This window comes from Terribacillus jepli, assembly GCF_047228925.1.
In the GTDB taxonomy this organism is placed as follows: Bacteria; Bacillota; Bacilli; order Bacillales; family Amphibacillaceae; genus Terribacillus.
In genome coordinates this window covers 1-51,058 of the sequence record NZ_JBFEGH010000020.1, presented here as the reverse complement: position 1 = coordinate 51,058, position 51,058 = coordinate 1, and the positions used below count along the sequence as shown (strand labels likewise).

Sequence of the window (51,058 nt, the reverse complement as noted above, 5' to 3'; positions counted from 1 at the left end):
AGAAGTACTTGCCGAGTGCAGCCAAATTCTGTCCGAATGCTATAGCCTGTTGACTAAGCTGATCCCAGTTTCGGTACAAGTAGATACCGAGCGCCGTTACCGCTACGATAGCAGCCGCTACAGCCCACACCGTTGTAGACATCGCTGCAAGACCGGTAACTAACGGTCCGATTATGGTCCATAAGAATCCGAACGCTGCCGAGTACCCGTTGATAAGTCCGATACCAATTGCAAGTGGCGACAAGATCAGCGTCAGCAACGGAACTAACATAATAACCGACTGAATCATTTGCGCCAGTACCGGATGCGCATCGTTAAAGGCTACGATAAGTTTTCCTACTGCTGTCGCCGCTTTAACGACTGCTGTCGCAACCATCCCGAAAGATTCGACCATAGGTTTTAAAGCTTCCGCCCATACGCCTTTGAATTTCAGCCAAGCCTTCCCCAAAGGTTTAATGCTTTCTGCTAATGCAGCTATTTTTTTATCTGTTGCTTTCTTGAGTTCCTCGAGTTCCGTTTCAGCCTGCGATCGAGCAAGCTTGAATTTTTCGTTGAATAGCTTAACGTAATTATCAAGCTCCGGGTCGGACATCTCCGCAATCTCTGCGACATGTTTCGCCGCATCAGGACCCATTTCCGATAGGTTAGTCGCAAAGTCTTCGCCTGCGCGCTCCGCAATAGATGCGAGATTTTTGCGCCAATCCCGGAGCGTATCGACCTGCTCTTCGAGGTTCTTCGTTAGCTGGGCGCCGTCGGTATGATCCAATTGGATATTTTCGAAGGTGTCCCACGTATTCATAATCTCGTTAGTCCGGTCCTCTACGGCTTTCGCATATTCCGCCAGTGCATCCGCCTGCTGCTCGTACACTTTCGACGGGTCAGGTCCATGTGCCGCACGAGCTAACGCGTAGTAAAGCAACCCTCCGGATACTGCCGCCGCTATTGCCACTTGTTGAAACCGCGCAAGTCCTCGGTTGATTAACTGCACCTGATCGTTAAGTTGCTTCATACTGGCGTTAGGACCGAGCATACGCAAAGCAACTACGGCAGCTTTACCGTTATTCGCGATTTTATTGAGCGTATTAGCAACTTGTAGGCCCGGCTTATTTATGTTGTATAACGCGTTGCCCATCCGGTCATAGTTTTCGCTGATTCGCTGAGCCTGCGTCGTCATAGTCCGAAACCTACCCGCTTGTTGAATGAGGGAGGCGCCAAGTAATCGGTTATTATTAATCATGCCGTCGGTCGCCTTTTTATGCGCCGCACCTAACGCAGTCACCTCGTTCATGAAGTCACGGTTGGATTTCGTATAGGACCCCATCTGCTGCGCCAGTCCGAACATCTGCTTCTCGACGCCAATCATCTGCTTCCGGAACGGCATCATGCCGCGCATGTTGACGAGTTCCATCTGCGTGCGCATCATCTTAAGCTCGTTATTTAGCGCACGATATTCCTTATACTCCGGCGTGTTCCGGAAGCTACGCATCATTTCTCGATGTGACTTCGTTGCATCTGCGAAAGATTTCGCCGTATCTCCGACTGTATCGCCCATCTGCTCCATCGCATCCGAAGCCGTGCCCGCCGCATTATTAATGCCCGCCATCGCATCCGTTATTTGTACGGATACCTTTTCGACATCCTTACCGAATTTGCTGGCGCGCTTGGCTGCCGCGGTCATTTTGTTAACGTATTCCGTCGTATCTACCGCTACTTTTACGAGAATATCTCTTATCAAGCCATTACCTCCTTTCTTCGGAGATTAGATTTTGGAAAGGTCGAAGTTTTTGAGCCAATCCGCCGCTTCCTGTTGCTTTCGCAGCGTCTCTTCCGCTACTTTAGAAGCCTCTTCCGCCTTATTCTGATAGTTCCGGTCATAAAGCTCCTTAAGCTCCGGAAGCCTTGTTTTCGGATTCTTCTTCGAGCCTTCCTGGATTCCGTTACTGGCAGCCGCGTTATATATCGCCTGAAGCGCCATCCGCTCCCGCTCATCATGCGTCCGCTCTACGTTCTCTTCGCAGACAATCGTAAACTCGCGAGGCGTCATTTCGAGGACTTCCTTCGGCCTTAGTCGCAGGTACCGCCAGCCGTGACGGATATACGTTTCTATCTCATCAACTTCTCGATTTGTGCTTTCGCTTTCGGATCGTCCTTGAACATCCTCTCCACTGTCTTCTTGTAGAAAAAATTGTCCGCTACTACGGCGTAGCAGGTACGGTTAATTTCATCCAGGTCAAGGCGCTCTTCTTCGATAGCCTTTTCGATTTCCGCCTGTACGTCTTTTTTCGTGAATCCTTTGCCCGTATGGAATAGGCCTGCGTAGATGATATTCTCGTAAGTTTCGATATCGCCGACGAGTGCTTTACCGATAAGGGCCATCGCTGCTCCCTCATTTAGCCCGCTTAAGTATTTGATCGCATCCAAATTTAGTTTAATTTCGTGTTCTTCGCCTTTTATATTGAAACGTTGCATGTTATTACCTCCGTTTATTTTCTAAATTAAAAGGCGCCCAGCTAGAGCGCCCTAAGATTTATCGCGTATTAAACTGTTGGTTCAGTCGGTTCTGCAGGAGCTTCGGACACTTCGTCCGGCGCGCCTTCCGGTACTTCTGTTAAGGTACCTTCTGTAACTTCCCCGGAAAGGGAGCCTTCAAGGGAGTATGTTGCGTTATCACTGTTCGGGTAAGTTAGTTCGAAAGTTGATAGCATATACAGGCCCGTCTCTGTTTTGAGCGTGCGCGTATTTACTTCTGTGATACGTACGAATTTTTTACGACGGATTGCTCGCTTCAAGAAGTCGATAGCGGGGTCGTCCTGTGTAAGAACGCCTTCCATCGAAACTGTCTGCGATACCCGGCCGTAAGATGATCCGGATTTGTCCTTCGTATCTAGATCGATGGAGTCCGCGCTGATAGAAGTTGATCCGTCCGTCTGGTTAAAAGCGCGAACGTCTGTTACTGTTCCTGTTGTTTCGTCCTCAATTCCGACAAGGTATAGAATCTCTTCGCCGCTGTATTCCGGTGCTGCCATTTATGTCGTCCCCCTAATTATTATTTTCGTAAATACGTCGTTACCTCGATATCGAAAAAGACTCGAAATTTCGTGTTCTCGTCCTCCAATTTGTCCGAAGGTATCGGCGTCGCGTTAATTAAGTCCACTAAAAAAGAACCCGTAGCCGGCTGGCTCGGATTCTGGTATAACGGAAACTTTTCGAATAGGAACAAGCGTTCAAGCTCGTCTTGCCTTGCGTTCCTGTCCGATAATGATTTCGCATACAAGCCGATTTGGAATCGGTATGTCTTCCGCATTGATTCGCGCTGCTTCGATACTTTAGTAACGGCATTGGCGAGCGCCTCGACCGTGACGAACGGCTTTTCCGTCGGCAAACTAATGCCGTCGAATATCTGAACTACCTTCACGCCGGTCCGGTCGCCAATGTGCCGCGTCAATGCGTAACCTATTTCGTTCTGCATCTATTCGCCTTCTCTCGCGAAGCGTGCTCGGATACTTGCTTCCGCTGGTCCTTCGTTATCCCAAACGGCCGTCCGAATGAACGCTTTTTTCGTCTTGTGCGTGTATTCTTGGACGAGCGTATAGTCGGTGCCGTCCCGAATGACCCATATGCCGGACCCTTCGCGCTCGACGCCCGCCGGCAGGGAGTTCGAAAGCTTACCGGTATCGACCGGCGCCATCTTCGAAGCATCACTCGCCACATTCCGAATGAATTTCTCCGCCTCTTCGTCCGCAATATCCTCCGCTTTTCTTCCGATTTGCTTTAATTCCGCCATTAGCTGACGGACACCTTCCGCCTTTACGCTGCTTCTAGCCATTACGCAACCTCCCGACCATTTCGACACGGTTATAGCCGCCTAGTCCGAGTTTGTCTGCGCCGACTATTTCGTAATCCTCGCCGTCGTACGTAACGGAGGTTATTTTCCGGTAGTCAACGGGCAGCGCGCCGAGCAGAACATCGACTATAATGTCGCCCTCTTCAACGAGAATGCCGGATTGCAATTCGCGCTCCGCATCGGTTGAGCCTACGGAAACTTCGGTAACGACCGCTTGTATTTCGATTTCTTTCGGCTGCTGCGTAGCTTCGGTGGGTTGACCGGTCCACGGGTCCGCTTCGCCCGGAACCACTTCGATCCAATGCAGCGTAACTTCATATTGCCGATTAATACGGATGTCTTCGTTAGCTTGCTTGATAAATGCGATATCCTTTTCGCTAAGCAACCTGCGTCACCTCGTCTTTCAAAACGTAGGACAGCGTCGAAGTGCATTGAATATGCGGCTTCAATACTTCCTCGTTGTCGACCGGATAAACGCCAACGCCAAGTCCGTAACTATCCTCGCGCGCCATCTCGTAACAACGGTGCTCCGTATGATTCGCATGGCCCGGATGGTCGGTGATACGCAAGCCCGCGACAACTCTCGACCGTTTCGCCGATTCTGCCGTCACTTTCCGCTGCGCTACGTTCCCTTCCGTTACAACTAGCCGCCTAATCGGATATGTGCCCGCGTCATATACGCCGCGCACCCGCTTCTGTAGCTGATTGACGGATTCGCCGCGCGTTATGCCCTGACGCAATTCTGTCCGCAACCTATCTGTGATTCCGCCGGATACGCCCCACACTCGCTTCGACAACGGCATATCGTTACTGAATGCGCCGGCCTTGACGTACTTCAACGTCTCGCGCACGACCGCCTTTTCTTTGATTTCGTCGCCGAACGGCCTCAACGCCTTTGCTATCGTTTTAACCTGACGCTCGGATACGCGTGTCACAACATCGCTGATCGTTTCTTCGCCAATGCGCCGGAGGTCGGCGTCGATTTCGTCCATTTTACGGAGTAGCGATAGGACGCGGTTATCTGCTATTGTTCCGTCCTGTTTCGCGAAGTCCGCTAAAATGTCGTTAACCTGCAGCCGGGTAGCTCCGAATTGTGCGATGGCATATGCGACGAGCGTTACTTCAATCCAATGGACAGTCGCTTCCGATTCCGCCTGGATTTGTTCGTTCATTTCCGCCTCAGTCATCGTTCATCCGCCTCGCCGCGCTCGTCCGCCCGCCTAACGTGATACTGGCCGCCCCTGGCTCTACGCCTAGCTTTTCGGTAGTCTTTGCGCGCCATCGCCGCCAGCGTCCGATAGTTTTCGAATACGTTCGTCTTATCTACGGTTTGATCCTTGTCGGTGAAACGGAAAGCGCCCGCTTCGGTTTGCGACGCATTTTCGTATGCGTATGATAACGCTAAATGGAATGCTGAATTATCATCCAGGTTCGGGTCGTCCGAGAGATAGCCCATTTCCGAAATAGCTTCGATGACCCATACGGCGATCTTTTCATCAGTGACGCCGGGGACACCTTCTAGTCGAGACTTTAGCCAGGTTTCTATGTTCTGAACCGCCATATGGCGTCACCTCCGTTATTTTTTGATTTTGGCTTCCGCTTCGATTGCCGCTTCCTTGCCTTTTACTTTTTCGCCGTTGGACAGCAAATAATATCCGCCGCCAACGTGCTCCGGTTCGGCGATATTCGGCGTGTCAACTAGCTTGATAAACGGGGCTGCTGAATCCAAAGCCGCAATTTCTTTTTCGTCCCTAGTCTCGTACATGCCATCCGGTCTGAACTGCACTAGCAGACCGGGACGAATATATTCGTAATTCGGGATGGCTTGATATTTCGCCATTAGCTCATAATCCCCGCATCTTTAAGTTTCGCAAGCAACGCGTTGAAGTCCGCCACTAGTCCCGCTACGTCCGCCGCCGTGCTATCTGCCTGCGTTGCAGCTTTAGAAGCCGTCAGCTTGTCGTTCAACGTCGTCTGCAGATTCGTGATATCTGCGATGGCGTGCGTATGAGTTGCCGGAGGAAATGTCGAAGGTTTATTTTTGACGTCTGCCCACGCTACGGATACCTCGGCACCGCCCGCAGATTCAAGCGACTTAAGCAGGTCGCCTAGCTTTACATCATTAGCGACCGGCATAGACATATTGAGTCTCTGTACGTCCTGTTTTGATAAAGCCATTCTATCGCTCCTTTACTTTTTATAAGAAAAAAGCGCTCGCTAGGAGCGCCTTAATTAGCTGATTGTTTTGGAGATGTTAGAAAGAACCGCGATGGATTCTTTGGCGTTCTTGATTTCGAAGCCAAGTTCACCACGGATAACACGAGCGAAGTAGTCTGCGCCCGGATTAGTTGCATCTTGGTCGTAGAAGTTTTGCATATATCGCGCCTTAACGTTATTTGTGTCAAGCAATAGCGCGCGATCTTTCGGCATATTTTGGTCAACTACGACGCTGGATACTGTGCCGCCAGGAAGATCGGATACGAAGGAGAGAATTTGATATCCCGCAGTTGTTTCTCCGCGAGTTGTACGGATTGTATCTCCTCCTAGCTTAGTGATCTGACGGGCAACGTTTGGAGCACATACGATAGTATTTACGCGGCCGCCGCGTTTGAACGTCTCCTCAACTGCGTCGTTAAGGCCTTTAGCAGAAATTTCGTTTCCGCCCATATCGAACTTAGCAGAACCTTGTTCTTGCGCGAATGCAAATAGTCCGCCAGTTGTACGAGGGTTTGTGTCACCCGCGCCTTGGTACTTACGGCCGAAGATTAGTGTGTTATTTACTTCGCGAATCATCTCCTGCAAGCGAAGATTAACTTGGTAATCAAGCTCGTTAGATACGCCATAAGTGTTAACTTGCTGCTGCGTGCGAGAAACCTTCGCGAAACGGCTGAAGATTTGCGAGTAGTTGAAAGATACGATACGATCGTTAATCTCGTTATGACGGAACGCTTCTTCTCCTTCCGGACGTGGGCGCGCGATCACTTTCAATTCTCCGTCAGCTTCGATTGCTTCCGGCTCCGTTGCGTCATAGCCGCGCTGTACTGTTAGCTGATCGCCATCAACGGCCGTAACTTTCAGTACCTCAAGACCGTTTTGTACTAGCGCGTTAACTGTGAATTTACGTCCGTCGCCTTCTTTAACAGCGAAAGTTGTTGCGTCCGCTGCAACTGCTGCTGCCGCCTCGCCAGTATCGCTGTTTAGGTAATCATTCTGCCATTCGAATTTAGTCTGCATAAGTGCTTCGCCGGTTCCGATCAAGCCGAAAAGTACAGGCGCTTTCGCTAGGATAAGATCCACATTGGCGTCCATCTGTCTTACTTGCTGTTGAAAATCATAAGTAGTTGCTACGTTACTCATTTGTCATTTCTCCCTTTAATTTTGTTTTTTTTGTAATTAAAAAGCCGCCATTTGGCGACTGAATTACTTTCCTTTTTTCAGTTGAAGAACCTCGTTATACAATTGCGTCACCCTGCCGATCAATCTCGGATTGGACTTCGCCGCTTCCTTCGCCTCTGCTAATTCCTTCTCTTTTGCCGTCAACTCGTTCGCTGACGGATTCTTGCCTGGGTTACTTCCGCCTGCTGCGTCAGCTCCGATAGGTTGCTTGAAGTAGAACGGTTTCGCCTCCTTAAATGCCGAAAGTACTTCGTTAACTCCCGTCACATTGCCGTTTTCGTCAATCGTAATGTTTGATCGGTCAATTAACGCAAGGACATCGTCGGGGTCATTCGCATTTAATGATCGGGCGATACTTTTGATCTCAGTTTCGATAATGCGCTTTTCCGCCTGCTCCTTCGCTTGTTTCGAAGACTCCTCGTATTCTTGTAGCTTCTTCTGCGCCTCTTCATACTCGGCCTGTAGCCGCTCAACCTCGGACATCTCCGCTTTCCTGCGTTCCTCTTCGGCTTTCTCGTATTCCGCTAACTTGGCGAGCTTGTCTTCGAGTTCTTTCTTTTTACCCTTCTCGCGCTCTAGCCGTTTAGCTATAATTTCGTCGAGTTCCGCCTGTGTGAACGTCTTTCCGGCTTGATTCGTTTCGTCCGGTATTTTTTCCGGCTCGGCAGCCGTTGTGGTATCGTCCTTTGCTTCGGGTTGTTCCGGCGTTTTATCTTCCGGTTCCTGATCCGCAAAAAACTGTAAATTCAATCGTTTAAGCATAATTTTACCTCCGCCGTTTAAAGTCCGTCGACTATGGTTTTGCGAATAATAGCTGAACCGGCAGTTTAACGTCATGCCGTTGGACAAGTGCTATTACTCATCATCTTCGTATAATTCGTTTTCTTCCATCCGTTCTCGCTCCACAACATCCCGATAAGGGTCTGTAGCCTGTCGTGTGGTGTCTCGAATAAGGTTGCGCTCGGCTAAAATCTCCATAAATTTAACCTCTGCATTATCTTTTCCGCTTCGTGTAATGGCGCCTTTAATCGACTCCATATCGCTTGTGATTTCGAGATTAAGTTGTTCGATTAGCGCCTGCTGATCCTGCGGCAATGGCAATCCGAATACGATTTTGCTATCATAATACTCGTCAACTTCCGCCAACCACTCTTTGTCGTACTTAAATCTCGGATGCTCCTGGCGGGCCTTCATATACCGGAGAATATATTCATTAAGTAACTGTAACCTCGATTGCCATACGACCCAAGCTCGCTGTGTCTTCGAAATAATTTTCGAAAATAGCAATTGAACCGCCATGTCATTGATCCCGCCGGTATTCATATCCGCCGTATTAACGATAGGTACGTCGGACTTTTCATGTAATGCCTTGTACATTCGGTCAAGATACGATTCGATCGCCTCTTTAAACTTGAAGCCGGACTCTAGACGAGTTGCTTCCGGATTCCCTACGTCCTTGTCCGTTTCACCGAGATCCCATATTGCGCTCGGTGACACTCGGAATGGCTTCTTCGGGTCCATCTCGACGTTCTTCAATAACGTAATAGCGAACATCTCGAATTTAATGGCGTCACTGTAGTCGGACAGCTTGCGATCAATCTCGTCTGCTACGTCAAGCATCTGCTCCAATTCGGACGAACCTGCGGTGCTCCCCGTTAACTTATCCGTCGGCACATGCACGACCGGGATGAAATCGAGTCCCATCGACTGGCGTTCGACTCGCTTCTCCGTTACGGCTAGCTCCTCGTTATAGACCGCCTCTTCAATCTCGCAGTCATATCCTCCGGTGGCCTCGTCGCCCTTCCATACGAGATAGTACGATAGCTTCCAGAGTCGAGTCTGCTCCTCGTCCAGGTACGCGATAAAATGAACCTCGTCCAATTCATCGACGTCCCATTCGTTGTGTACCGCGATGACTTCCGTAGATGGATGCCATAGTATCTTAAGTCCACCGCGTCGAGTATCGTAATGAAGTCGAGCATATACGCCCGTTCGCGATATAGCCCGGTCCTTTGCCGCCGCTAGAAGCTTTTCGTGCATCCGGTTATCGTCCCATACCCACTGAAGTAGCCGCTCCTTCTTCTTGGCGCGACTGTTTTCCGTCTGCTGTTCGGCGCTTGGCGTATAGCCAGGCTGTACCATTAGCGCTGGGTCATCGAGCACGTCCGGCTTGACTGTAACTTTCGGCTCCTTTTCGAATTGCCATGCCGCGATGGTATCGATCATTTTCCGCGTGTAATTCATAACGAGCTGTGCCGGATCATAATCTATGTCCGCCGGCTTTTCGTAATTCGTCCATACGGTAAGGTCACCTTCGTAACGTCGGTAAAGCGCCGTTTCATCGATGATGCGCTGGAATTCTGCATCACCTAGCGCAACTTGCATCGGGTGCGTAAATACTAGCGCTGAAAATAAATTCGGATCATATGCGATGGGTACCGCCTCCTTTCGTTATTTTTCGTTTAGTATCGGTAAGTGCCGACTGTGCCGCCTTTTCTTCGAGAAGACTTGGCTGCCGTCATTACCGCCATGTTCAAGCTGTCTATTGCGTCATCAAAAAAGCCCCCGCGTCCGTCGTATCGCTCAAATTGTTCTAGCATACGTGAGAATTTACGGTGGAATCGTATTGTCCCGTTTTCTATGTCGGGCTTCATCGCTTCTATCCGGAGCTCTTTCTTCGTTCGGTTCTTTATCTGCTTAAGTCGAGTGGATGCTGGATAGCCCTGCTTCTGTAAATCGTCTCCTAGTTGTTTCGCCATGAATTCTTGTGCTGCGTTGGCGTCGGCTGCGATAACATCTGGTTGCCATTCCATAACTCGGTCGACTACTACCTCGAAAAATTTATCGACAGGCAGCCGCTCAACGAACGAATCGACAACATAAATAATTCCGTTTTCTTTGTGTCGAGCAACGACCGCAATAGCCGAGAAGTCTCCGTTTTGGCGACCGAAGGCAAAGTCGACTCCCATGCTGATAAAGAAGTCTTCCGAGGAAGTATCGATAACGTTGTAGTAAGTGAATGTATCCGGATTATAAATCATAGATTCTTCATCGATTGGATTGTTCATATACTCCGTATTGAATGCCTTCGATCCGTTATCCCACTTCCACATCATTAACTTAAGCAACGGCTGTACTTCCGGCCAAAGAACCTTGGAACCTTCGAGAAGCGATTCTTCGTTATCTCTATAAAACTTCTCAGTATCTTCTTTTCGATTTGGATTCTCGCGCTCGATATAAATTTCGCGACACTGTTCCCAAAGCTCGGTATTAACCGGATCTTGTATAACGGCTCGATATATCTTCGACTGAAAATCGGAACGTTCGTGCAGTATGTGCATTAGCAAGCTCGATACATGTACGGTCGTTCCCATTACAACGAAGGCTGTCCGCCTACCTTTCGGATCCCCTAACGGCATTACCGTCTGAGAGAACCAATCGCGAAGTTTTGTTCGTTGTTCCTGCGTACTAGCATTTCCGCCGGGCCTCGCATCTTCTAAGTCATCGCATATAATTAAATCAGGCCGCGATCCGTTCCAGTTTCGACCACGTAAAGCCTGACCGGTGGAAGCCGCTTCAACCAGCGCCAATTGTTTCCGTCGATCACCTTCCGGATGCCAAGCGATGAATGATTCGGAGTTATCTTGGATGTTAGCTTGATCCTTCGGAGAAAGGAGTGGACCGAAGTCCTGACGAAGCTTATCATTGAATTTTAGTTGATTACGGATCCACTCCATGTTCGCTTTAGAAACGGAAGGTGTCTCCGATATGATAATGATGTACTTGCGTTTTCTATACGCGACTTCATGTACCGGGAACCCCTTCGATAGCCATGTCGACTTACCGTGTGACCTCGGCGCTGCTGCCGCAATCTTCGCATTAACTTGCTTCGTCGAAACAGTATTCATTATTCCGGTGAGCTCTTTGTGAAACTCCGGAGCATCTTCCGCTTTCTCTACGTCAAATCCGTCCCAGTTCCCGTCATTGCCGGGATTCCGCGCTTCCGAAAAATACTCTAGCGCAAACTCTAATTGATCCGATTCGCAGCGATGGATCCGCCGCAGTCTTTCCAATTCGGTGGCTCGCTCGATGTAGTCCGCCATTACTTCGGTAGGCATCGCGTCCATGTCCGGATACTCAGCGTCAAGCATTGCGAGGTATTCCGAATAGGTTGCGATAAGGTCAGCGCGCTCCACTTCGTTAATCCATCGGTTATTAACCCAAGCGATAAGCATCGTCTCCTTTCCGTTAGGGTTCGTTGAGCATCGTTTTATTGCGTCATACAGGCGCCTGTGAGACGTTTGGATGTCCGGTAGGGTTAGCGCCGATAAAACGGCTAGAATGGCGCGATTTGCGTGCGCTAGGACAATGCGAAAAGGCCTCCGCTGGATTAGCGAAAGGCCAAAGTGAAAATTTGATATCCGGATTTAAAGTCCGCCTGGCGACGGCGATGAATTTTTGACTACCGCCCCCCCTTATTCTGGTTCGCGGTGTTGCTCCGACTTGCGTATAATTTCGTATAAATATACCGGAGTTACTTCCGATAACATGCATTATGTAAACTAGCGATATATGAAAACGTTGATATACCGCGGTTTACGGGCATCATCGGAAGTGTACGATATCATTATCTTTATACATCGAATAAGAACGTTGATATACCGCCATTCTTATCGCTAGTCCTACGGTATGGCTGCGAGTATATGTGTATAGCCGCATATAGTACGATCATGGCGCCAGTGCCGAAAGTGTTGGCGGGGTCACGCGCAGGAAGGGCGCGCCTGGTAATTGGTACCTTACCCGCTTGCAATAGCGCATAGCCTCCGAATATACCACGCCAGTTCCTTCTTATATAGGGCGATATATGGACGGCATATAAGCGATAGGCCTATTGTTCCTCCGCCTTCTGCTTCGCCTTAAACGCTTCAATTTGCGCCTTCATATCGTTAACATCAGCTGCACCGTTATCCTTCGTAGTAACCTCTTGTCGCTCCGTAAGTAAGTCGTGAGCCTGCAGGAATGTACGGAACATGGCCGCATTACCATCGTTGATAATATGATCGGGTACTGACGCCATTACATCCGGTAACCTTTCGAGGGTATTCCGCATGACTGTCCGTTTCAGTTCGTTATTAAACGTGTCATCATTGCGCCATCTTCGTAAAGAACTAACGTCGACTCCGACCTCTTCCGCAATCTCCTCGTAAGTCATTCCGCCTTTATTCGGTAAAGATAATATCGCAATAGCTGCGTATTGCTTCTCGTTTAGTTTCGCCATATTAGCGCCTCCTTTCGTTTACTTATCGGTAAATCGTATAATCGCCGTATGCCCGTCCTTCTCCGGGTAAATAACGATATTTGATACGTGGAATTCCTGCCCTTTCCTAACCGCTCTAAATGCGTAATCCTTCGCTTCTTCAATCGGCATATATTCGACTGGATCAGAATACTCATCGGTAAGGTCGTAATATTCTCGGGTAGCTTTTCGTAAGTTATCGATAAGTATATCGTGGCGTTTTTCCTGTTCTTCGTTCATGTATCGTCACCCTTTCGTAAATGTAAAATGCCCGACTCCCAGCAGCGGGAATCAGGCGTATCTTGTTTTCTTTTATAAAGTTCTTTGCTCCGAATAAGATATATAAGTATTAGGTATATTATCGGCGGTCTATTTTACGTACTTTGTAAAATGGACGCAATTATTATTCTTATTAATTCGTTCTTGTTAATTCGTTATTATTATATTCCCGCTCATAGGAATTGATTAAATCCCACCAACGGGAATTGATTAAATCCCACCAACGGGAATTGATTAAATCCCGCTCATAGGAATTTGGGACTTATCGACTAGCCTCCGCTATTCTTTCGGCGTTCGTACAACGGCATGTACATTTTCTTCGAATGCCCGTACCACGGAATCCTCCGCGTAACCATCACGCCTTCACTCGTCAATATATCGAATAGCTTCTTTATCCTGTCGCCATGTATGCCGGTATCGGCGTTAATCTGCGATACATTCGGATATGCCCATAAATACGCAGATCCGCCGCTCTGCCCGTTAACATATGCGTGACAGTACATATATAGCGTTAAGCAATCTCTCGCAGTCTGTCCGTCATATTTATCTTTAAGCTCCGGTAGCAACTCGCGGTATATCCAATGCGGTATTGGTGCGTATCCTTTATCGCCACTAAGCAATGCGTCTTTCTGGCGTTGTGCTTCGATTTGTTCGTCCGTCAAACGATCATTCATCTGCATTCACTATCGTCTCCCTCGTTAACTAATTCGCCTGCTTATCGCAAGGCTTTCGCTTTTCTTTCGTCATATTCGTCAAGCAATGTCCGCAGCTGATCGTTACGCTCGAACACCCACATGCGGTTGCCTGTCCGGTTATGCAGCGTTGTATAATCGTAGCGGATTCCGTTAGCCTTCAAGAAATGCATAAGAGTCGTAGAGTAGCAGTAAAATTTTTCGTTCACTTAACCAACCTCCGTTAACTTATCGTTTGCTTTCGCGTGACACTCGTAAACATAATCACGGTACTCGTCATATGTCATACCGTACAACACGCTGCTCACCCGGCACATTCGTCGCCCAAGTTTCGTTTTGTTCCGTTAATTTATCGCTATAATCTCCGCATTACCCTTGCGGATTCTTTCGCTAGGTATGAAGATACCCGCTCTAATAACGCATCTCCGTCGAAGTCATTCCGCACATTCACCGATACCTCACGATTACAGCAGCTATTCGTACATCTGCCACGCTTCATCGCGCTCTTACGTAACTCATCGATACGTTTGCGCCTAGCAGTTTCACCGTAATATATTTCGCTCATTTATCGACACCCTCCGGAATTATTACAATACGAACACCACCAACCATGGAGTCCGCTATCTGCATGTTAGGTGCGTATACATCAATAGTGGTTCCGCCATATTCGCACCGTAAATCTTCGGTGCCTTTACGAGATGCTAATTCATTCGCTAATTCTTCCGCAGTGTATTTCGATAGCTCGTTCTGTCTGCGTTCAATCTCCGCCAACAGTTCTTCCGTCGTGGCATTCATAAATTTATCGATCATTCTCCGTCACTTCCTTTATCGGTCAGCCGAATAATAAATGTCGTATGCTTCCCGTAGCCTTCTACGCCCTCATCTAAGTGATTCATTAGTGATACGTGTGTAACATCGCGAGTCTCGCAAAAACTGAGTATCTGATCGGCCACCTCTTTCGGAGCGTATTCCGGAGAATGACCAGATTCGTCAAGCGCCTTGTTGTATCGCCCAATAAGTTCGTAGATATTCTCGAATAAGATGCGTGCTTCGCTCGATTTGCTCATTTTTCGTCACCTCCGCGATACTTTCGAATATCTAATACGATTCCTGTTCCGATAAGTAATACGCCTAGCACGACGAGAAATTCAAGATTATAAATCAATCCCGATTCACCACGATTCTAGCCGGTCCGTCAACGCGGAGCATATTACTAACATCTAATCCGTTTGAAAACGCAATCGTTGCGTATCCTTCATGAGGCTTGACCTCAAATTCTTCGATGCCTTCCCGCTTCGCCAACTCATCCGCAAGCTCTTTCGTCGAGTAGTCGGACAGTTGCTTCGGAATATTTAGCGGATAATTGTATACGTAATCCGTATCTTTTCCGCCCTCTCCGTCCCATCTTCGAGTAACGGCGTAACTGCCGTCTTCCAACTCCGCAACAGCCCGTTTAGCCGCCTTAGCCTGGCGCTCGACTGCTTTCAGTCCCGTTAGGGCTTCCGATACGTCCAAGCCGATCTTCATCGTTACCTGTCCGTTTTTGTTCGTTTCTTCTGCTAATTCTTCGATAGATTCGCGCTGTTCGCCTTGCTTACCCGCCATTCTCATCGTCTCCTTTAAGTAAAATGAAACGCCTGCCACGGAGAGGGTCGATTGACCGATGTGACAAGCGTTATTTATTTCGGGAAATTATTTCCCTTCCAATCTATAGCGTAACGTTTGGGCTAAAGTGTGGTATTTACCGCTCAAATATCGTTAATATTGTAAGTAGTTACCGGCTGCACCTTCGTAAACTCGTGATACTTTCGGCGCCTCTCCGCGTTCCTCGCCCTCGCATTCTTATCGACGAGGTAATCTTCGCGCTTCGTCCGCTTCCTACGCTTGCCCGTCGCCTTCCGATCCGTCTCGTAATCTACTCCGACAAGCTGTACGTCCTTCTCCGACCGCTCCTCCATCATGTTGGCGCTCATTATCGGATATTCCGTATTAGCGATCTTGTACGGCGTAGCATCCGTAAGCTCCTCGTATAGCATTAAATCCGCCAACTTATCGAGCAGATCACTTTCCGGAGGATTTATCGGTAGCTCCCTCGGTTCCCTACCGGATGCCTCCGCACTTCGCCGTTCATTTTCCGTTGCAATTTCGTTAGCCCAAGCGTGCTGATTCGCATATTCCTTCGATACCCTGTCGATGATTTTCATTCGTTCCGGTCGCGTAAGTATGCCCGCTTTTGTATCGCGCTCAATCTGCGCAGTTTGCTCAATAAGTACCTCACGATATTTCGGATTAAATTTCGTCATATGTTAGCCCCTTTTCGTTAGTGATATAAACGCAATATCCTTCGCCTTGCCACGACCATTTTTCGTACACGTCCGCTATCTTAATTAGCGCCACACTAACGTAATGAGCTACGGTAGTCCTATCGATACCTAACGCACCTGCCGCCATCTCCTGCGTCCATTGCTCGATAAATACGTAATGTAGCGCGCTCTTCTGCCGCCAAGTCAGCGCAGCCATATCGATCGCACACTGCAGGTCGGCGAGTATAATAACCGCATCGTAATCACCGGCATATTGGCGTTGGACTAGCGCGTGGTAATCGGCGAGCAACAACCGGACGCCATCCGCATTATCTAGCGCATACCTTTCGGCGTGCTGGCGTTCGGCTGCGTGCATATCCCGTTTCACAGCTCCCATTATTCGTCACCTTCCGTTACAATGCCGCAAATAGCGTATACAGCCTTCGTAAAGTCGCTAACCTCGCCGCGAGGGACGGGATTGACGATGTGTGCGGGCATTTCTTCCGACGATTCAACATGAGCCTCGTAACGTTCCTCGGTCCACTCTACCGCCAGATGCTTCGCCACTTGTTCGCTATAAGGCATAACATTTATCGACGAGAAATGTAGATGATCGTCCTTTTCGTTTTGTACGAAGAAAGCACCGAAAGATTTACGTGTCAATACGTCGCAGTGAACGACGACCGCATTCATGCCGCGAATTGCGAGATTAAACAATAGGAATGGAATGGCTCTGTCGGATAATTCTTCGCAATGGTAAACGTACCAGGACGGCCGATAATCGAAAGGGCTATGCTGCATTCGATCGTAATTCCATCGTGTAATCGTCATACCGCCGGTTCCAGCGCAAGGTTCGTAGTGTAGTCCGCTATCGGGCGAACCAACCAGTTTCGTTACTAGTTGCGAAAGAGATTGCGGCGTAAAGTCCTGTTTCTTCGTCTTCCTATCCGCATGCTCTTCTTGGAAGTATTCGTGGAACCAATCGAAACCGACATCGTAATCAAACGCTTCTAAGAATTGTCGGAAAACATCCTCTCTCCGCTCTTTATCGAAAAGTATTTCCATCAGACGTTCCGGCGCTTTATATGATTCCGTTATATTGAGGATCCTATTTACCTTCTGTACCGCTGTTTCTCCCATATATCCGTCCCCTTTCGCCTATTCGGCGTTAAATATTCGTCATACTTCGCCTAATGGTTGCATATAGTCGTTAAATCCGGTTATAATCGTACTAATAACGCTAATGATCGGAGATGTTTCGCTATGGCTACGAAAACTACTAAAGCAAAATCGGACGGGTCTACGCAGAACGCGACATTCCAGTGGATTTCCGCAGATTCCGCCGAACCTTACATAACTATCGATAACCAGCAGCGCCTGTACCTTTCGTCTGGCGCCCGCAAGACAATCGGAGTTGATCCGCAAAGCCGCATCATTGTCGGCTATGACAAAGCGAACAAGCGCGTCGTTATCGCTAAGCCCGAAGTTGTTCGCGTGCCGAATATCCGTCCATTCCTGCTCGACAAGAAGGCGTATTGCTCAGCGCGCGCCATCGTACAGGCTATCGATTTCGATTACGAAGATTTGCCGCTGCGTTTCGCTTATGTTGGGCGGGACTTTTCGGAATATGACGTTGGTAGCTTCGCGTTTGAGAGAGTCGTCGATTAGGCTTCGTCAAGTACTGTCAGGAGCCGTTCACCTATCGCTTCAATTACGTTGACCGTTACGGCGTTCCCGGCTTGCTTATAACGCTGGCTATTCGAGATGTCTGCGTCGACTAACGTCTGGTGCTCTTCGTCTGAGAAGCCTTGTAGGCGGAAGCATTCGAGCGGCGTTAGCTTGCGGATGCGGTAGCGTGGTTGGCGTTCGATTACGTGAGTTCTGCGCCCTTTTCCAACGTCACCTGGCGAAGTACCTTTCGCATAGTTGGCGTCAACACAGCAGGAAACACCGTCACCTTCCGTAAACTGCTCAACAATAGGCTCAACGACCTTTTTCGGTTCTTTAAAGTCATTTGATAGACAAGTGGGCGCAATCCCTTCGTCGAATACCTTATGATTTCCCCCGAAACTATTCTTTCCGTCCATAATAAATTTTTCAGTTCGTACTTTATCGTCTAGTTGAGCTACAAGATCCGCCGTCTTTTCCTTCGACAAATAATACTTTTCATCGACGTCACTTTCGAGAATATCCCGCAACCTTACCGTTACTTCCTCTTGCGCAGGCCAATCGAAGTTAAACGTCTTAACATCGTCATAGCCGCTTATTCGACGCTTACCTTTCGCTACTACGTTATTCCCTTCGATAATCCAATCGCTCGGCTTCGCTAGATCATCGCGTACACCTACGATGAAAATCCGTTCCCTATTCTGAGGAACTCCGAAATATTTCGAGTTGAGTACGTTAAAATCTACGGTATATCCGATTTCATTTAGCGTTTTGACTATCGTGTCAAGCGTCCGTCCTTTATCGTGACCAACGAGTCCCTTAACGTTTTCGAGCAGTACTAGCTTTGGTTGCTTTTCGGCAGCAATGCGGGCAGCTTCGAAGAATAGCGTCCCTCTTGCGTCATCAAATCCGCCACGCTTGCCGGCAACGCTAAACGCTTGGCATGGGAAGCCACCGACAAGTACGTCATGATCCGGAACATCTTCCGCAGCAACCTTCGTAATGTCTCCGACAGTTGGCTCGCCGTACAGAGCCTCGTACGCCTGATTAGCGAATCTGTCAATTTCGGAGGCCAGTACGCAAGTACCTCCGAGTTTGTTTAGCGCCTGCTCAAATCCGCCGATACCGCTGAATAGAGATACGTAAGTAAATGGCTTAGTCTCGGAGTTGCGTTTCGATTGGTTAGCGTTTGTTTCCGTCAATATATCGCCCTCTTCCGTTATAATTTCGAGTACAAGCGTATCCTTGCTTACCGAAGTCAGTGCGTTAGATACGAAGTCGTTACGGATCTCCAACTTATGACCTCTTCCGCCTTTATCACGAGTTCTTAACGCGCAGGAGCGAAATTCCAATTAATCGTCCCCTTTCGAAATATCTTCGATAATCCCGTCAACCTTCCGCTGCAACTCCGCCAACTCTCCATCATTAACCACCGTATAATCCGCCGCAAATCCATCGACGTAACTCTCCGTATCATGTACGAAATCCTCTTCCGTCATCTTATCGCCAGCCTGACGCGCCCTTTCGAGCCTGACCGCATCATCAGCGACAACCTTTACGATGGTAAATCCGTTCGCCTTCGCCCATTCATATTCGTTAGGCTGCCGGAGGTCTGAAATGACAATGCCGGTCGTATCGCGAAGCCTCTCGTAATATTCGACGGTCCGCTGCGCATGCTTAATCCATACGTCCGGATCGATTTCGCGACATAGCTGACCGAATTGCTGATATAGTGCGCGAGGCTTCTGCGGTGAGCCGGGACGGAACGGGTCATAGGCGGCGTCATCCGTAGCGTCATCGAATATTTTGTGCGCGAAATACTTGAGCTGATCGCCGAATGCTACCGAGTTGAAGCCGTGCTGTTGCGTTAGGTGGCGCTCCACTGTCGACTTGCCTGACCGGAGCTTGCCGGTGAGGGCGATTCGTGTAATGCCGTTTGGTTCCGTCAAATAATCGTCTCCTTTTCGTTATTTATCGTTGACATATGCTGCCAATGTGGTACTATCTAATTAATAAACCAATTTCGGAGGTGCTTCATGGAAAAGTTTTACGTAATGAGAAACGATCACGAAGTTATTTGGTGCTGGGAAGAAGAAGCTTTTGACAAACTGACGCACGGATGGTCACTTTATGCGATCGCCGATTCCGAAGACTCTGCCGATAAGATGTGTGAAGAGGCTTGCTACTAATAGCGAGTCTTTTTATTTTGTCTTAACGAGTTCGGCTATGCTTACCGGGAATTTCGGCTGCACCAGCTCGTACACCGCGTTGGCGTACGCTTGGATTTCCGCTTGGCTATCGTGTGCTAGGCGTTGATTAAGGAAGTGTGCGACGGATTGAAGCGATGCAGTCCAATAGTAGCGGACGTACATTCCGTATGCCGGAAGGAATAGGCGGGCTTGTTCGGCAGCAATACCTTTCTCTAGCGCCATAGCGTACAAGGACTCACCCGATTCGATATGTTTCATTAGCGCAGCTGTTGCGCGTTCGCCCACGAAGTTACTAACAACATCTCCGCTACCTTGCTTCGAGTTTTCCGGCGCGCTTCTCCATTCGTTGGCTGCCGGAATATAGAATGCTGCTTCCTCCGTAATATATCGACGGCTGCTCTCGTTCCAGGAATCCATCGTATGATCGGATCCGACAACGTACTTCCACCACTGGCGCGCAACCATTAACGGAGCATATACTTCGAACTGCAGCGACGCGTGCCGGAAGGGCGACGTATGGCCTTCCCGTGCTAAGAATCGGATCAGGCGCTCGTCCTTATCGGACAGCTCCGATGATTCCTTGTCGTACGAAACCCTAGCGCTGTTTACTACGCTAAGGTCGCTCCCCATAACGTCGACTAATCGGACATATCCTCGGTCAAGTACGTTGATAATTTCGCTCATTTTTTCGTCCTCCCTTAACCCTGATATTTTCCGTAGCACGGTTCGCACATACCTTTATCCAACGCCCACGTTCCCACTTCGACGGCCTTCACTTCGAAACACATATTACATTCGATAACTTCGCAATCATCGTAATCTTCGTCTTCCTCTGGGATGCCTGAGTCTTCCTTCGTTACTGGTGCACTTAGCTTAGAAAGGCCGCTCGGCTCCTCCTTCAACAAGTCCGCTTCCTTCACGAAAACTCCGTCAATCATCCGCCCTTTGCGGTCCTTTATTTCGTCGTAAGCAATCGCGATGCAATCTTCGATATCAATGCCGAGCTGCGTCGATAGAATCGTTAATACTACGTAGATGTCACCGATGGAGTCCTTTACTTGCTCCGGACGATCCTTCGCCATGCCTTCGGCAAGTTCGCCGAGTTCTTCGAATAGCTTCAGCATTTGCTTATCGGGATTAGCGGTATGCAGGTTACGGTCGATCGCCCATTGCTTAATTTTTTCGGTTAGATTCGTCATATTATCGTCTCCCTTATTCGATTTCGTCGGCATCATTAGCGAGACTGCCGCGGAAGTTCCAGTTTAACTCGCAAACCTGCGCATATTTCTTCGGACGGAAATGATCGATGTACGACTTAAATCCGCTTGCTGCCGGATCTGCTAGATCGCACTGAGATACGTGACCCTCGAGAATCACCGTACAACTGTCGTGTATCCTCGTTAATACTTTCCGTAGCTCATTCTTCGTAAAGTTCTGCGATTCCGAAATGATTACCGTCGAATCTTTGATATTCGTACCACGAGCGAAAATGTGTGACCGCGGATACACCCAGTGCTTGCCACTCTTCATAGCTTCCGGATTATCCTCGTCGTAAATGGACTGCGATGGATTCTCGTTGATTTCGAGCAGCGCGTCCTTTAACGGCTGCAAATACTCACGTTCCTTTTCGGACTGACCGCCAGGACGGAAGCCCATCCGATTCTCTTCGACAGGTGCGAAGATGTAAACGAGAGGCTTTCCGATGATGCGGGCACATGCGACGGCTAGCGTTGTCTTCCCTGTTCCGCTCCTAGCGTTGACAATCGTAAGCTGGTTATCGAAAATACTATCGACGTATGTCCGTTGCTCCTGCGTAAGTTTCGGCTCGAATCCGAATAGCATGTTATTCTTCGGTAATGGCATATAACGTCCTCCTCGTTTTATAAATCGTCGAATCCGTTTAAATCGCTTGTCTTCGTATACTGCCGAGACTTCTGTTCGAAAAAGTCCGACTTAGTTCCGTTAAAGTTATCGGTATATGCTCGGATCCATTTCATCGGATTCTTTTCGTAACCTTCGTATATCTCGCTGAGGCCGAGCATGCGCAGCATCTTGTTCGCCCGGTACTTTACATAGCCCGCCATATCATCGAGGTCGATTCCGTCAATGCCGTCGAGCACATATCGGCTCCATTTCGTTTCCTGTTCGACGCTGTGCCGGAACTGATCGTACACCCATTCGATAAACTGCTCGTTGTTGTATTCCGGATTCTCGGCGAGTGTTGCCCGGAATAGTTCGCTAATGAATCGTCCATGCTGTAGCTCGTCACGGTTGATATAGGAGATCATCGTCGACGTTCCGACCATCTTCTGATTCCGGGCTAAGTTATAGAAGAACGCGAATCCGCTGTAGAAGAACAACCCTTCGAGTAGCGCCGTATATACCATCGCTTTGAGTGCGGTTTCTATCGTCGGCTTCTCCGCAAACTCGTTATATACTTCCGAGATGCGTTCGTTCCTTTCGAGGATTACCGGGTCAGTCCGTCCCTCATTGAACGCCTTAATCTGGTTATCGTAATGTGTAACGGAAGCCAATACGTAAGTGTAACTGTGATTATGCTCGGACTCCTGATCGGCTATCGTCGCCAATATCGACTTAACGCTCGGATCCGTCGAGAATGCTGCTATCTTCGAAGCTATGTCCGTTTGTGGTCCGTCCAATGTCGCCAGCAAGCCGATAATCTTAAGGAAGGCCGTCCGTTCCTTTTCGGAAAGGCTGGCGAATTGTTTCGTATCGGCGACCATGCTGACTTCGTGCGCCGACCAGAACAGGCCGCGAATCGTCTTCCGTAAGTCGTAGAAGTGCGGATATTTTACGTTGTCCCAATGAAGGATACCGCTAGCCTTTCCGTTAAATAATGCCGTTGTCTTATTCGGATTCTTCGGTTCTAATACCGTTGCTTTCGTTAATCTCTCAGCCAATCGATTACCCCTTTCGTCCATTCGATTACTTCCGATTCCTGCGTGCCTCTCGGAGACTGTTCGATCTTTAGCGGCGGTAGCGGTGATTCGTAAAACTTCGCCAACTTATCGGCAGCAGCGCAGAATAGATCGTCGCCTCCGAATTGCGTATCTCCTGTTCCGAAGATGAATACGTTCGGTGGCTTGTTTCCGATATCAGCTACGAAATCCTTTACGGCTGCTGGCGTCATACCTACGTCCCAGGTGTACGTGCCGATTAGTATTGCGTCATATTCGGAGATGTCCGGCAGTGGCACAGGGCCTCCGATATCGTATAGAGTTGATCGGAAGCCTCGTCGCTGCATGTCTTCCGAAATTAGCCGGGCGACTTCGAGCGTATTTCCGCTGATCGACGCATAGGCTATAAGAACGGAAGGGCGCAATTACTGGCACCCTTCGCATTCGAAGTGAGTTCGTCCGTTTTCGTCGCTAATCTTAACGAGTCGTATATCGGTGATTTCCGAAGGATCGCAGAACTCAATGTCCGCAATCCTTTCGAGAGCTTCGAGCGTTGCTTTGTTCGGAGATTCCGAAGGGAATTCGAAGTGACCGTTTTTACCGTTGTATTTATACATGAATTGATATCGTTTCATTTAATCGCCCCTTAGTTAGAAGTTGAACGCATATAATACGATGTCTTAAATCCGGAATCGTGCGCCATATGGTGCAATTCGAGAAGTTCCGCAGCCTTGACGTCATTCTTAACGTAGATGTTAAACGATAACGACTGGTCGACATGGCGCTGCCTTGCCGCATTTTGACGAATACTCCATCGCTGATCGAGTTCGTACGCTGTCTTTTCGTATATCTTCGCCGTATCTTCGTTAAGGTCGGGTGCTGTTACCGGAATCTTATAGTCCTTTTTCTCTTCGTTGTAATAAACGTCAAATATCGGATCACATGCCGCTGTACTGCCGGCAATTAGCGCAGTTGAAGCGTTAGGTGCTGGCGCCATTAGATAGCCGTTACGGATGCCCGTCCGCCATACCATTTCGGCAAGCTCCGCCCATTTCATATCGTAGAGGTAGCCGCGTCGTTCGAAATATCTTCCCGTCTGCCATTCGGAACCTTCGAACGCTGGGTATGCGCCCTTTTCTCGCGCAAGTTCTGCCGAAGCCTTAATCGTAAGGAACGCAATCTGCTCGTACAGCTTATCGGCATATTCGACGGCTTCTTCCGATTCCCATTCGATTCCTTTCAGCGCGAGTAAGTGGTGCCATCCGAATGTGCCGAGACCAACTGCGCGGTACTTCTGATTCGTAAGCTGCGCCTGCAGTACCGGCAGATTGTTGATATCGATTACGTTATCGAGCATGCGGACTTGTACCGGGATCAATCGGTCGAGTACGCCGGCTGGTACGGCACGCCCGAGGTTTATCGAAGATAAGTTACATACTACGAAATCGCCTGGTTCTTTCGTGATAACGATCTTTCCGTCTTTTACGATCTGTTCCGTCTGGATTGTCGGAGATTGGTTCTGAGCGATTTCTGTACAGAGGTTTGAGCTATAAATCATTCCGAGATGTTTATTTGCGTTCATTCGGTTTACCTCGTCGCGGTAGAACATGAAAGGACCGCCTGTTTCCAGCTGACTGCGTAAGATACGTTTCATTACGTCGATAGCTGCGACTTTCGTTTTGGTAAGGTCGTTCGACTGTACACATTCTTCGTACTTTTCTCGGAAACTTCCTTCGCCTTTCTTTTCGTCGTAGAAATCTTCGAGCGAGTACCCCATAACTTGGTGAACCTCATGCGGATCGAACAAATACCAGTCACCGCGTTTCCGAACCTGCTCCATGAAGATGTCCGGAATACATACGCCAGTAAATAAGTCATGCGTCCGCTGCCGTTCGTCTCCGTTATTTAGCTTCGCGTCAAGGAACGGATAGATGTCCTTATGCCAGATGTCGAGATACGTTGCGATCGCGCCTTTGCGCTGACCGAGCTGATCGACGGATACTGCCGTATTGTTAAGCTGCTTCATCCACGGTAAAACCCCCGATGATGCTCCGGCATATCCTTTAATCGCGCTGCCCCTGCTTCGAATCTTTCCGAGATACACGCCAATGCCGCCGCCATCTTTCGAAAGGTTTGCTACGTCCGTATTACTGTCGAAGATGCTCTGCAGGCTATCGTCGACCGTATCGATAAAGCAGGACGAAAGCTGTCCGTAATTCTTGCCGGCATTTGATAGTGTCGGAGTGGCGACCGTCATAAACAAATTGCTCAGTGCCCAATATGCTTCCTTAACGAGTGTTATGCGATGTTCCTTCGGTTCCTGGCGCATTACCGTCATAGCAATCATCATCCAGCGCTCTTGCGGCAGCTCGTATACTGCGCCTTTCTTGTCGCCGGCCAGGTATCGGTCAGCTAGCGTACGTAATCCGATATAAGTGAATAGCGCATCCTTGTCCGGATTGATCTCGGCGCCTAGCTCGTTGATCTCTTCCTTCGAATAGAGTTCGAGAGTCTTCGGTGAGTATACGCCCATCGTCGAAAGCACTTTGATAAGTCCGTAGAAGTCTCCGTATCTTTCGTCCGCATCGTACGCCCGGTTTTTGCTGGCTTCACGATATAGTTTTCGGAGATATGCTTGCGTTGCAACGTACGTCCAGTCCGGCTCCTCTTCGTCGAGATTGCTTAGCGCTTCGAGGATTAGCTGATTCGTAATCTCGGAGGCCGGATAGACTTCGCGAGCACTGATCGTTGTAACAAGGCGTCGCTTGAAACTGTCCGTATTTAATGCCGGATAATCCTTCGCAATCTCATCAATAAAGCGTTCTAGCCGAGCCGGTTCGAATGGTAACTCGCGTGCTCCGTTGTTCTTCGTTATAATCGTCAAATTATCTTCCCCTTTCGTTATTCAAATGCGCTCACTGGAAAACCAGTTACATATACGATTGCTTCGCCGTCACTATCCGAATCGACCTTGACAATCGTAAGCACCTTAATCCGTGTACCGTCGATAGTATCGATAAGCTCGCCTACTTCGACTGAATCGTTAAACATCGACATTTTAACTTTATAAAGCATCACTCCGCCTCCTTTTCCAAATCCGCCAACTGACGCCGCGCCTCCGCAATGCCATCGTCCATGTCCGATAATTCCTTATGCGCTGCCGCCAGCGATTCCGCCTTTAGCGTGATACGTTCCGCCAAGTCCTTTCGATCCTCTTCGGCTGCTGCGATCATGCGTCGGAACAAATCCGCCTTAGCGCTCATCGAAACTTACCGCCTTCAATGCGATAGCTGCCGCAACCAGTAGCGCTGCCCATGCGAAGATTGGCGCGATGTTGTCCTGGCTGATTCCGAATGCTCCGGTCAGTGCCGAAGGTATCAGATAAGAAACGGCTGAACCGATGAGGAAGCCGAAGCCTGCGATAATTACGCAGCCGACGATGCCTCCGATAAGTGATGCGAGGATTAATACGATTAGTTTCGTCATTTATGCGCCTCCTTTACATGTGTGGATCGGATTTTACGATGTCTAGCGCCTGAGTTTCGGTGAATCCACTCTTGACGAGATGGTCGAAATAGTTCTTCTTCAACTTCGCCTGCTCCGCTTTAAACTCCATTAGGTCCGCAGCATTTTCGAGGAATGCCACAAGTGCTTGCTTTATTTCGCTAGGATTATCGTCGTCCTTTTTGCCTTTGTACGTTGAGAAATCTCGGATATCTGCCATTTTATCGACTCCCATTCCGTTTAGAATTTTCGTACCATGCGTCAAGCTTTCCGATTAGCCATGCCGTACGTTCTTCGTTGATGAGGCCGGCATAGTACCGGTTGATTACGTCCGCCTTGTAATCGTCGACGATTTCGCGGTATTGCTTAAGCGTCATTAGAACTTCCTCACGGGCATAATTAGCGCAGTCAAGCCGTCAATAGTTAGCGTAAGTGGGCGAATCTTTCCGTACGAATTGATCTGTACGGAGGTAACTCCGATGTCTTTGAATAGCGCAAGTGCTTCGGATAAGTACTGCGCAGATACAGCGACATTCTCGTATGTTCCTCCGCTAACTCTTCCGATCTCGACTGTGCCACTCGTGCCTTCCGCTTCCATTCCGAAACTTACTGCGCCATTTTCGTCAGCCTTTATCGTTATAGTCCCGTCGGAGTCTACGGATTTACCGAGCGCTTCCAACGCCTTTACGATTTTTAAAGCTTTCGGAATGTCATCGATAGTGAGCGTGTATCTTGCGTCACCCGGATAAGGCAGCAGCCTCGTAACGTCCGGATATGCTCCGCCAATCTCTTCACCAGTTTTCGGGTCAAGAATAGCGGCGTCCTGGCGTTGGTGCGCGTCAGTTGCGTAGTACAGCCGATGAGAGTCCGTTACTGCCAGCGATCCGTCTTCCGCATGGTATACGCCCTTTAGTGTCGGACGTGATGCGCTAGCCTTCTTCGTAACCTTTTCGGCGTGTTTCATAAACGTAACGTAAGGGATTCCCATTCAATCCGCTCCTTCGATAATTTTATTTTCGATGAGGTACGTAAGCCCTATCGCAGCCGCGTCCGAAGCGTCATTCGATACAAATTCGTAGTCGTCCGGCAGCTTCATTATGCGACGCACGCCCGCTTCTACTTCGTCCTTCTCCGCCTTGCCGTGTCCTCCGATTACCTTCTTGACCGTTGTCGGCGTAGGTTCGTACGCAATTTCGTTATAGCCGTACTTGCCGAGTGCCATGTCGATTGCCGCCCATGATCCGAAGACCATCTGAGTCGATCGCTTGCTGCCGCCCTTCGTAAAATGCTCGCGCACTATCGCATCGAACGGGCCGTATTCGTGTATGACCGTAGTTGCGAAGGCCTCGACGTAGGCATAGCGTTGGCTGTCCGGCGACTTAGCGTCCGTCTTGACGGAGGTAGCTGCGATTAGTTTCGGTCGGTTGCGGGCGACTTCGATTACTGCGATGCCGGGCGATGCTGATATATCGAATGCGATGATGCGCATCTTAGGCGCCGGCATTGATTCCGTGCTCCTTACGGATTCTTACGATATCTTCGACTGGCTCAATGATCTGTCGCTGCTTATACGGTGGCAAGCTCGAATGGCGTGCGCTCTCCGCCTGACGCTGCAGCTTAGCGACCTCTTCTTCCGACAAGTCCAACGCGCATGCCGTCTTGAATCCGTTGAAAGTCCAGCCGTCGAGCGCTAATTCTAACGGCTTGCCTACGATAACCGACTGCTGTATTTCAGCGAAACGATCGAGCAGCGCCGTCTTGTCTTCGTCGGTAATCTCGATGCCGAACGCCCGAATGTCCGGGCTCTTCTCGAATTCGCCTTCGGGATATACCCAGGACTTTTTCGAAGTGTTTACGTACAAAATTACGTACATATCGACGTCGTACATGATTCCGTAACTGATACACTGCTTAACGTGCTTGTCTTCCGGTTCTCTCATCGAATATAACGACGTCTTGGCAGCGGTAGTCTGTTTCGATTTGATTTCGAGGCCGACCCGCAATACTTCGCCGTCTTCCGTTACATAATTCAAGATGCCGTCGCATGTTCCGTAGATATTAAATCGAACGCCGTTATGATCGATTGGCGTGGAGCGCTTCGCAAAGTCTTCGAAAACTGGCGTGCCGTCCGGATTCTTTTCGACACTGAACGGGCAGCCTTCGAGATGCTTTTCCATGAATAGCAAGTCGCGTTGTATGACGTCCCCGACCGCAGTCCCGACGCGAGTCCATCGCCCCTGATACGGAGGCTTGCGTGTTATGTCCCGCTTGGCTCCGCGTGCCTTTACGTAAAGCTCTCGCGGACAAGCATTCGCCGATGATGGCGAGAAGTACGGCCGCTTCGGAAATACTTTCGGCGGGTCTGCGTACCAGCGGTGGATTTGCGCGTCCAGTTCGTTGTCCCACTTTTCGGGCAGTGCGTGCCATTCGTTAAGCCAGTGCTCAAGTTCCGCTGCGATTTCGTTTGCTACCGTTAGTTTATTCGACAATTAATCGTCCCCTTTAGGTTTACAATTTTCGAAGTCCCATTCGTGTGGGCGATACTCTTCCATCCACTTCGGCTCGATTACGGTATCTGTGATAAGAGGTACTGAAAGATCGCAAGTCTTCGTCATAGCGTCGCGTACAATTTCGATAGTATCTTCGGTCAAGTCTTCGCGGGGTACGCTGATCTTAATTTCATCGTGAATGCTCGCATTGAACTCCCAACCACGCTCCATGCAGATTCGAGCGATTCTATTTCCGTTCATCTTCAGAATGTCGGCGCCAGTCCCTTGTATAACTGCGTTAAAGGCTGCCCGCTCCCAGTACGATACTAAATTGCGCTTTTCGGCTAATGGCTTGATTAACGATTCCAATTCCGCTAACCTTTCTCGATCTTCCGGCGTTTTCTTTTTCTTACCGTTGATTCGTTTTCGTTCGATGTAGTACTGCATTAGCTTGTTCTCGAATTTCTTCGCTTCTGCTGCGTACTGCTTGTAGTCCGGAAATCTTCGCTTTCTGCCGTAAAGTGTCTCGACAAAGCCGTATTTCTTCATACCTTCGCGAATATCCGTCACCATCTGCTTAAACGACGGGAACTGTTCTTCGAATCCTCGGAAGAAATCTTCCGCAACTTCCATCGATACTTTCATTTTCTGCGAGAAGGATTGCGGTTTCTGATCGTAACTTACAGCCAGTACCCCGGTTTTCATCATCTTACGTGGATAGAAGGCTGTCGGAGGTTTTTTGCCACCGCCGTATCCACCTTCTTTTGATTCCGGGTCGTACCATGCGCCGTCGATACAATAGGCTTCTGGCAAGTTGAACGTTTTCATCGCCATTGTTGTATAGAGGTCAACACCATCGATGAAGATTTGACGCATAGAGTTATCGCCGTACCTTTCGTACATGATGTGTGCTTGTATCCGCGGTTCAATCTGCCCTAGATCGGATCCGATAAAGTACCATCCGCCCCTCGGTCTAAACGCGTTCCTTACCCGAACTCCTTCTCCCTTCGAAGGAATGTTCTGCAGGTTAGTGCCTTTCTTTACAGAAGCTTCGCTGTTTACCAGCGTTCTAACGATTTTCAGATAATTATCATCGGTGACCGTAACCACTAAACCACCTCCGAAAGTAAGTCTGTCGGCCTCCCTGTATATGAACTTGAGCTGTAGCGACCTGTCGCTGTTCCGCCTGCTTTAAAGTTTGAATGAAGTCGGCCATCTATTTCTACGGTACTTGTCTTTCCACCGCTACCGAGCATAGGTTCGATGTACGTAGAAAGTAGTTTGGTATATTCGGCAACCTTCGCTAAAGGTTCTAATTTCGGCTCGTCTTCGTAGTACATGTCCAGAACGTCTGCGCTTGTTGATCGTTTCTTACCTCTATCTATCTTGTACGTCTTGTCCTCGATTTCTAGGAAGTCGTAAATCAAGTATTTAAGGTGATTTCCGTTTGTGATCGAGAACTCCGTTATCTCTTGCGGTGCATTTTCGTCTGTTGCTGCAGGCATTTCTGATAGCTCTTTTTCGTACTTGGCTAAAGCTTCGACTTCGCTCTGATACGATTTAAGATGCGTTTTATTGCCGGCCTGCATTTCGGCTATTTTCTGTTTCTTTTTCGATATCTGCTCCTGCTTCTTCTCAATCCGCTTTTGCTGCGCCTTAATCCACTTCTGAATTTTAGGGGCGTTAATGGTTCGATCCATCTTCCGAACAAACTCATCGTCTATCCCGTACTCGTCAAACACCCGACGCTCTGCCTCGGCAATCTTTGGCTTGAATTCCGATTCCAATTCCCGGAGCATGTCGGCGTCTAATATGAATCCACTCCGCTCCAGAAACACGTCCGTTTCCGGCAAGTCCTTGTCGACCGCTGCGTAGCAATCGAGTAACCGACCAAACTTCGGCATTGTTTCGAATTGCCATTCGCATAATCCCCAACCGTACTTAACGTCGTTTATCGCATAGATTCCGACAAGCTCCGTATTGAATGGCGCCGGCGATCTGTTGCCGAAAAGGTCCTCGAATGTGTAAATCGTACCGTCAATTCCGAAGTGCTTGCCGTATTTTTCGATAAGAGGTTTCAAGCCGAATCGTTCTTCATGCTCATTCATTAACTGCATCGCATCTAACGTGTCCCATACGCAACCTCGTATCGTGTAGCCGTCGTTCTCTGCGATGTGCAAGTCGTAACGAGCCGCGCCCATGTGGAACGTCTTTCCTTGTTTCGGCGAGGATAGGTACGGCGATATTGCCGCCAATACTTTCGAACGAGTCAATTGAGGATCGTCCGCCTGATGTGCGTAAGGTACGTCGAATCCGTCGATATGTCCGTAAGGTAAGTAGTAGCCTTCGTCTAGTAACGGAAGCCATATCGAGAATCCGATTGATAAGTCCATATAAGCGTCGATTCCGGTACCTTCGAAGTCTCCTGCGGTCATTGAATCGACGCCAAGTATCTCGAATCTGCCCGCCCACTCTTCGCGTTGCCTTCGTACTTCTTCGCGTATTCTTTCGACAAAGGCCGGTAATTCGTTGTCATCCGTTAGGATAAAGTAATTCGGAGGCTTATTCGCTAACGTTTCTTTTGCACGCTGTTCTCGGAGTGCTTCCGCCTGTCCCGCTTCGACTTCCTTGCCGATCTGCACCGCCTCAGCCTTCGATAACTTTCCGCCTTTTGTCCGGCCTGCCTTGCCGTCAGCTAGCGCACTTCGCGCCAACATAACGTAATTACGTTCCTTATCCGAAAGCTTAGTCGCTAGGATACGATCGAAGCCTTCGTCCAACGTTTCCGTTGCGGCTGCCTTACGCTTCTCGGCGCTGGCTATCCGTTGCTTCGACTCACTATCGTTCGTTTCATTCAGTCGAAGATTTCCGATTTTTAGTTCGGGCATGTGCGTCCTCCTTCCTCGCTTCGCTCGGGCTATCCCGTTGCTCAATCGTCTTCCGTTACGTAAAGTCCTGCGTACCATTCCGCAAACTCATCGCTATGCTGCGCAATGTTATCCGCCAAGCATACGGTCGAGCAGACGTAAACCTCACGCCGCTCATCGTACAGCTTCGCGCCTGGCGCCGAGCATGATGCGCAATTATTCGTAGCCGGCTGCCGCATTAGCGATCGAATCTCCGCTCGACTGGCGTGATTAGTTCGACGTCATTGATTCCGCGATAGTTCCCGTCAGCGAACGATATTATTCCGAGTAGTGCATCGCCAATATCCTTGACCTCTCCGTAAATAAACTCACCGGGTGCTCGACTCAGCTCTCCGTATACAATATCGCCCGCCTTAAAGCATACGATATCTCCCGCCTTAAACTCGCCAGGCTTCCGTCCGATTTCCACGAATTTGGCTGCGATGGCGTGGTCGGCTTCGATTTGCTGCGCTTCTTCGTCGGAGATTTTTTCGAGTTGGTCGGGCTTGGCGTAGCCGCTAATACCCTCTCTATTTTTGAGGGATAAATCGCCACCGCTATCGAGTCCTCTGATGATTTCGCAAATACTTCCGTCAGAAAATCCGTACAGGTAACGTTCACCTGCTCCGCTAAGCAATCGGACTTTATCGCCCACTTCGAATTGAGACGCGGCAAGTTTCGCTTTGGCTTCCGCAACTTCTTCGTCGGTTGCCGGGACTAGTCCGCCCTCCTTATCGGCATAGTGCCAATATTCACGTTGTAGCGATTTAGCTTCGAAATGTAGCGAATCCACGCCTACAAGCTCGATAATTTCGCCAACTTCAAACTTATCTTCCCGAATAACCTTCGCATAATCTCCGACACGAAGTGCCGTGTTTTCTTCCTTCAACGTTGGTTCAGCGGGTTGGTTGTCGGATACCTTTTCGTAGACTTCGAAATCATCTCCGGCAGTATCGTATTTATCGCCTGCTTCATCGATAAAGTGCGGATCGTCGGATGAATCGATTTCTATAATCTCGTAATACTTGCCGGCAGTTATATCCTCATGCGGACGATCATCGTACTTAACGTAATCGCCAACCTGCGGGCTTCTGTCGGTTACTTTGCGGTAAATTGGCGTTGGGTCGACGCTTGGCTTCGCGGCTTCTAGCGCTGCGATGCGTTCTTCGATCGTTGCTAGGCGTGCTTTTAGTTCGGCTCGCTCGGAATCGGATTGCTCGGACACAATTTCGAACTCTCTTCTTAGAACCAAAATACTTTGGCGCCCATTTAATTTAGCGTAAACAGCGCCATCACTTCTAACGGAGGATACAATCAATATGTCGCCGTTCTCGTATCGAGGATCATCACAATTTACAATTCGAATTTTATCGCCAATTTTAACCGTCATTATATCGCCGCCTTTTCCGTTTTATTTGCTTCCGTCCTACTGCCGTTTTGTTCCGTCAATGTGCTCCGATCAAGTGCGATAGGCAACTCAATCCACCGCTTGGCTGCCGTAGCCTCTATCGACCAGTATTCCTTCTGACCGGTATTTTCGAAGTAAAAGACGCGAGGGATTTCGCCATCTGTCGCCAGCACGCCCGCTATATAGTGAGCCTGGGCTTTCGTGTACGCTTCCCCTTGCCCGTTCTTCGACTGGATTACGTAGGACTTGCGGTCAGGGCGGTGCAAAATCGTTTTGACCTGAAATTTATACGTGCGCCCGTTCAACGGATCCTCGCCGATAAGGTCGTAGGCTTCGTCTGTCTCCGTCTTGCTTACCGTCCACCCGTTCGCCATGAGCGCCATTCTTACGGCTAGTTCTGAATACTTACCGACAACTTCGGATACATGCGCCAATTACTCGTCCTCCTTCGTTAATTCCGAAATCTTTACGAATTTGTTATCGAAGCGCTCGTAACCGATACCTGTCGCCTGCTTGTACGACTTAGGCTCGAAGCCTTCCGCGTAAATTGGCGTAAATGGCACTCCGTTTGCTTTCGCTTCCTGGCGTCGTTCTTTACGTGACTCCATTCAACCGTCCCCTTTTCGTTTTATATGCCGAATCCTATTGCAACCCACTGTCCCACTACGAATACCCATTGCAGCGCGAGAAATACGAACATTGGCGTCAGGTTATTCGTTTTGGCTCCGTAGATAAAAGCGCCAACCCATGCCGCGACACTTATCGCCCATAAGATAAAGCAGATTAACCAGGCTGTCATTCCGCCACTCCTTCCGTTATTAGCCGCAGACCTCCGTCAATCAGAACGGGAGGTCGTCGTCATTGATATCTGCCGGTTCGTCTTTTTCGGAAATCTCCGCAGATGTCGGTCCCGCGTCAGCTTTCGCTGCGCCGCTCAGTCCGATAAGACCTACGTCGAATCCGTCTTTTTGTAGGAATTCTATTTGCTCTGCGTCATCTGCTTCGTAAAGAATACCGTCGAAGATAGCGTCGTTGAATGGTTCCTCTGCGGAAGCTTCGAAATTCTCTTTCTCCTCGTCCGTCAGCCCTTTAGCTACGTTAATTATCGGAGTAACTGTTACGACTGTATCGGTTCCATCGCCTTTCTTAGAAATCTTGAATGCCATTTCTTTGTACTGATCGTCCTCAAGATAATCGATTAAGCTATTTTTAATCGCCGAATGCTGTTTAGGTGAAACGTCAATAACGATATCTTTTCCGGAAGTTAAATCATAAAGCCCAACCATTACGCGCTTCTTGCCTTTGTATCTGTAGCCACTCTCTTTTAGTTTCTTAACTTCTGCTTCCGACTTACCAGCATCCTCCGCTTTGAAGCCTAGTTCGTAGAAATACTTTGAGGCCAAGTCCCACGGCGAATGATTTCCAGTAACGAATCCTCTTGCGTCTCTAACTGGATCGTTTTTAGGAACAAACGTATCTACTTGCTTAAAAATTCCGTAACCGAAATAAGTAGCAATATCCGTTAGCCCGCTGCGAGTTAGCCCTTTAACCCGGACCTTTAGAGTCGTACCACTCTTTAGCGATGTGAATGAATGTTTTTTGTTACCTCCGCCGTTCAAGTCCTCAAGCGCCGCGTTACCTTTAAGAATAGCCAAATTGAATTGCCCCTTTCGGAATATGTTAGTTTTGTATTCGAATATACTCGTTACTACTCGATATCGGCTTCTTTAATTTCGCACCAAATACCGATGCTACCGCCCTTATGAATCTGCTCCGCAACCTCTAGTGCTTCGTTGCGCGTCTTGAATGGAGAGTTCACGGCTTTACCGACAATATCGTCTGCTGCATGGACAATAACGTTCCACATTGCGTAACCTCCTTTTCGGTTTAATTTCGAGTGCGCCGGCCGGCATTTCACTCGCGATAAGCCTCCGATAAGCCCGTACGTCACCTACCGGAAACCTATCGCGAATGGGCGATTAAGTCGCCGCTGCTTCGCTATTCAATCGGAGCCAGTTCGTACATATGCGCCAATCTCCAGTAGCGCTTGCGGTTCGGCTTACCTGAACCCTCGATATATACGTAGCCACCGACCGCGGTCTTTTCTTCAAGCTTAACTACAGTACCGGCCGGAACATCGGCGTTTCTTCCGTGAACATAACCGTTAAATATATAACGTTGCTGTTCGATTATTTCTGATGATTTTACGTGTTTTGGACTTCGTGGCATACCCGTTTCCTCCTCCTTTATTGATGCTTCGCCAATTCCGCAAGCTGCTCGGTTAGCTCCGACTGCCTTGCCGTAAGCTTGTCGCGCATGTCCGCCAGTTCCGTTAACTTTGCGTCAATGAACGCCTTCGTTTTCGGATTGTTGACGCGCAGCTTATTTAGGTTTCGGCGAGCAATTTCGAACTCAACTGACGTAAGGTCACGTTCTAATCCGCGCAGTTCCTTCGTATACTTACGAGATAGCGTTGCGGCTTTCTTACGGATGGCTTCGGATAGTTCGGAAGGAACCGTATCCAGTATCGAAGGTATCGGGTAGCATGTCCGGATTGTGTCGCTGTCTTTATCGACGATAATTCTGACGCCGCTTTTGTAGTGGTCGAATACGCGTGATTCTCCGCCACGTCTCGATGTCGTTCCGTGATACGTCGCTTGTTGCATGAGCTGGACGAGACGATTATCGGCGCCTGTCCGTTTCCATCCGAAACGCTCAACCGCTCGTTGTACCGCATGATCGCGAACCTTATACGTTTTCATCCGACGATCACCGCCTTTATATACGTAATTCCGAAGTAGTCTGCCGGATCTTCGTCGATAGGTAGCGCACCTTCGTACGCAAAGTCTGGCGCTAACAAATGGAGAGGCGTCGTCGAGAATCTTTCGTCAAGTTCCGTTTTAATTCCGCTAGTATCGGCAATACTATTGATGAGTTCGGGAAAGTTACGTGTCATTTTTATCATTCCTTTCGGGATATATCGGCTGGGTTGCGCAAGTTATGGCGAAGCACGAACGCCTGTTCCGATTGTTTATTATGTTTTTTCGGTTTAAAATGTAAATGCGGAAAAACATATTTTTATGTAATGTAATTTTTCCGCACTACAAAAATTAAGCATGCATCAGGTCAGCGAGTGGTCCGAATTTAGATGGGTTGTACGCCTTTTTTAATTTCGCTAACTGCTTGGGTACTGACTGTTTAAGAATTCCGAGCTCAGCTCCGATTGCCGTCGGGCTGTAACTGGATTCTCGGAGAACGATTTTAACTACTTTAGCCGGTAGATCGTTCTCTGCACTTTCGATTAAGGACTTAATCAGTTGCCGCTGGTTAAGTTCTTTTTCTTTTTCTTCGTAAATATCTTCTGAACTTCTTTCGGTACTTCCCTGCGAGTAATGTAGTCGATCGAATGTTGCCGCATCCGACTCTTCTTCAAATGACTCTATGAAGGTGAAATATTTCTCTAACGTGCTAGTCCGTCGTATTCGATCTCTTATCTTGTTCTTTGCCGAGAACATGAGTAAGTTTTCGTAGTCGGAGCCTTCTTTGTAGTTTTCCACAGAACTAAGTATGGCGTCATCAAATGCTGCATGTAAGTCACTCCGATCTATTCTATGTCTGCGGGATACTGACTCCAATGTCTTCTTAAGTTTTCCAGAGGCGTATCGATAAACTTCGTTGAAGTGGATTTCATTTCTTTCCTTTTGATAAAGAAGTACGAGGTCGTTGATTATTCTCTTTTCGGTTAGTTCTTTCAATTTGCTTCCTCCTCTTTGGGCTTCATAATGTAATACGCACGGAGTTACTGCTTGTCCCCAAATTCTGAAAAAATATTCACGTCTTAGTGAATAAATTAAATATAACAGAGGTGGAAAATTATTCAATATAGTGTGACTGAACGCTATTTTTTTTTATTTAGTCACATTAATTTCAGCACAAAAAAAAAAGACCCGGAACACCGGGTCTTTATCAACCGCCTCCTGGCTGACCAGGATCTAATATTGCTGCAGTTAGAGGTTCTCCTTCTTTATTTGTTTGCGGTAAGTCTTCTAGGGCTATCATAAACAAAGGTATTGAAATAATAACGGCTGCAATTAAGTTAATTATGTTGTTTTTCATATAATCCTACCCCTCGTAAATTAATTTGGCTACTTCGCGATACACTTCCGATTCCCGTAATTTCTCATATGGTAATTTTGCGTAAAACAGATTCCCGGAGTTAACGAAATCATTAAGCGCTTTGAAATGGAATTCATCTCTTCCTGTTGCTAATCCTTTGTAATAATATCTAAACGGACTTGCACTCAATTGATTTAAAACTATTTCTGCTTCTTCCTTATCCCCCCGCTTGGCCAACCGGAAAGCTTTTTCTGCAGAGTCAATATCTAAGTTGCCTAAGTTAGTGCTATGTAACGTCTCCAGAAAAGGCCTACTCATTAAGGATATTTCCTCTACTATCTCCCCTCTTCCTTGTAATTTGAATAGTTCGGCTGCCTTGTCTAAATAGTGAAGAGCCTCACCTACGTTCTCAAACGTAAATGATTGCCCTATTATGTAATACGCATCAGCAACGAACTTGTCCCCAATATCTTGATTAATTATTTCTAAAGCATACTCTCTGCATTTAACAGGGTTGTTTTCTTGATGTAGATACAGAAACGACTTAATTTGATTAACTCTTGCTGTGTAACTTTTCTCTAGAAATTCGTTTTCATCTGGTTCTTGTTTTGTTGCCATATTAATAACCCGCATCGATGAATTATATTCTCTTAATCTGTGGTAACAAATTGCTTCCTGTACCAATAACAGTTTTCTCAAGAATGTCTCCGAGATAGGTAAGTTAGCAGATAGCAATCTAATCTCTTCGATGATCACTTCGTAGTTTGGATTTCTTTCTTGTAGTTGCATAACAATTGAGTATACGTTAGGCCAAAATCCACAGACCCCCTTTTTATTACACTTCTCGATCAAGGTTTCTAATTCAGAAAAATAATGATTAGTAGCTAAGAATTCAAATGACAGTTTTATATTAGACACTCCCTCGTATAAGAGGCAGGCGCTTTTGAGAATAGCATGGTTGTGGGGAGTAAGAAGCTGGGAGAGTTTTCTCATGTGACAAAACCTAAGCTCTTTTTTCCCGTTTATGGTATTACTTATTGTGGTTCTATCGACGCCTATAGCTTCTCCGCATTTTTGTTGATTGAGTTTCTTCTCTTTCATAGTGGATTTTATCATTTCTTTAAACTTTTCCAAACTACTTACCCCCTTGCTCTTTGCATTAATTTAGTCTATATTTAAATTATACCTATAATCTTTAAAAAGTAAAGAAAATATTCAAAAATAGGAGGATTACTTATGAACATCATTTATGACTACACACCGTTATTGAACATTTTATACGAAAGAGGGATGACGAAATCAGATCTCGGAGAGGCTGCAAATGTAGGTTCAAATGAAATTGCGAAAATTGCGAAAAAAGAGCCGTTAAAGCTAGCTAATATAGCTGCAATATGTGCATACCTAGATGTGCCAATTGAAAACGTTGTACAAATTCGGTACAAATGAAACATATAATGATATAATAAGCAAGTCTTGGTGACATTTACCAATACATGGAGGGCATAGTATGTCTGTGAAGTACGGACGGTGCCTCCTCGGTGATCTCCTACGCGACAAAGGATGGCGTCAAACGGACCTTGCCGATAAAAGCTCGAAGTCTACGACGCAAATATCTGATTACATACACGGCCGCAAGTATATGTCCTTCCGAACGGCGGTAGAATTCGCTACGATTCTCGGCTGCCACGCGGAAGACCTATACAAATGGATACACGAGGAGTAAGCGCGATAATCCGCGCCTCCGTCCGTCGTACAGTTCACGATTAAGTGAATCGCAATTAAAATTATACCGCACACTCGTTCGCCCTTCCACCGGTAAGCCGTCATAATCGTCCGACACTTTCCGACACGGTGTCGGATTTTTAACGTAAACTCAGCGTAACCGCCCGTATCGGCTCCCGCTCAAGCCCCGCCAAATCCCCGCCATTGACCGCATACTCATTCGAATCTTTCACGCCTGGCACCGTTATCTTCGACAGCCGTACATGCCCGCGCAACCCCTCCGTTAGCGCCTTCGCCCACTTTGCGCCTGCCTCATCGTTATCGGCCGCAAGTATCACGTGCTCTAACGGACTCGCCCGAATCAAATCGATCTGCCGTTGCGTTACGTTGGCGCCGCCGGTCGCTATCGCAGGCATGCCCGCCACATAAAAACTCATCGCATCGATCTCTCCTTCGCATATTACCGCTTGCTTAAATCGCGCATCACTCGCAGCACGCCTCCAGATTTTGTCAATTCCGAATACGCAGCGCTTGACCGGCTCAGCATCGCGCGCATACCAGAATAGCTTCGAATCTGTTCGGCGATACTTTACGGTAGCCAATCGACCATCCGCGTGGCGCCACGGCAGCAGTACCGCACTACCCGTCGAACCTACGCCGAAGAATCGCTGTATCTTTTCGGTGATGCCGCGCTCGTCCCGTAAATATTCGCTGATGCCCCGATGGCTCCCGATGATCGCTTCGTCGATGACGATAGGCTGACGGGGCCCTTCCGCAAGCTGCAGCGCTGGCATCGTAAAGGAATCTGACTGTTCTGGCGCCGCATATGTTTCGATTAAGTATTCGGCAGCTTCTTCGTAGGACTCATCGCGCAGGAAGGCGAGCAGCTTCGTAAAATTGCCGCTGGAATAGTCCGGATCAATTGCGCCTGAATCCAGCCAGGTTCCGGCATACTCTCCGTCCAGGTTCGCCATGAACGACGGATGATTATCTGCGCGAAAAGGACTCGCCGACAATAGTTTATCGGAAGTCCAGCGTGCGCGTGTCCATTCGTATTGCGATAGTTCGGCGGTGATATCAACGTCAACTTGGCGTCCGTTTACGGGTATGTTCGGCATGTTAGTCCTCCTCGAAATCAACAAATTTATCTTCTACAACGGCGGATATGTCCCCGCTCCATACCCTAACCTTCTCCCCGGTCAATCTTTCTAAAACGACCCACTCAGTCCGTTTATAAATTGAACTTGATATGTCATAAATACTCGATCCTTTAACAACTAAAGTCTGCCCGCCTCTTAACATCACTTCTAGATATGGTTGGGTTTTTATCATTTAGTATCCTCCTTATATAAAAGGTTAATAGTTGCTTAGAAAACAAACTGCTGCGCTAATTTATTATCCATTTCTAATTCCTTTATGACACCGATCTGAGGAAGGTAAATAATCTCTGCGATTTCGTCCTCACCACCGTCGCGACCTTTGTTCAGCCCGATTAATCCACGGCCTTCTTTATAATTCGTATCTACAGCGATAAGCAAAGCTGCATCTTGCAGTAGCGCAGTCGTCTTGGTTACTCCGGAACGTTTCGGTAATTCCATTTCACGGTTGCCTTCTTCGTCTACTTTTCCGTCTGTTTCTTCAGCTTGCGTAATTGCGAATATAACTGTCTGAGTCTGTCCGGCTAATCGACGCAACTTTTTCGAAGTGTTCGCTGCGTCTCCGCCAGTTGTTTTCGACGTATTCTTTTCGTAGTCTAAATAATAGAAAGGATCCACGATAACGACGTCGGCTCCAGTCTGGATAATATCCGCTTCTAATGCTCGAAGAGTTCGGTTATGGAAGTCGTCATCGTCAACGCCACGAACGATAATATTTCCGTCAAGCTCCGCGTTAATTCCGTCAACAAATTCGAAGAATTTCCGTTCCCATTCATCGTCGAACATCGCATGTCGCATAGATCGTGAGTCAAATCCGGCCTCCATATCGATACCGTTTATCTCCGATACAGCTACGCCTTTGTGCGCCGAATAATACGTGAATAAGCGGACAAGTCCTTCGTACCAGCCCATCTCCATCAGCCATATAAGAACGGTAGCACCCTGTTCCGCAAGGCTGATCGCTTCCTCTAACGTAACGGCGGACTTACCGCGCCCAGACTTTCCGTAAACTACGTACATATTCGAGGATGTATAGCCCCCGATTGCCTTGTTGATAAAAGGAAAGCGAGATTTCCAGATGCGCAAAGACTCGCCAGCCTTCCGCTTCCTGTACTCTTCTTTCACTTTTTCGGCGTCCGTCTTCATCGATGTTCCGACTTTTGTTCTCGTCATGTTACCGGTCTTAATCGCGTCAATCTGCTCGCTCGCCCATTCGAGGAATTCTTCGCCGTTCATATTATCGAGATTACGTTGCGCAGCTGGCGAGTTGAATACTTCGATATACTGGCGCTTGTTCGCGTGATCCTTTAGCTGCTTCGCCAGCCATTCGTACGAGCTTTCGACCTGCGGACAGTAATCAAACGCGGGACATGCCGCAATTACTTCGCGATAATCCGGAGCCTGTCCTCGGTTTTCCGCCGCATAGGATCGGATAAATTCGTATGCCTGGCGCTCGCCTTCCGTTGGGAAATGCGCAGGCTCGATGGCATGGCGCTTAAAGGCGGCCGTATCGTTCTCGTCGAGGACTTTCGATAGTAGTAACTGTCCGTGTTCCATAGCGTCACTCCTTTATTACTTTTCTTTTAAGAAACTCCGATAACTCTTCTTGTTCGTACGGGTTAAGTGTATCCGTCCAGCTCTTTCCGATCTGCTTCTTAAACTCGGAGGATAGCTGGGAATTCCACTGAAGATACTCATACAAAATCACTTCGTCGCCATCCCGCTTACCTAAATCAGTTAAATAAAGCCTAAAACGTTCCTGATAATCCACCCTCAGATCAACAATCATAAATCACCTCGAAAAAATTTATCTATTCCGTTGACATGCGATAACGCACATGATATATTATTAACAAGAGATGCGATAACGCACATAACAAGGAGGAAATTAAAATGGCTAAAGTAATCAAATTCACTGGTGAGTACGTTAATGCAATGGTTGGTAAGGTAGTTGTTAGAATCGATGGTCCTGGACAATCAATCGAGTTCCCTTCCGAATCCGGTAAAATCGTTGGCGAAACTTCTGGTATCTGGGGTGACTTCTGGGCAATTGAATGGGATAATGGACACCAAGAGCCGTGCGCTAAATCCGGCGTTAAACCGGCAGCAGAACTTAACGGAATTGGAGTGTATTACGTTTAATGAATCCTTTAGAACAAATAATGGGAGTAGATGAGGCCTCCGAATTATGGGGCCTTTCTCCCGGTTATATAAAGAATCTTTGCGCCGCAGGGAAAGTTGAGTGTATTAAAATCGGTAAGACTTGGGTACTTTCTAGGGAACAGCCTAACCCTAAGACAAATTGAGTACTACTTTATCTTTCGGCAGCATTCAACCGCTTCAACTCCGCCAATGCCTCCGCCTGCCGCTTCTCGTCCTTTGCCGCCATCGCCTCGTGCAAGTCCGCAAGATAATAATCGATCTGCAATTTCCGGTTAGCCTCCGTCACAACTGCGCCAGCCTTCTTCGTTCCTTTCGCTTGCATATCGCTCTCCCCTTTCGTCATTTGCGTAAATAACGGCGCCTCCAGCCATTCCTCCGAATACCAGCGATCATCTTCGTTGCCTTCCGCCTCTAGCTTGTACCGCCATACCGCGTCCTGCATATCGAACTCCATGTCGGTAATGCGGTACTCGTGCGGTAAACTATCTTCGTCAACCCACGTCGCCGATTCATACGGATTGACTATCGTTACGCGTTCATTCATTCCGAAGAGTGGTTCGCGCTCGCTGCCGGATTCATCTCCGAATAGCTCATCGATAGTTGTCCGCTTTCCGTTGGCTTTCGCGTCTTCGATCATTAAGCTTACGGCGCTACTTAACTGACCGTTCGCCCATACGATGCCACTCGCTTTATTTCCGTCTGACTCCGTCATATCATCGTCAAATTTACCGGCAGCTCGTTCCGTTTCATATGCGCGGGCATCTGCGTAGAATTTCGCCAAGCATGCCGTTGCAAGTCCGCCGAGTGCTGCGGCGATTAGTCCGTATTTTTTCATTCGATCACCTCCGATTAGTAAGTTTTAATTCCGTAAGTCGTTTTCAGATAAGCCTCGATATCTTCGTAATCCTTTTCGGTAAGTCCAGCATTTTCGAGGAACTCCGCAAAGTCGTACTTGGCTGCGCCCTTAATTAAGAAGTACATAAGCGTTTCGAACTTTTCCGTATCTAACTTAGGCTTCGTACATTCATCGCATTTGCAGGGCGATTCTTCTCCGTAATCTTCGGCGAACTCACTTTCCGGATCGACGCGTCCGTATTTTTCTCCCATATCTTCTACGCAACCTCCGCATAGCGCTGACTCACATCCGCCACAATATCCGTAATAACCAACATCCGGAAAAGCATCTCCGCACACTTCGCAAACCAAGTAATCAATCCCCATATTATCGCTCTCCTTTTTAATTATCTTCGAACGGATCAACGTACTCTTCGGAGGTAATTTCGAATTCCTCTCCGCGCTTGCCCGCTTCGTAGGCTCGCTTCATCAACTCCGGAATACTTTTAACTCCGGAAAAATCTCGCATAATATTAGCATCCTCTGGCTCACCATCCGAAAACTCGGCCGCAACCCATCCGTCGATCTTAACTTCGTAAACTTCCAAGCTACGTCCGCTTCTTTCTATCCAACCGTTAGATTCCGTTACTCTCATCGTCTCACTCCCCTTTTCGATTATCGTCGAGTTCCTCTCCGGCTCGAGCCTCCGAAACTAAGCGCCATTGTCAAGTCGCCAATCCGGTCAGCCAGCCGTTGCTCGCCGAAAATGTCCGGCAGCTCCTCGATCGTTACGTTGCTCGTGTAAATAGTCGGAAGCTTATTCGTCACCCTTGCGTTAATCACCGTATGCAAGTCCGCACGGAATCCATCGGTCACGCTCCGCACAGCTATATCGTCGAGCACCGCAAAGGGCGCTGTCTTAGCGTTTTCCATTGCGCTGTAGTACCGCGATGCCGCTGGCTCTGCGATATGATCCGGCACCCTTGCGCGATTGAATTCGTTATACTCCGATTGCCAGGCGTTGACATCGAGGAAATATGCCGGCCGTTGATTCGGCGTCAATCCGCGTTGTAACGAGCCGATATAATGTCGCGTTAGAAACTCCGATAATATTGCGCTGGCTGTCGTCGTTTTCCCTGTTCCGGGTTCCTCCGAATATAGGTATAGCGATTTAATCCGCTTGTCCGGGCCAGCCATCGCATAATCTTCGTCAAATTGCCGTTCGAATGTCGCGACATAACGGGCAAGTTGCTCGTAAATGTCCGCCTGACTCTCGCGCGCTGGCGAATCTTTCAGCGTAACGTTGCGGTAATCAGCGGGCACGTTCGCAGCTCCTACGCGGGCGCCTGCGCCGGTCGTGCCTGCGAGTCCTACGAATATCGGGCAGCGCGGTGTGCATGCGCCTGGATCTCCGGCTAGCGGGCAGGCGTTACGCAGGAGGCATCGGTGAGCGTTCGTTTTTGGTTCGGTCAAATAGCGTCACTCCTTTCATTTTAGGCAGTATAGCGATTCCGACAGCTTTTCTTTACCACACTTATCACATATCCATACCGATCGCTTGAAGCCTTTTCCGATTATTTCATCTCCGTATATACCTCGATAAAACTTGAAGTCGTGGTTACAAAATAAACGGGTCTTTGGGCACTTCGCCATATTATCGCTCCCCTTTCCGTTCCTCTTCGGAATGCTCGCACTTCTCGCGTAATAATTGATACACGTAACTCTTCGATAATCCCGCTGCATTAGGCCTGTTTTTAGCAATCGCCATACACGCCTCACATTTACTTTTCCTTTTCGTCATACTATCGCTCCCCTTTTCGTATATTTATCAGAACCACGTACTGTCGATTTCGCTCACTTCCGACTGCTTCTCCGCCGCTTCCCTACGCTTGCTTTCACGGGCAATCTCCGCCTGCGCCTGCGCCAACTCATTCCGCATATAGGCGAACATGAATCCGAATGACAAGCACGGATATTCCGGATTGAAACGATGCTTAGCGAAGCATATTTCGATATAGCGCTTGAGGACGGCATTTCCGTATTGCCCTTGCGCCTGCTTAAGTTGACCCTTCTCCGTTTGCCAGCGTGTACTTACCGCGCCCTTTCCGAAAGGTTGATACGATACTCCGTATAATTCTTCGTTCTTATCGATGAGCATGGCGTGATAAGTGGAAACGTTATAGTCCGTAATGTCCCGATTCTGCCAGTCGGTCGCTTTCGGCTTAGTTGCGCGCTTATTCGTCATCTTCGCCCACCTCTCCGGTACAAATTGGCGTAAGTCTTAACGAGAATCCATTATTGTCCGGAAACACTTCGTTTAACTTTTCGCCGATATCCTCTCCGTTCCACATTCGAATTTCCTTTTCGGTGAGGAACGTAGCTGTCAGCGTATAGCCGATAATCTTATTCGCCATGATCGATCAGCTCCTTCCGTATCTTTTCGAGGTCAGCCCGGATTGTCTCCGCTGCCAATGCGTAGCCTGCTCCGTCAGCGTTCGCCATTTCTCCGATTAGTTCGTCGAGCATGCGGCGGGCGCGGGCCTTTTCGGTGATTAGCGTTTCGACTTCGGTGAGGAGGCGAGGGACGTCTTGGCGGGCGTTGGCGATGAATACTGCGTCTTGCATGAATTCGAAAGGTCCCGCAATTATTTCGTCTATATCTTCGCTGAATACGAATATCCCTTCGTGCTCTGTTTCCGCTATCCAATCGGCTTCCGTAGCTGCCTCCGCTCGCTGCCGGATTTGTTCAAGTTCGGTTATCGTTAGTCGCTTCGTCATATCGTTTCCCCTCCGTTATAGCTCGTCCATTTACGAAAGGCTTCGCTAGCCCTTCCGTTTTGACGGCGTAGTTTGTTTCGCTGAGACGCTAAAATACGGTTCGAACGCCTTCTGGAACGCTTCCTGCTTCGGGATATCTCCGAATACTTCCTTAACGACGCGCAGGTTCGCTTTGATCGGCCGCTTTCGCTTCGGCATATTAACGCCCTCCTTTGTAGAGCGTATGCCGGATATCTTGTCGGACTAACCTTCGAAAGTATCGGTCGTTCCGTTTAATACCGTCCAAATGCCGTCCATTTAGCGCCGTTTGCTCCGTCGAATGCGATAGCCCTAACCGCCGATTAGAACGGCTGAGAGCGTGCTGTATGCGCCTTATTTGCGCTTCCTACGGGCTTTAGCGCGCCAGCTTTCGTCAGCCCCTATCGATTTCATTGCGTAGTCACATAGCGCCCAGGTTCCGCCGAAAATGCCGACGAGCAGCGCTGCGGATACGAATATGTGTGCGATCAATTTGCGTCAGCTCCTTCGCTTGATCCCGGAAGTTTAGGAAGCTCGACGCCGAGGATTTCGGCTGCCTTGCGGGCTCCACGAGATACTCCGTAATGATAGTCGTCCGACGGCTTTCTGAACATCGGGTCGTGCTTACTGTGGTGTTCTTCGATAAATTCCGCCAACTCCTCTTCTGGTGTCAGCTGGATTTCGTATCCGAGGTATAGTGCTCGGATTAGCGTGTCTAGTGGGAGTCCGTTTAAGGCGGAGAATCTATCGTTGTATCCGAAAAGACTATACGTGTGACCTTCGACAATACTTTCCGGTATTTCGTCTTGTAGCAGTACCGTTAGTGCCTCCGCAACTTCTCGGCTTACCGTGACCTTTTCAATTTTTCCGCTTGTGTTCGTCATATTACCGTCCCCATCCGTTAGTTAAAATCGGAAATGACATTTTCGAAATTTCTTCGTCAGTTATTCCGAAGCTTACGCTAGCTTGCCGTCGTAATTCGTGTTCGTCCGCCCATTCCGGATAAGCCGTGCCCAACTCCGACAAGGTAGCGAGGGTGCGCGTGATGATGGTCCGTTGAAGCTCCGTCAGGTTCGGTGCTGCGAGCAGGTGGCGCAGGTTGCGGGTGACGTACGGGATGGTGGCGTTGTTCATTCGGATTCCGCCTTTATAGTGATTACGAGTTTTTTGCCGAAAAGTCCGTTGTCTTTTTCCACCGACATCAATTCATTGGTGCAATCGCCTTTGAATGGTACAGCGAGATAGAGTATCGACTCTTTGTTTTCGTCCACGAAATTTACGTGTGTAATATCGTAATTCTCGGTAATTCTTCCGAGTACGTGCGGTCGATTAACTACCGAATTACTTACCGGAATACCTTCGTACATCCCTAGCGGGTATTCTTCGCTGTAGCCATCGTAAGATAGCTCAGAATCGTTGCTGTAGTCGATCGAAAGCCGTATAGCTTCGCATCTGTAAGTGAGCAATCCGCCGATGCTGAAGTCAAGGTGTGATTGGTAAAGCATTCTCGTCGTCATACCTTCGAAGTATAAATCGCTAACTCTGTCGGCTGGTACTTCAATTGACTCGCAATTTTCGAAGACAATCTCGATAAACCTAACCTCGGAATTGATTCGTTCGATATTCGCTAACATTCCGTATCCTCCTCGCGGCGCGGCGGCCGGTTATTGGTTTATTCTTTATTACTTTTCGGAGGATCTTTTCTCCGAATAAGATATTAGCTATGGAAGTTATGTGGCGTTGTTGTTCGTTCTTTGAACAATGGCGCAATTACTTTGAAGTCTAGTTATAAATGAGTTTAGTTAAATAAGTATAGTTCCTCTTCAATCTGTGAGGGAGCCTGGGTCAAACTGTGAAGGATTCAAAGTCATTATTTGAACCACCCTCGAAAAACCAGTCCGGAGGAACCCATAGAGTGTACTCATTCGAAAAGTTAACGCCACCCTTTTTCCGCCGTGTTACCGAAATTAATTCAAGACTTTCTAACTTAGCTAAGGCTGCCCGGACTGAGTTCTCTGAGCAACAGCATTTCTTCGCCAATGTCGGAATGCTAGGATGAGATTTCATCGTTTTGTTATTTGCGTACATACATAAAACTGCGTAGACCAGCTTCTGCACCGGCTTGTCTAAATATGTTTCGTCGTCGAGAACTTGCTTCGTTACTCTGGCGAAACGATGATCTTGAAAATCGATTACCTTACGCTCTCTTTCGTTCATGCTCGTCCTCCTTCCGTCAACTTACCGTCAAAGCTCCGTATAAGAATACGAGTGTTGCGACGCCTAGAATTAATAGCGATTTACTTACGTTATCCATTCCGTCACCTCCTTAAAGTTTGTTTTTCATATCGTTAACTACAGACGCGAATTGTGGAAGCATGCCCTTATCCGCAATCAAGTTGATGTACGTTGTTGTTTGTTGCCATCTACCCTTCGAGTCTTTGTAGCGCATCTTAATTTTGTCGTGGTCATATACATAGAACCCCGATACTTCCGCAAATCGATCGTAAGCTTTATCGTAGGCTTTCTTGTAAGTGCCTCCGAGTGTCTTCTGAATTACAACGATATCCTTTCTGATTTGACTTCGAAGCTGACCCTCTCCTAGCTTTTCGAATCGAGTAACTGCCTGCTTTATCACTTTCGGAGTTTTACCGAGGTACTCGACGACTTTATTTTCGGATACACCGTCGGCTACATCCGCTAGAATTCTTACCGAGGTCTCATGGTCTGCCACGAGTTTGTTAATGCTAGCAAATATAGGCTCTAGCTCTTTTCTAATGGTGGGTCGTATCGATTCCAATTCGCTTTTTATAACCAGTCTTACCGCTGCTTCTATCTCGTCTCTTACGACATTATTACTGTAATCTGCTATAGCGTTGTTCTCTTTTCCTGTTTCAGCGCTTCCGAATAGCCCTTGTAGAAGTTTCATAAATAAACATCTCCTTTTAATTAGTGATTTATTGTGTCGACATCTATTACGTCGCTGTTACTATCGTCAATATGCTCCGCCATTTTCCAAACGAACCTATTAATAGCCTCAACGGAGGATTTAAACTCGTCTTTAACGGACTCCGGCATATCTGCAATTTCCCGCGCATACTCATCAAGGAACGAATACTTACGTAGAAATTGTCGGCTATCATGCGCAAAGGCTTGAATCATCGCCATAACATCGTGCCTGTTCGATACTCTCCGCGTGTTACCGTCAAACGAATTGATATCACCGAACTTTTCTCGGTATCTTTCATTCTCTTGGCGAATCTTTTCGTAATCATCCGGCGTATTATCGACGTATTCCGTTTTATACTCCGTTACAACTTCCGGAGGTTTGTCCGCATCTTCTTCGGCTCGTTCGCGTGCTTTTCGTTCGCTATCTGCGATTTGTTCCGCTTGGTTAGCGCGGGCTTCTGCTTCCTTTAGTCTAGACTCCAGTATCGAATACTCTTTTAAGGTCTTAACTTCCCCCTTTAAAACCGCTTGTTTAGCTCTGCGCTTTGATTCCGTCGCTTCTGATTGGGGCTTTGCTATCTCATAAGTTAAAGACACAGGCAGGGACTCTAGAAGTTCCCGTTCCTCCCAAAATGGGAGAATTAAATTCTCGTATCTCTCAATAAGTCTGTAGACATTTTGCCGTTTTAAGCCAATTGATGAATACCACTGCTCAAAACACCCATACCCATGTTTTGCTAGTTCGTCTCTCGCTTCCTTTAATTCTCTTCCCATCTCAGTGTACGCTTTGCCTACTATCTCGCGCATAGTCAATTCCTTCGATTTAAGGAATTTAGAAACATCACCATCCAGTTGTTCATAATTAAAACCCGAAGTCACTGTAACCTACCTCCTTATTGGCGTTTAAATATTCAGATCAATTTATCAACAAAACTAAAATTGCTGTTACCTATAGTACCCACGCCAACCCTCGAAAGAGCAGCCGGAAGTAAAAATACTTTCTAAGGTATCTGACGAAACCCAAACGCTCCTGGCGCACTTTTTATCTGTCTTTCTAAAATGTAATACGCACGCTCCCCGCAGTTGTCCCCTTTTTCGGCACAAAAAAATAGCGCCAACCTCCGAAGAAGCTGACGCTATTGTTATTTACGCAATGATGATCTGCGTGGTTTATTTAATTTTCCTATTACTTTATTAATTGCTGAATGTGCAGATTGCTGACGCGCTACCGACTTTTGGGATGGGTGCGTATACCGCTGCACCATTCGCATGTCCGAATGTCCAAGGATCATTTGCAAATGACGAATATCTCCGCCGTCTTCAAGGAACAGAGTCGCCGATGTATGGCGTAGTATATGCGGATGTACTTTCTTCTTTATACCCGCCTTCCTCGCGTACTCTATAAGCCTCTTACGGAAATGATTCGGAGTCATCTGTTCTCCATAATTAGTTATAAATAAGAAATCAGTTTCGAAGTCAACGGTATTTTCGGTGTACAACTCTTTAACTAACTTAACTGTCCGTGCTTGCAACGCTAAAGTTCTCGCCTTCCTGTTTTTAGCGATAGCAGCAGGAATAGTTACGGAATTACCGTTAAAGTCGAAGTTCTGTACGCGCAGGCCTTGTGCCTCGCTTATCCGCATCATTCCGTCGATGAGTAGATGCATTAGCACATAGTCACGGAATTCCGGATAGAAAGATTGATCGGGTATCATCAACAAGCGCCGTAGTTCTTCCGCATCTAAAACTTCAATATTTGATTCTTCCTTACGTAGATTCTTAACGCCCTCCATTGGGCTGACTAAAATATAACTTTCATCGACAAGGCATCCGAAGAATACCCGCAATGTTTTAAGTCTCGTGTTGACAGTCTCAATCGAAAGTCCCACCGTTTGGGAAGTCTTCGGTAGGTATTTGTGGTTTTCCCACCGAACAGCCTCTTCGCGCATATATCGGATATAGTCCCGGCATACCTCGCGCTTAATGTTCCCGACCCTTTTCTCAATGCCTCGTGCGTCTAAATATTCGGCGAAGAATTTGTAGTTATTGCGATATTGCTCGAGCGTATTCTTCGATCGCCCCTCCGCAACTTTAATTTCGTAGAACATCCGAAAGAGGTAGTCGAGGCTATCTGCGGAAGATTTACCGACTGTTCGGCGACTCTTTACCGGACGTCCCTTCCGTCTTTCTACGCGTGGTTCATCGTTCATAAACTAATCACTCCGTCTAGTATTTCGGAGGTAAAACCCAACGTGACTTAGCACTGTTACCCTACCGTACAAAGTCCCGCTACAATTCAACGAAAAAACCCGCCATATGGCGGGCTACTGCGTGTAGTGATTCCGATTGGACTCGAACCAACGACCCCTACCCTGTCAAGTATTCGGTCTATCCTCCGATACCCTAAACGG

Annotated in this window: 83 protein-coding genes (1 of these 83 cut by a window edge); 6 read left to right on the top strand and 77 right to left on the bottom strand. The window is 48.1% G+C overall.

The window, feature by feature from the left end:
* The 26 genes from AB1K91_RS18010 to AB1K91_RS17885 all read right to left on the bottom strand — a co-directional run.
* On the bottom strand, window positions 1-592 hold the start of the coding sequence (locus tag AB1K91_RS18010) for a hypothetical protein (RefSeq protein ID WP_413091849.1). 1,898 nt of this gene lie to the left of the window's left edge; the window shows 592 of its 2,490 coding nt (coding positions 1-592); the start codon lies at window positions 590-592; its stop codon lies off the left edge, out of view.
* Between the two features lie 1,167 nt (window positions 593-1,759).
* Entirely contained in the window at window positions 1,760-2,044 is a 285-nt protein-coding gene (locus AB1K91_RS18005; protein ID WP_413091847.1) for a hypothetical protein, read from the bottom strand.
* A gap of 59 nt (window positions 2,045-2,103) precedes the next feature.
* Window positions 2,104-2,469, bottom strand: coding sequence for a tail assembly chaperone (locus AB1K91_RS18000; RefSeq protein ID WP_413091846.1), 366 nt, complete (start codon window positions 2,467-2,469; stop codon window positions 2,104-2,106).
* A 68-nt stretch (window positions 2,470-2,537) separates the two neighbouring features.
* Window positions 2,538-3,026 carry a phage major tail protein, TP901-1 family gene (locus AB1K91_RS17995; protein WP_413091844.1) on the bottom strand — a complete coding sequence of 163 codons (489 nt, stop codon included), beginning with the start codon at window positions 3,024-3,026 and terminating at the stop codon, window positions 2,538-2,540.
* A gap of 20 nt (window positions 3,027-3,046) precedes the next feature.
* Complete coding sequence (locus AB1K91_RS17990; protein WP_413091842.1) at window positions 3,047-3,469, bottom strand: hypothetical protein; 423 nt, start codon at window positions 3,467-3,469, stop codon at window positions 3,047-3,049.
* Entirely contained in the window at window positions 3,470-3,826 is a 357-nt protein-coding gene (locus AB1K91_RS17985) for an HK97 gp10 family phage protein (protein WP_413091840.1), read from the bottom strand. It abuts the gene before it with no gap.
* A complete protein-coding gene (locus AB1K91_RS17980; protein ID WP_413091838.1) occupies window positions 3,819-4,229 on the bottom strand; it encodes a hypothetical protein in 411 nt (136 codons plus the stop codon). Before AB1K91_RS17980 ends, AB1K91_RS17985 begins: the two co-directional genes overlap by 8 nt.
* Window positions 4,222-5,031 (bottom strand): hypothetical protein, encoded by an 810-nt coding sequence (locus AB1K91_RS17975; protein WP_413091836.1) that lies wholly within the window; start codon window positions 5,029-5,031, stop codon window positions 4,222-4,224. Before AB1K91_RS17975 ends, AB1K91_RS17980 begins: the two co-directional genes overlap by 8 nt.
* A complete protein-coding gene (locus AB1K91_RS17970; protein ID WP_413091834.1) occupies window positions 5,028-5,405 on the bottom strand; it encodes a hypothetical protein in 378 nt (125 codons plus the stop codon). Before AB1K91_RS17970 ends, AB1K91_RS17975 begins: the two co-directional genes overlap by 4 nt.
* A gap of 15 nt (window positions 5,406-5,420) precedes the next feature.
* Window positions 5,421-5,684 (bottom strand): hypothetical protein, encoded by a 264-nt coding sequence (locus AB1K91_RS17965; protein WP_413091833.1) that lies wholly within the window; start codon window positions 5,682-5,684, stop codon window positions 5,421-5,423.
* Window positions 5,684-6,022 (bottom strand): head fiber protein, encoded by a 339-nt coding sequence (locus AB1K91_RS17960; protein ID WP_413091831.1) that lies wholly within the window; start codon window positions 6,020-6,022, stop codon window positions 5,684-5,686. Before AB1K91_RS17960 ends, AB1K91_RS17965 begins: the two co-directional genes overlap by 1 nt.
* Window positions 6,023-6,076: 54 nt before the next feature.
* Entirely contained in the window at window positions 6,077-7,201 is a 1,125-nt protein-coding gene (locus tag AB1K91_RS17955) for an SU10 major capsid protein (protein WP_413091829.1), read from the bottom strand.
* 63 nt (window positions 7,202-7,264) lie between these two features.
* Window positions 7,265-8,002, bottom strand: a complete 738-nt coding sequence (locus AB1K91_RS17950) for a phage scaffolding protein (RefSeq protein WP_413091827.1) — start codon at window positions 8,000-8,002, stop codon at window positions 7,265-7,267.
* A 93-nt stretch (window positions 8,003-8,095) separates the two neighbouring features.
* Window positions 8,096-9,625 carry a phage portal protein gene (locus AB1K91_RS17945; protein ID WP_413091825.1) on the bottom strand — a complete coding sequence of 510 codons (1,530 nt, stop codon included), beginning with the start codon at window positions 9,623-9,625 and terminating at the stop codon, window positions 8,096-8,098.
* Between the two features lie 77 nt (window positions 9,626-9,702).
* Window positions 9,703-11,475, bottom strand: coding sequence for a phage terminase large subunit (gene terL / locus AB1K91_RS17940; protein WP_413091823.1), 1,773 nt, complete (start codon window positions 11,473-11,475; stop codon window positions 9,703-9,705).
* Window positions 11,476-12,128: 653 nt separating this feature from the next.
* Window positions 12,129-12,518 carry a phBC6A51 family helix-turn-helix protein gene (locus AB1K91_RS17935; RefSeq protein ID WP_413091821.1) on the bottom strand — a complete coding sequence of 130 codons (390 nt, stop codon included), beginning with the start codon at window positions 12,516-12,518 and terminating at the stop codon, window positions 12,129-12,131.
* 18 nt (window positions 12,519-12,536) lie between these two features.
* Window positions 12,537-12,776 (bottom strand): hypothetical protein, encoded by a 240-nt coding sequence (locus AB1K91_RS17930; RefSeq protein ID WP_413091819.1) that lies wholly within the window; start codon window positions 12,774-12,776, stop codon window positions 12,537-12,539.
* A gap of 308 nt (window positions 12,777-13,084) precedes the next feature.
* Window positions 13,085-13,495, bottom strand: coding sequence for a hypothetical protein (locus AB1K91_RS17925; RefSeq protein ID WP_413091817.1), 411 nt, complete (start codon window positions 13,493-13,495; stop codon window positions 13,085-13,087).
* A gap of 35 nt (window positions 13,496-13,530) precedes the next feature.
* Window positions 13,531-13,716 carry a DUF5659 domain-containing protein gene (locus tag AB1K91_RS17920; RefSeq protein ID WP_413091815.1) on the bottom strand — a complete coding sequence of 62 codons (186 nt, stop codon included), beginning with the start codon at window positions 13,714-13,716 and terminating at the stop codon, window positions 13,531-13,533.
* A 146-nt stretch (window positions 13,717-13,862) separates the two neighbouring features.
* Window positions 13,863-14,072 carry a hypothetical protein gene (locus AB1K91_RS17915; RefSeq protein ID WP_413091814.1) on the bottom strand — a complete coding sequence of 70 codons (210 nt, stop codon included), beginning with the start codon at window positions 14,070-14,072 and terminating at the stop codon, window positions 13,863-13,865.
* Window positions 14,069-14,302 carry a hypothetical protein gene (locus AB1K91_RS17910; RefSeq protein ID WP_413091812.1) on the bottom strand — a complete coding sequence of 78 codons (234 nt, stop codon included), beginning with the start codon at window positions 14,300-14,302 and terminating at the stop codon, window positions 14,069-14,071. The genes AB1K91_RS17915 and AB1K91_RS17910 overlap by 4 nt, the downstream gene beginning before the upstream one ends.
* Window positions 14,303-14,313: 11 nt before the next feature.
* Window positions 14,314-14,574: a hypothetical protein gene (locus AB1K91_RS17905; protein ID WP_413091810.1), complete on the bottom strand. Its 261-nt coding sequence runs from the start codon at window positions 14,572-14,574 to the stop codon at window positions 14,314-14,316.
* 94 nt (window positions 14,575-14,668) lie between these two features.
* Window positions 14,669-15,112: a BC1881 family protein gene (locus AB1K91_RS17900; protein ID WP_413091808.1), complete on the bottom strand. Its 444-nt coding sequence runs from the start codon at window positions 15,110-15,112 to the stop codon at window positions 14,669-14,671.
* A 143-nt stretch (window positions 15,113-15,255) separates the two neighbouring features.
* Window positions 15,256-15,810, bottom strand: coding sequence for a hypothetical protein (locus AB1K91_RS17895; RefSeq protein ID WP_413091806.1), 555 nt, complete (start codon window positions 15,808-15,810; stop codon window positions 15,256-15,258).
* The gene (locus AB1K91_RS17890; protein WP_413091805.1) at window positions 15,797-16,207 is read right to left on the bottom strand and encodes an RNA polymerase subunit sigma; all 411 of its coding nucleotides are present in this window, start codon (window positions 16,205-16,207) and stop codon (window positions 15,797-15,799) included. Before AB1K91_RS17890 ends, AB1K91_RS17895 begins: the two co-directional genes overlap by 14 nt.
* Complete coding sequence (locus AB1K91_RS17885; RefSeq protein ID WP_413091803.1) at window positions 16,207-16,950, bottom strand: N-6 DNA methylase; 744 nt, start codon at window positions 16,948-16,950, stop codon at window positions 16,207-16,209. Before AB1K91_RS17885 ends, AB1K91_RS17890 begins: the two co-directional genes overlap by 1 nt.
* 123 nt (window positions 16,951-17,073) lie before the next feature.
* Here AB1K91_RS17885 and AB1K91_RS17880 point away from each other — a divergent pair, with 123 nt between their 5' ends.
* A complete protein-coding gene (locus AB1K91_RS17880) occupies window positions 17,074-17,478 on the top strand; it encodes a hypothetical protein (RefSeq protein WP_413091802.1) in 405 nt (134 codons plus the stop codon).
* On the opposite strand, the gene dcm is transcribed toward AB1K91_RS17880, so the two are convergent.
* Together dcm and AB1K91_RS17870 are read right to left on the bottom strand one after the other, a co-directional pair.
* Entirely contained in the window at window positions 17,475-18,830 is a 1,356-nt protein-coding gene (gene dcm / locus AB1K91_RS17875; RefSeq protein ID WP_413091800.1) for a DNA (cytosine-5-)-methyltransferase, read from the bottom strand. The genes AB1K91_RS17880 and dcm overlap by 4 nt on opposite strands.
* On the bottom strand, window positions 18,831-19,427 hold the full coding sequence (locus AB1K91_RS17870) for a deoxynucleotide monophosphate kinase family protein (RefSeq protein ID WP_413091798.1): 597 nt from the start codon (window positions 19,425-19,427) through the stop codon (window positions 18,831-18,833).
* An 87-nt stretch (window positions 19,428-19,514) separates the two neighbouring features.
* On the opposite strand from AB1K91_RS17870, the gene AB1K91_RS17865 reads away from it, so the two are divergent.
* Window positions 19,515-19,667, top strand: a complete 153-nt coding sequence (locus AB1K91_RS17865) for a hypothetical protein (protein ID WP_413091797.1) — start codon at window positions 19,515-19,517, stop codon at window positions 19,665-19,667.
* A gap of 12 nt (window positions 19,668-19,679) precedes the next feature.
* Here the strand turns inward: AB1K91_RS17865 and thyX are convergent, their stop codons facing one another.
* From thyX to AB1K91_RS17720, 29 genes are all read right to left on the bottom strand, one after another.
* Complete coding sequence (thyX, locus tag AB1K91_RS17860; RefSeq protein ID WP_413091795.1) at window positions 19,680-20,372, bottom strand: FAD-dependent thymidylate synthase; 693 nt, start codon at window positions 20,370-20,372, stop codon at window positions 19,680-19,682.
* 14 nt (window positions 20,373-20,386) lie between these two features.
* Entirely contained in the window at window positions 20,387-20,887 is a 501-nt protein-coding gene (locus AB1K91_RS17855) for a MazG-like family protein (RefSeq protein WP_413091793.1), read from the bottom strand.
* A gap of 13 nt (window positions 20,888-20,900) precedes the next feature.
* On the bottom strand, window positions 20,901-21,551 hold the full coding sequence (locus tag AB1K91_RS17850; RefSeq protein WP_413091791.1) for a PhoH family protein: 651 nt from the start codon (window positions 21,549-21,551) through the stop codon (window positions 20,901-20,903).
* A 17-nt stretch (window positions 21,552-21,568) separates the two neighbouring features.
* On the bottom strand, window positions 21,569-22,609 hold the full coding sequence (locus tag AB1K91_RS17845) for a ribonucleotide-diphosphate reductase subunit beta (protein ID WP_413091789.1): 1,041 nt from the start codon (window positions 22,607-22,609) through the stop codon (window positions 21,569-21,571).
* Window positions 22,594-23,031: a flavodoxin gene (locus tag AB1K91_RS17840; RefSeq protein ID WP_413091787.1), complete on the bottom strand. Its 438-nt coding sequence runs from the start codon at window positions 23,029-23,031 to the stop codon at window positions 22,594-22,596. The genes AB1K91_RS17845 and AB1K91_RS17840 overlap by 16 nt, the downstream gene beginning before the upstream one ends.
* Before the next feature lie 221 nt (window positions 23,032-23,252).
* Window positions 23,253-25,490, bottom strand: coding sequence for a ribonucleoside-diphosphate reductase subunit alpha (locus AB1K91_RS17835; protein ID WP_413091785.1), 2,238 nt, complete (start codon window positions 25,488-25,490; stop codon window positions 23,253-23,255).
* 17 nt (window positions 25,491-25,507) lie between these two features.
* Window positions 25,508-25,681: a hypothetical protein gene (locus tag AB1K91_RS17830; protein ID WP_413091783.1), complete on the bottom strand. Its 174-nt coding sequence runs from the start codon at window positions 25,679-25,681 to the stop codon at window positions 25,508-25,510.
* Complete coding sequence (locus tag AB1K91_RS17825; RefSeq protein WP_413091782.1) at window positions 25,681-25,869, bottom strand: hypothetical protein; 189 nt, start codon at window positions 25,867-25,869, stop codon at window positions 25,681-25,683. Before AB1K91_RS17825 ends, AB1K91_RS17830 begins: the two co-directional genes overlap by 1 nt.
* Window positions 25,859-26,092, bottom strand: a complete 234-nt coding sequence (locus AB1K91_RS17820) for a hypothetical protein (protein ID WP_413091780.1) — start codon at window positions 26,090-26,092, stop codon at window positions 25,859-25,861. The genes AB1K91_RS17825 and AB1K91_RS17820 overlap by 11 nt, the downstream gene beginning before the upstream one ends.
* A gap of 13 nt (window positions 26,093-26,105) precedes the next feature.
* Window positions 26,106-26,330, bottom strand: a complete 225-nt coding sequence (locus AB1K91_RS17815) for a hypothetical protein (protein ID WP_413091778.1) — start codon at window positions 26,328-26,330, stop codon at window positions 26,106-26,108.
* A gap of 1 nt (window position 26,331) precedes the next feature.
* A complete protein-coding gene (locus AB1K91_RS17810; protein WP_413091777.1) occupies window positions 26,332-26,487 on the bottom strand; it encodes a hypothetical protein in 156 nt (51 codons plus the stop codon).
* Window positions 26,487-27,098: a beta clamp domain-containing protein gene (locus tag AB1K91_RS17805; RefSeq protein WP_413091775.1), complete on the bottom strand. Its 612-nt coding sequence runs from the start codon at window positions 27,096-27,098 to the stop codon at window positions 26,487-26,489. The genes AB1K91_RS17810 and AB1K91_RS17805 overlap by 1 nt, the downstream gene beginning before the upstream one ends.
* Window positions 27,099-27,614, bottom strand: a complete 516-nt coding sequence (locus AB1K91_RS17800) for a crossover junction endodeoxyribonuclease RuvC (RefSeq protein WP_413091773.1) — start codon at window positions 27,612-27,614, stop codon at window positions 27,099-27,101. It lies immediately after the preceding gene.
* The gene (locus tag AB1K91_RS17795) at window positions 27,601-28,599 is read right to left on the bottom strand and encodes a hypothetical protein (protein WP_413091771.1); all 999 of its coding nucleotides are present in this window, start codon (window positions 28,597-28,599) and stop codon (window positions 27,601-27,603) included. The genes AB1K91_RS17800 and AB1K91_RS17795 overlap by 14 nt, the downstream gene beginning before the upstream one ends.
* Window positions 28,600-29,709 carry a DNA polymerase gene (locus AB1K91_RS17790; protein WP_413091769.1) on the bottom strand — a complete coding sequence of 370 codons (1,110 nt, stop codon included), beginning with the start codon at window positions 29,707-29,709 and terminating at the stop codon, window positions 28,600-28,602. It abuts the gene before it with no gap.
* Window positions 29,709-31,487 (bottom strand): DNA polymerase, encoded by a 1,779-nt coding sequence (locus AB1K91_RS17785; RefSeq protein WP_413091767.1) that lies wholly within the window; start codon window positions 31,485-31,487, stop codon window positions 29,709-29,711. The genes AB1K91_RS17790 and AB1K91_RS17785 overlap by 1 nt, the downstream gene beginning before the upstream one ends.
* A 41-nt stretch (window positions 31,488-31,528) precedes the next feature.
* Window positions 31,529-31,705: a hypothetical protein gene (locus tag AB1K91_RS17780; protein WP_413091765.1), complete on the bottom strand. Its 177-nt coding sequence runs from the start codon at window positions 31,703-31,705 to the stop codon at window positions 31,529-31,531.
* Window positions 31,705-32,895: a hypothetical protein gene (locus AB1K91_RS17775; protein WP_413091764.1), complete on the bottom strand. Its 1,191-nt coding sequence runs from the start codon at window positions 32,893-32,895 to the stop codon at window positions 31,705-31,707. The genes AB1K91_RS17780 and AB1K91_RS17775 overlap by 1 nt, the downstream gene beginning before the upstream one ends.
* Entirely contained in the window at window positions 32,895-33,347 is a 453-nt protein-coding gene (locus tag AB1K91_RS17770; RefSeq protein WP_413091762.1) for a PDDEXK-like family protein, read from the bottom strand. Before AB1K91_RS17770 ends, AB1K91_RS17775 begins: the two co-directional genes overlap by 1 nt.
* Window positions 33,348-33,521 (bottom strand): hypothetical protein, encoded by a 174-nt coding sequence (locus AB1K91_RS17765; RefSeq protein ID WP_413091760.1) that lies wholly within the window; start codon window positions 33,519-33,521, stop codon window positions 33,348-33,350.
* Window positions 33,522-33,541: 20 nt separating this feature from the next.
* Window positions 33,542-33,712, bottom strand: coding sequence for a hypothetical protein (locus AB1K91_RS17760; RefSeq protein WP_413091759.1), 171 nt, complete (start codon window positions 33,710-33,712; stop codon window positions 33,542-33,544).
* 40 nt (window positions 33,713-33,752) lie between these two features.
* The gene (locus AB1K91_RS17755; RefSeq protein ID WP_413091757.1) at window positions 33,753-34,568 is read right to left on the bottom strand and encodes a hypothetical protein; all 816 of its coding nucleotides are present in this window, start codon (window positions 34,566-34,568) and stop codon (window positions 33,753-33,755) included.
* Between the two features lie 53 nt (window positions 34,569-34,621).
* On the bottom strand, window positions 34,622-34,780 hold the full coding sequence (locus AB1K91_RS17750) for a hypothetical protein (RefSeq protein ID WP_413091755.1): 159 nt from the start codon (window positions 34,778-34,780) through the stop codon (window positions 34,622-34,624).
* A gap of 131 nt (window positions 34,781-34,911) precedes the next feature.
* Window positions 34,912-35,142, bottom strand: a complete 231-nt coding sequence (locus AB1K91_RS17745) for a hypothetical protein (RefSeq protein ID WP_413091753.1) — start codon at window positions 35,140-35,142, stop codon at window positions 34,912-34,914.
* Window positions 35,143-35,159: 17 nt separating this feature from the next.
* Complete coding sequence (locus AB1K91_RS17740; protein ID WP_413091752.1) at window positions 35,160-35,675, bottom strand: hypothetical protein; 516 nt, start codon at window positions 35,673-35,675, stop codon at window positions 35,160-35,162.
* On the bottom strand, window positions 35,672-35,869 hold the full coding sequence (locus tag AB1K91_RS17735) for a hypothetical protein (RefSeq protein ID WP_413091750.1): 198 nt from the start codon (window positions 35,867-35,869) through the stop codon (window positions 35,672-35,674). Before AB1K91_RS17735 ends, AB1K91_RS17740 begins: the two co-directional genes overlap by 4 nt.
* Before the next feature lie 154 nt (window positions 35,870-36,023).
* A complete protein-coding gene (locus AB1K91_RS17730; protein ID WP_413091749.1) occupies window positions 36,024-36,668 on the bottom strand; it encodes a hypothetical protein in 645 nt (214 codons plus the stop codon).
* A gap of 211 nt (window positions 36,669-36,879) precedes the next feature.
* Entirely contained in the window at window positions 36,880-37,029 is a 150-nt protein-coding gene (locus tag AB1K91_RS17725; protein ID WP_413091747.1) for a hypothetical protein, read from the bottom strand.
* A 6-nt stretch (window positions 37,030-37,035) separates the two neighbouring features.
* Window positions 37,036-38,163, bottom strand: coding sequence for an AimR family lysis-lysogeny pheromone receptor (locus AB1K91_RS17720; protein ID WP_413091746.1), 1,128 nt, complete (start codon window positions 38,161-38,163; stop codon window positions 37,036-37,038).
* Window positions 38,164-38,265: 102 nt separating this feature from the next.
* On the opposite strand from AB1K91_RS17720, the gene AB1K91_RS17715 reads away from it, so the two are divergent.
* Entirely contained in the window at window positions 38,266-38,475 is a 210-nt protein-coding gene (locus tag AB1K91_RS17715; protein WP_413091744.1) for a helix-turn-helix domain-containing protein, read from the top strand.
* Between the two features lie 61 nt (window positions 38,476-38,536).
* A complete protein-coding gene (locus tag AB1K91_RS17710) occupies window positions 38,537-38,752 on the top strand; it encodes a helix-turn-helix domain-containing protein (protein WP_413091743.1) in 216 nt (71 codons plus the stop codon).
* Window positions 38,753-38,891: 139 nt separating this feature from the next.
* On the opposite strand, the gene AB1K91_RS17705 is transcribed toward AB1K91_RS17710, so the two are convergent.
* The 4 genes from AB1K91_RS17705 to AB1K91_RS17690 are packed head-to-tail and all read right to left on the bottom strand — an operon-like array spanning window position 38,892 to window position 41,697.
* Window positions 38,892-39,869 carry a toprim domain-containing protein gene (locus tag AB1K91_RS17705; RefSeq protein WP_413091742.1) on the bottom strand — a complete coding sequence of 326 codons (978 nt, stop codon included), beginning with the start codon at window positions 39,867-39,869 and terminating at the stop codon, window positions 38,892-38,894.
* Between the two features lies 1 nt (window position 39,870).
* Entirely contained in the window at window positions 39,871-40,083 is a 213-nt protein-coding gene (locus AB1K91_RS17700; protein WP_413091740.1) for a hypothetical protein, read from the bottom strand.
* Between the two features lie 35 nt (window positions 40,084-40,118).
* A complete protein-coding gene (locus AB1K91_RS17695; RefSeq protein ID WP_413091739.1) occupies window positions 40,119-41,465 on the bottom strand; it encodes a DnaB-like helicase C-terminal domain-containing protein in 1,347 nt (448 codons plus the stop codon).
* Window positions 41,466-41,469: 4 nt separating this feature from the next.
* Window positions 41,470-41,697: a hypothetical protein gene (locus AB1K91_RS17690; RefSeq protein ID WP_413091738.1), complete on the bottom strand. Its 228-nt coding sequence runs from the start codon at window positions 41,695-41,697 to the stop codon at window positions 41,470-41,472.
* 104 nt (window positions 41,698-41,801) lie between these two features.
* Between AB1K91_RS17690 and AB1K91_RS17685 the strand changes: the two genes are divergently transcribed.
* On the top strand, window positions 41,802-42,050 hold the full coding sequence (locus AB1K91_RS17685; protein WP_413091737.1) for a hypothetical protein: 249 nt from the start codon (window positions 41,802-41,804) through the stop codon (window positions 42,048-42,050).
* Window positions 42,050-42,214, top strand: coding sequence for a helix-turn-helix domain-containing protein (locus AB1K91_RS17680; RefSeq protein ID WP_413091735.1), 165 nt, complete (start codon window positions 42,050-42,052; stop codon window positions 42,212-42,214). The genes AB1K91_RS17685 and AB1K91_RS17680 overlap by 1 nt, the downstream gene beginning before the upstream one ends.
* Window positions 42,215-42,222: 8 nt before the next feature.
* Here the strand turns inward: AB1K91_RS17680 and AB1K91_RS17675 are convergent, their stop codons facing one another.
* From AB1K91_RS17675 to AB1K91_RS17600, 16 genes are all read right to left on the bottom strand, one after another.
* The gene (locus AB1K91_RS17675) at window positions 42,223-42,906 is read right to left on the bottom strand and encodes a hypothetical protein (RefSeq protein WP_413091734.1); all 684 of its coding nucleotides are present in this window, start codon (window positions 42,904-42,906) and stop codon (window positions 42,223-42,225) included.
* Window positions 42,907-42,920: 14 nt separating this feature from the next.
* Complete coding sequence (locus tag AB1K91_RS17670) at window positions 42,921-43,292, bottom strand: hypothetical protein (RefSeq protein ID WP_413091732.1); 372 nt, start codon at window positions 43,290-43,292, stop codon at window positions 42,921-42,923.
* Window positions 43,293-43,308: 16 nt separating this feature from the next.
* Window positions 43,309-43,560, bottom strand: a complete 252-nt coding sequence (locus tag AB1K91_RS17665; protein ID WP_413091731.1) for a hypothetical protein — start codon at window positions 43,558-43,560, stop codon at window positions 43,309-43,311.
* Between the two features lie 20 nt (window positions 43,561-43,580).
* Window positions 43,581-44,102: a P-loop NTPase family protein gene (locus AB1K91_RS17660; protein WP_413091729.1), complete on the bottom strand. Its 522-nt coding sequence runs from the start codon at window positions 44,100-44,102 to the stop codon at window positions 43,581-43,583.
* A gap of 631 nt (window positions 44,103-44,733) precedes the next feature.
* Window positions 44,734-45,150, bottom strand: a complete 417-nt coding sequence (locus AB1K91_RS17655; RefSeq protein WP_413091728.1) for a hypothetical protein — start codon at window positions 45,148-45,150, stop codon at window positions 44,734-44,736.
* A complete protein-coding gene (locus AB1K91_RS17650) occupies window positions 45,140-45,319 on the bottom strand; it encodes a hypothetical protein (RefSeq protein WP_413091726.1) in 180 nt (59 codons plus the stop codon). The genes AB1K91_RS17655 and AB1K91_RS17650 overlap by 11 nt, the downstream gene beginning before the upstream one ends.
* The gene (locus tag AB1K91_RS17645) at window positions 45,309-45,683 is read right to left on the bottom strand and encodes a hypothetical protein (protein WP_413091724.1); all 375 of its coding nucleotides are present in this window, start codon (window positions 45,681-45,683) and stop codon (window positions 45,309-45,311) included. Before AB1K91_RS17645 ends, AB1K91_RS17650 begins: the two co-directional genes overlap by 11 nt.
* Window positions 45,684-45,728: 45 nt before the next feature.
* The gene (locus AB1K91_RS17640) at window positions 45,729-45,881 is read right to left on the bottom strand and encodes a hypothetical protein (RefSeq protein WP_413091722.1); all 153 of its coding nucleotides are present in this window, start codon (window positions 45,879-45,881) and stop codon (window positions 45,729-45,731) included.
* Window positions 45,882-46,055: 174 nt separating this feature from the next.
* A complete protein-coding gene (locus AB1K91_RS17635) occupies window positions 46,056-46,193 on the bottom strand; it encodes a hypothetical protein (protein WP_413091721.1) in 138 nt (45 codons plus the stop codon).
* Complete coding sequence (locus tag AB1K91_RS17630) at window positions 46,190-46,585, bottom strand: hypothetical protein (protein WP_413091719.1); 396 nt, start codon at window positions 46,583-46,585, stop codon at window positions 46,190-46,192. Before AB1K91_RS17630 ends, AB1K91_RS17635 begins: the two co-directional genes overlap by 4 nt.
* A gap of 1 nt (window position 46,586) precedes the next feature.
* Window positions 46,587-46,835 carry a hypothetical protein gene (locus AB1K91_RS17625; RefSeq protein WP_413091718.1) on the bottom strand — a complete coding sequence of 83 codons (249 nt, stop codon included), beginning with the start codon at window positions 46,833-46,835 and terminating at the stop codon, window positions 46,587-46,589.
* A complete protein-coding gene (locus AB1K91_RS17620) occupies window positions 46,832-47,335 on the bottom strand; it encodes a hypothetical protein (RefSeq protein ID WP_413091716.1) in 504 nt (167 codons plus the stop codon). Before AB1K91_RS17620 ends, AB1K91_RS17625 begins: the two co-directional genes overlap by 4 nt.
* A 211-nt stretch (window positions 47,336-47,546) precedes the next feature.
* Window positions 47,547-47,918 carry a helix-turn-helix domain-containing protein gene (locus tag AB1K91_RS17615; RefSeq protein ID WP_413091714.1) on the bottom strand — a complete coding sequence of 124 codons (372 nt, stop codon included), beginning with the start codon at window positions 47,916-47,918 and terminating at the stop codon, window positions 47,547-47,549.
* Between the two features lie 109 nt (window positions 47,919-48,027).
* Complete coding sequence (locus AB1K91_RS17610; protein ID WP_413091713.1) at window positions 48,028-48,627, bottom strand: hypothetical protein; 600 nt, start codon at window positions 48,625-48,627, stop codon at window positions 48,028-48,030.
* Between the two features lie 20 nt (window positions 48,628-48,647).
* Window positions 48,648-49,526 carry a hypothetical protein gene (locus tag AB1K91_RS17605; protein ID WP_413091711.1) on the bottom strand — a complete coding sequence of 293 codons (879 nt, stop codon included), beginning with the start codon at window positions 49,524-49,526 and terminating at the stop codon, window positions 48,648-48,650.
* A gap of 263 nt (window positions 49,527-49,789) precedes the next feature.
* On the bottom strand, window positions 49,790-50,857 hold the full coding sequence (locus AB1K91_RS17600) for a tyrosine-type recombinase/integrase (RefSeq protein WP_413091710.1): 1,068 nt from the start codon (window positions 50,855-50,857) through the stop codon (window positions 49,790-49,792).
* Window positions 50,858-51,058: the final 201 nt, after the last annotated feature.

What these genes read in the sequence shown, in the direction of transcription:
- AB1K91_RS17850 (WP_413091791.1), bottom strand. Translation starts at nt 21,551, where the DNA reads ATGCCATTACCGAAGAATAACATGCTATTCGGATTCGAGCCGAAACTT.
- AB1K91_RS17815 (WP_413091778.1), bottom strand. Translation starts at nt 26,330, where the DNA reads ATGGCAGATATCCGAGATTTCTCAACGTACAAAGGCAAAAAGGACGAC.
- AB1K91_RS17970 (WP_413091834.1), bottom strand. Translation starts at nt 5,405, where the DNA reads ATGGCGGTTCAGAACATAGAAACCTGGCTAAAGTCTCGACTAGAAGGT.
- AB1K91_RS17620 (WP_413091716.1), bottom strand. Translation starts at nt 47,335, where the DNA reads ATGTTAGCGAATATCGAACGAATCAATTCCGAGGTTAGGTTTATCGAG.
- AB1K91_RS17650 (WP_413091726.1), bottom strand. Translation starts at nt 45,319, where the DNA reads ATGGCGAATAAGATTATCGGCTATACGCTGACAGCTACGTTCCTCACC.
- AB1K91_RS18000 (WP_413091846.1), bottom strand. Translation starts at nt 2,469, where the DNA reads ATGCAACGTTTCAATATAAAAGGCGAAGAACACGAAATTAAACTAAAT.
- AB1K91_RS17710 (WP_413091743.1), top strand. Translation starts at nt 38,537, where the DNA reads ATGTCTGTGAAGTACGGACGGTGCCTCCTCGGTGATCTCCTACGCGAC.
- AB1K91_RS17700 (WP_413091740.1), bottom strand. Translation starts at nt 40,083, where the DNA reads ATGATAAAAACCCAACCATATCTAGAAGTGATGTTAAGAGGCGGGCAG.
- AB1K91_RS17945 (WP_413091825.1), bottom strand. Translation starts at nt 9,625, where the DNA reads ATGCAAGTTGCGCTAGGTGATGCAGAATTCCAGCGCATCATCGATGAA.
- AB1K91_RS17880 (WP_413091802.1), top strand. Translation starts at nt 17,074, where the DNA reads ATGGCTACGAAAACTACTAAAGCAAAATCGGACGGGTCTACGCAGAAC.
- AB1K91_RS17630 (WP_413091719.1), bottom strand. Translation starts at nt 46,585, where the DNA reads ATGACGAACACAAGCGGAAAAATTGAAAAGGTCACGGTAAGCCGAGAA.
- AB1K91_RS17740 (WP_413091752.1), bottom strand. Translation starts at nt 35,675, where the DNA reads ATGAAAACGTATAAGGTTCGCGATCATGCGGTACAACGAGCGGTTGAG.
- AB1K91_RS17735 (WP_413091750.1), bottom strand. Translation starts at nt 35,869, where the DNA reads ATGACACGTAACTTTCCCGAACTCATCAATAGTATTGCCGATACTAGC.
- AB1K91_RS17990 (WP_413091842.1), bottom strand. Translation starts at nt 3,469, where the DNA reads ATGCAGAACGAAATAGGTTACGCATTGACGCGGCACATTGGCGACCGG.
- AB1K91_RS17900 (WP_413091808.1), bottom strand. Translation starts at nt 15,112, where the DNA reads ATGGCGGGTAAGCAAGGCGAACAGCGCGAATCTATCGAAGAATTAGCA.
- AB1K91_RS17895 (WP_413091806.1), bottom strand. Translation starts at nt 15,810, where the DNA reads ATGACGAAATTTAATCCGAAATATCGTGAGGTACTTATTGAGCAAACT.
- AB1K91_RS17745 (WP_413091753.1), bottom strand. Translation starts at nt 35,142, where the DNA reads ATGCCACGAAGTCCAAAACACGTAAAATCATCAGAAATAATCGAACAG.
- terL (WP_413091823.1), bottom strand. Translation starts at nt 11,475, where the DNA reads ATGCTTATCGCTTGGGTTAATAACCGATGGATTAACGAAGTGGAGCGC.
- AB1K91_RS17645 (WP_413091724.1), bottom strand. Translation starts at nt 45,683, where the DNA reads ATGACGAAGCGACTAACGATAACCGAACTTGAACAAATCCGGCAGCGA.
- AB1K91_RS17935 (WP_413091821.1), bottom strand. Translation starts at nt 12,518, where the DNA reads ATGGCGAAACTAAACGAGAAGCAATACGCAGCTATTGCGATATTATCT.
- AB1K91_RS17950 (WP_413091827.1), bottom strand. Translation starts at nt 8,002, where the DNA reads ATGCTTAAACGATTGAATTTACAGTTTTTTGCGGATCAGGAACCGGAA.
- AB1K91_RS17715 (WP_413091744.1), top strand. Translation starts at nt 38,266, where the DNA reads ATGAACATCATTTATGACTACACACCGTTATTGAACATTTTATACGAA.
- AB1K91_RS17725 (WP_413091747.1), bottom strand. Translation starts at nt 37,029, where the DNA reads ATGAAAAACAACATAATTAACTTAATTGCAGCCGTTATTATTTCAATA.
- AB1K91_RS17930 (WP_413091819.1), bottom strand. Translation starts at nt 12,776, where the DNA reads ATGAACGAAGAACAGGAAAAACGCCACGATATACTTATCGATAACTTA.
- AB1K91_RS17680 (WP_413091735.1), top strand. Translation starts at nt 42,050, where the DNA reads ATGAATCCTTTAGAACAAATAATGGGAGTAGATGAGGCCTCCGAATTA.
- AB1K91_RS17665 (WP_413091731.1), bottom strand. Translation starts at nt 43,560, where the DNA reads ATGAGAGTAACGGAATCTAACGGTTGGATAGAAAGAAGCGGACGTAGC.
- AB1K91_RS17625 (WP_413091718.1), bottom strand. Translation starts at nt 46,835, where the DNA reads ATGAACAACGCCACCATCCCGTACGTCACCCGCAACCTGCGCCACCTG.
- AB1K91_RS17695 (WP_413091739.1), bottom strand. Translation starts at nt 41,465, where the DNA reads ATGGAACACGGACAGTTACTACTATCGAAAGTCCTCGACGAGAACGAT.
- AB1K91_RS17865 (WP_413091797.1), top strand. Translation starts at nt 19,515, where the DNA reads ATGGAAAAGTTTTACGTAATGAGAAACGATCACGAAGTTATTTGGTGC.
- AB1K91_RS17960 (WP_413091831.1), bottom strand. Translation starts at nt 6,022, where the DNA reads ATGGCTTTATCAAAACAGGACGTACAGAGACTCAATATGTCTATGCCG.
- AB1K91_RS17915 (WP_413091814.1), bottom strand. Translation starts at nt 14,072, where the DNA reads ATGAGCGAAATATATTACGGTGAAACTGCTAGGCGCAAACGTATCGAT.
- AB1K91_RS17820 (WP_413091780.1), bottom strand. Translation starts at nt 26,092, where the DNA reads ATGACGAAACTAATCGTATTAATCCTCGCATCACTTATCGGAGGCATC.
- AB1K91_RS17690 (WP_413091738.1), bottom strand. Translation starts at nt 41,697, where the DNA reads ATGATTGTTGATCTGAGGGTGGATTATCAGGAACGTTTTAGGCTTTAT.
- AB1K91_RS17825 (WP_413091782.1), bottom strand. Translation starts at nt 25,869, where the DNA reads ATGAGCGCTAAGGCGGATTTGTTCCGACGCATGATCGCAGCAGCCGAA.
- AB1K91_RS17810 (WP_413091777.1), bottom strand. Translation starts at nt 26,487, where the DNA reads ATGACGCTTAAGCAATACCGCGAAATCGTCGACGATTACAAGGCGGAC.
- AB1K91_RS17600 (WP_413091710.1), bottom strand. Translation starts at nt 50,857, where the DNA reads ATGAACGATGAACCACGCGTAGAAAGACGGAAGGGACGTCCGGTAAAG.
- thyX (WP_413091795.1), bottom strand. Translation starts at nt 20,372, where the DNA reads ATGAGCGAAATTATCAACGTACTTGACCGAGGATATGTCCGATTAGTC.
- AB1K91_RS17785 (WP_413091767.1), bottom strand. Translation starts at nt 31,487, where the DNA reads ATGCCCGAACTAAAAATCGGAAATCTTCGACTGAATGAAACGAACGAT.
- AB1K91_RS17675 (WP_413091734.1), bottom strand. Translation starts at nt 42,906, where the DNA reads ATGAAAAAATACGGACTAATCGCCGCAGCACTCGGCGGACTTGCAACG.
- AB1K91_RS17855 (WP_413091793.1), bottom strand. Translation starts at nt 20,887, where the DNA reads ATGACGAATCTAACCGAAAAAATTAAGCAATGGGCGATCGACCGTAAC.
- AB1K91_RS17925 (WP_413091817.1), bottom strand. Translation starts at nt 13,495, where the DNA reads ATGCAGATGAATGATCGTTTGACGGACGAACAAATCGAAGCACAACGC.
- AB1K91_RS17910 (WP_413091812.1), bottom strand. Translation starts at nt 14,302, where the DNA reads ATGAATGCCACGACGGAAGAACTGTTGGCGGAGATTGAACGCAGACAG.
- AB1K91_RS17975 (WP_413091836.1), bottom strand. Translation starts at nt 5,031, where the DNA reads ATGACTGAGGCGGAAATGAACGAACAAATCCAGGCGGAATCGGAAGCG.
- AB1K91_RS17670 (WP_413091732.1), bottom strand. Translation starts at nt 43,292, where the DNA reads ATGGGGATTGATTACTTGGTTTGCGAAGTGTGCGGAGATGCTTTTCCG.
- AB1K91_RS17985 (WP_413091840.1), bottom strand. Translation starts at nt 3,826, where the DNA reads ATGGCTAGAAGCAGCGTAAAGGCGGAAGGTGTCCGTCAGCTAATGGCG.
- AB1K91_RS17890 (WP_413091805.1), bottom strand. Translation starts at nt 16,207, where the DNA reads ATGGGAGCTGTGAAACGGGATATGCACGCAGCCGAACGCCAGCACGCC.
- AB1K91_RS17765 (WP_413091760.1), bottom strand. Translation starts at nt 33,521, where the DNA reads ATGGAGTCACGTAAAGAACGACGCCAGGAAGCGAAAGCAAACGGAGTG.
- AB1K91_RS17705 (WP_413091742.1), bottom strand. Translation starts at nt 39,869, where the DNA reads ATGCCGAACATACCCGTAAACGGACGCCAAGTTGACGTTGATATCACC.
- AB1K91_RS17955 (WP_413091829.1), bottom strand. Translation starts at nt 7,201, where the DNA reads ATGAGTAACGTAGCAACTACTTATGATTTTCAACAGCAAGTAAGACAG.
- AB1K91_RS17905 (WP_413091810.1), bottom strand. Translation starts at nt 14,574, where the DNA reads ATGAGCAAATCGAGCGAAGCACGCATCTTATTCGAGAATATCTACGAA.
- AB1K91_RS17640 (WP_413091722.1), bottom strand. Translation starts at nt 45,881, where the DNA reads ATGCCGAAGCGAAAGCGGCCGATCAAAGCGAACCTGCGCGTCGTTAAG.
- AB1K91_RS17965 (WP_413091833.1), bottom strand. Translation starts at nt 5,684, where the DNA reads ATGGCGAAATATCAAGCCATCCCGAATTACGAATATATTCGTCCCGGT.
- AB1K91_RS17995 (WP_413091844.1), bottom strand. Translation starts at nt 3,026, where the DNA reads ATGGCAGCACCGGAATACAGCGGCGAAGAGATTCTATACCTTGTCGGA.
- AB1K91_RS17750 (WP_413091755.1), bottom strand. Translation starts at nt 34,780, where the DNA reads ATGTGGAACGTTATTGTCCATGCAGCAGACGATATTGTCGGTAAAGCC.
- AB1K91_RS17780 (WP_413091765.1), bottom strand. Translation starts at nt 31,705, where the DNA reads ATGCGGCAGCCGGCTACGAATAATTGCGCATCATGCTCGGCGCCAGGC.
- AB1K91_RS17615 (WP_413091714.1), bottom strand. Translation starts at nt 47,918, where the DNA reads ATGAACGAAAGAGAGCGTAAGGTAATCGATTTTCAAGATCATCGTTTC.
- AB1K91_RS17800 (WP_413091773.1), bottom strand. Translation starts at nt 27,614, where the DNA reads ATGCCGGCGCCTAAGATGCGCATCATCGCATTCGATATATCAGCATCG.
- AB1K91_RS17805 (WP_413091775.1), bottom strand. Translation starts at nt 27,098, where the DNA reads ATGGGAATCCCTTACGTTACGTTTATGAAACACGCCGAAAAGGTTACG.
- AB1K91_RS17660 (WP_413091729.1), bottom strand. Translation starts at nt 44,102, where the DNA reads ATGGCTGGCCCGGACAAGCGGATTAAATCGCTATACCTATATTCGGAG.
- AB1K91_RS17760 (WP_413091759.1), bottom strand. Translation starts at nt 33,712, where the DNA reads ATGACAGCCTGGTTAATCTGCTTTATCTTATGGGCGATAAGTGTCGCG.
- AB1K91_RS17685 (WP_413091737.1), top strand. Translation starts at nt 41,802, where the DNA reads ATGGCTAAAGTAATCAAATTCACTGGTGAGTACGTTAATGCAATGGTT.
- AB1K91_RS18005 (WP_413091847.1), bottom strand. Translation starts at nt 2,044, where the DNA reads ATGACGCCTCGCGAGTTTACGATTGTCTGCGAAGAGAACGTAGAGCGG.
- AB1K91_RS17610 (WP_413091713.1), bottom strand. Translation starts at nt 48,627, where the DNA reads ATGAAACTTCTACAAGGGCTATTCGGAAGCGCTGAAACAGGAAAAGAG.
- AB1K91_RS17830 (WP_413091783.1), bottom strand. Translation starts at nt 25,681, where the DNA reads ATGCTTTATAAAGTTAAAATGTCGATGTTTAACGATTCAGTCGAAGTA.
- AB1K91_RS17655 (WP_413091728.1), bottom strand. Translation starts at nt 45,150, where the DNA reads ATGACGAATAAGCGCGCAACTAAGCCGAAAGCGACCGACTGGCAGAAT.
- AB1K91_RS17775 (WP_413091764.1), bottom strand. Translation starts at nt 32,895, where the DNA reads ATGACGGTTAAAATTGGCGATAAAATTCGAATTGTAAATTGTGATGAT.
- AB1K91_RS17885 (WP_413091803.1), bottom strand. Translation starts at nt 16,950, where the DNA reads ATGGGAGAAACAGCGGTACAGAAGGTAAATAGGATCCTCAATATAACG.